The sequence below is a fragment of the Priestia sp. P1_B12_1 genome, assembly GCF_056406695.1.
Window position 1 is genome coordinate 403,214 of record NZ_JBFTZR010000002.1, and the last position, 57,671, is coordinate 460,884.

General features: G+C 38.6%; 56 protein-coding genes and 1 pseudogene (2 of these 57 running past the window's edge). 41 read left to right on the forward strand and 16 right to left on the reverse strand.

Translation table 11 applies throughout. The features are described 5' to 3' along the window. Positions 1 to 261, reverse strand: the 5' end (the start) of a protein-coding gene (locus AC1D0Y_RS07590) for a L,D-transpeptidase family protein (RefSeq protein ID WP_102813626.1). 804 nt of this gene lie to the left of the window's left edge; only the first 261 of its 1,065 coding nucleotides appear in the window; it begins with the start codon at positions 259 to 261; the stop codon falls past the left edge of the window. A 565-nt stretch (positions 262 to 826) separates the two neighbouring features. Further along, positions 827 to 1,501, reverse strand: a complete 675-nt coding sequence (locus AC1D0Y_RS07595) for a class I SAM-dependent methyltransferase (protein ID WP_477707423.1) — start codon at positions 1,499 to 1,501, stop codon at positions 827 to 829. A 131-nt stretch (positions 1,502 to 1,632) separates the two neighbouring features. On the opposite strand from AC1D0Y_RS07595, the gene AC1D0Y_RS07600 reads away from it, so the two are divergent. Then, positions 1,633 to 2,502 carry a LysR family transcriptional regulator gene (locus AC1D0Y_RS07600; protein WP_477707424.1) on the forward strand — a complete coding sequence of 290 codons (870 nt, stop codon included), beginning with the start codon at positions 1,633 to 1,635 and terminating at the stop codon, positions 2,500 to 2,502. Positions 2,503 to 2,534: 32 nt separating this feature from the next. Then, positions 2,535 to 2,888, forward strand: a complete 354-nt coding sequence (locus AC1D0Y_RS07605; RefSeq protein ID WP_477707425.1) for a DUF4181 domain-containing protein — start codon at positions 2,535 to 2,537, stop codon at positions 2,886 to 2,888. 36 nt (positions 2,889 to 2,924) lie between these two features. On the opposite strand, the gene AC1D0Y_RS07610 is transcribed toward AC1D0Y_RS07605, so the two are convergent. The 3 genes from AC1D0Y_RS07610 to AC1D0Y_RS07620 all read right to left on the reverse strand — a co-directional run bounded on the left by AC1D0Y_RS07610 (position 2,925) and on the right by AC1D0Y_RS07620 (position 5,614). Further along, on the reverse strand, positions 2,925 to 3,857 hold the full coding sequence (locus AC1D0Y_RS07610) for an aldo/keto reductase (protein WP_477707426.1): 933 nt from the start codon (positions 3,855 to 3,857) through the stop codon (positions 2,925 to 2,927). A gap of 184 nt (positions 3,858 to 4,041) precedes the next feature. Then, positions 4,042 to 4,755, reverse strand: coding sequence for a suppressor of fused domain protein (locus AC1D0Y_RS07615; protein WP_253352277.1), 714 nt, complete (start codon positions 4,753 to 4,755; stop codon positions 4,042 to 4,044). A gap of 148 nt (positions 4,756 to 4,903) precedes the next feature. Beyond that, positions 4,904 to 5,614 (reverse strand): M50 family metallopeptidase, encoded by a 711-nt coding sequence (locus tag AC1D0Y_RS07620; RefSeq protein WP_477707427.1) that lies wholly within the window; start codon positions 5,612 to 5,614, stop codon positions 4,904 to 4,906. A gap of 203 nt (positions 5,615 to 5,817) precedes the next feature. Between AC1D0Y_RS07620 and AC1D0Y_RS07625 the strand changes: the two genes are divergently transcribed. Together AC1D0Y_RS07625 and AC1D0Y_RS07630 are read left to right on the forward strand one after the other, a co-directional pair. Next, positions 5,818 to 7,017, forward strand: coding sequence for an amidase (locus tag AC1D0Y_RS07625; RefSeq protein WP_477707428.1), 1,200 nt, complete (start codon positions 5,818 to 5,820; stop codon positions 7,015 to 7,017). Beyond that, positions 7,014 to 7,898, forward strand: a complete 885-nt coding sequence (locus AC1D0Y_RS07630; protein WP_477707429.1) for a fumarylacetoacetate hydrolase family protein — start codon at positions 7,014 to 7,016, stop codon at positions 7,896 to 7,898. Before AC1D0Y_RS07625 ends, AC1D0Y_RS07630 begins: the two co-directional genes overlap by 4 nt. A 38-nt stretch (positions 7,899 to 7,936) precedes the next feature. On the opposite strand, the gene AC1D0Y_RS07635 is transcribed toward AC1D0Y_RS07630, so the two are convergent. Next, positions 7,937 to 8,953 (reverse strand): acyltransferase family protein, encoded by a 1,017-nt coding sequence (locus tag AC1D0Y_RS07635; protein WP_286127991.1) that lies wholly within the window; start codon positions 8,951 to 8,953, stop codon positions 7,937 to 7,939. Positions 8,954 to 9,192: 239 nt separating this feature from the next. Here AC1D0Y_RS07635 and galE point away from each other — a divergent pair, with 239 nt between their 5' ends. From galE to AC1D0Y_RS07700, 13 genes are all read left to right on the forward strand, one after another. Next, positions 9,193 to 10,173: a UDP-glucose 4-epimerase GalE gene (gene galE, locus AC1D0Y_RS07640; RefSeq protein ID WP_328249144.1), complete on the forward strand. Its 981-nt coding sequence runs from the start codon at positions 9,193 to 9,195 to the stop codon at positions 10,171 to 10,173. A gap of 229 nt (positions 10,174 to 10,402) precedes the next feature. After that, positions 10,403 to 10,585: a DUF3973 domain-containing protein gene (locus tag AC1D0Y_RS07645; protein WP_060746561.1), complete on the forward strand. Its 183-nt coding sequence runs from the start codon at positions 10,403 to 10,405 to the stop codon at positions 10,583 to 10,585. Between the two features lie 205 nt (positions 10,586 to 10,790). Then, positions 10,791 to 11,180, forward strand: a complete 390-nt coding sequence (locus tag AC1D0Y_RS07650; protein ID WP_335570945.1) for a PepSY domain-containing protein — start codon at positions 10,791 to 10,793, stop codon at positions 11,178 to 11,180. A 258-nt stretch (positions 11,181 to 11,438) separates the two neighbouring features. Further along, positions 11,439 to 12,119, forward strand: a complete 681-nt coding sequence (locus tag AC1D0Y_RS07655) for a hypothetical protein (protein WP_060746560.1) — start codon at positions 11,439 to 11,441, stop codon at positions 12,117 to 12,119. 2 nt (positions 12,120 to 12,121) lie between these two features. Further along, positions 12,122 to 13,738: a DUF6792 domain-containing protein gene (locus AC1D0Y_RS07660; RefSeq protein WP_098626078.1), complete on the forward strand. Its 1,617-nt coding sequence runs from the start codon at positions 12,122 to 12,124 to the stop codon at positions 13,736 to 13,738. After that, entirely contained in the window at positions 13,739 to 14,101 is a 363-nt protein-coding gene (locus AC1D0Y_RS07665) for a hypothetical protein (RefSeq protein WP_060746558.1), read from the forward strand. Between the two features lie 106 nt (positions 14,102 to 14,207). Beyond that, positions 14,208 to 14,894 (forward strand): hypothetical protein, encoded by a 687-nt coding sequence (locus AC1D0Y_RS07670; protein ID WP_060746557.1) that lies wholly within the window; start codon positions 14,208 to 14,210, stop codon positions 14,892 to 14,894. A 167-nt stretch (positions 14,895 to 15,061) separates the two neighbouring features. After that, positions 15,062 to 15,748 carry a hypothetical protein gene (locus AC1D0Y_RS07675; protein ID WP_060746556.1) on the forward strand — a complete coding sequence of 229 codons (687 nt, stop codon included), beginning with the start codon at positions 15,062 to 15,064 and terminating at the stop codon, positions 15,746 to 15,748. Positions 15,749 to 15,840: 92 nt separating this feature from the next. Beyond that, the gene (locus AC1D0Y_RS07680) at positions 15,841 to 16,539 is read left to right on the forward strand and encodes a hypothetical protein (protein ID WP_060746555.1); all 699 of its coding nucleotides are present in this window, start codon (positions 15,841 to 15,843) and stop codon (positions 16,537 to 16,539) included. After that, positions 16,536 to 17,222, forward strand: coding sequence for a hypothetical protein (locus AC1D0Y_RS07685; protein ID WP_342839309.1), 687 nt, complete (start codon positions 16,536 to 16,538; stop codon positions 17,220 to 17,222). The genes AC1D0Y_RS07680 and AC1D0Y_RS07685 overlap by 4 nt, the downstream gene beginning before the upstream one ends. A 251-nt stretch (positions 17,223 to 17,473) precedes the next feature. Beyond that, a complete protein-coding gene (locus AC1D0Y_RS07690) occupies positions 17,474 to 18,151 on the forward strand; it encodes a hypothetical protein (protein WP_225049553.1) in 678 nt (225 codons plus the stop codon). Between the two features lie 684 nt (positions 18,152 to 18,835). Then, positions 18,836 to 19,609: an EAL domain-containing protein gene (locus tag AC1D0Y_RS07695; protein WP_477707430.1), complete on the forward strand. Its 774-nt coding sequence runs from the start codon at positions 18,836 to 18,838 to the stop codon at positions 19,607 to 19,609. A 224-nt stretch (positions 19,610 to 19,833) separates the two neighbouring features. After that, on the forward strand, positions 19,834 to 21,807 hold the full coding sequence (locus tag AC1D0Y_RS07700; RefSeq protein ID WP_416420304.1) for a PAS domain S-box protein: 1,974 nt from the start codon (positions 19,834 to 19,836) through the stop codon (positions 21,805 to 21,807). 23 nt (positions 21,808 to 21,830) lie between these two features. Here the strand turns inward: AC1D0Y_RS07700 and AC1D0Y_RS07705 are convergent, their stop codons facing one another. Continuing rightward, positions 21,831 to 22,145, reverse strand: a complete 315-nt coding sequence (locus tag AC1D0Y_RS07705; RefSeq protein WP_028407725.1) for a winged helix-turn-helix transcriptional regulator — start codon at positions 22,143 to 22,145, stop codon at positions 21,831 to 21,833. Between the two features lie 289 nt (positions 22,146 to 22,434). Between AC1D0Y_RS07705 and AC1D0Y_RS07710 the strand changes: the two genes are divergently transcribed. Next, complete coding sequence (locus AC1D0Y_RS07710) at positions 22,435 to 23,286, forward strand: RhaT/GlcU family sugar-proton symporter (RefSeq protein WP_025749619.1); 852 nt, start codon at positions 22,435 to 22,437, stop codon at positions 23,284 to 23,286. A gap of 61 nt (positions 23,287 to 23,347) precedes the next feature. Then, a complete protein-coding gene (gene gdh, locus AC1D0Y_RS07715; RefSeq protein ID WP_025749618.1) occupies positions 23,348 to 24,133 on the forward strand; it encodes a glucose 1-dehydrogenase in 786 nt (261 codons plus the stop codon). Positions 24,134 to 24,292: 159 nt separating this feature from the next. Here the strand turns inward: gdh and AC1D0Y_RS07720 are convergent, their stop codons facing one another. Next, positions 24,293 to 25,255, reverse strand: coding sequence for a bile acid:sodium symporter family protein (locus AC1D0Y_RS07720; protein ID WP_477707431.1), 963 nt, complete (start codon positions 25,253 to 25,255; stop codon positions 24,293 to 24,295). A 201-nt stretch (positions 25,256 to 25,456) separates the two neighbouring features. Between AC1D0Y_RS07720 and AC1D0Y_RS07725 the strand changes: the two genes are divergently transcribed. The 3 genes from AC1D0Y_RS07725 (at position 25,457) to AC1D0Y_RS07735 (ending at position 27,375) form a co-directional block, all read left to right on the forward strand. Continuing rightward, positions 25,457 to 25,657, forward strand: coding sequence for a DUF3311 domain-containing protein (locus AC1D0Y_RS07725; RefSeq protein ID WP_013055761.1), 201 nt, complete (start codon positions 25,457 to 25,459; stop codon positions 25,655 to 25,657). Next, positions 25,654 to 27,117 carry a sodium:solute symporter family protein gene (locus tag AC1D0Y_RS07730; RefSeq protein WP_477707432.1) on the forward strand — a complete coding sequence of 488 codons (1,464 nt, stop codon included), beginning with the start codon at positions 25,654 to 25,656 and terminating at the stop codon, positions 27,115 to 27,117. Before AC1D0Y_RS07725 ends, AC1D0Y_RS07730 begins: the two co-directional genes overlap by 4 nt. A gap of 84 nt (positions 27,118 to 27,201) precedes the next feature. Continuing rightward, positions 27,202 to 27,375, forward strand: coding sequence for a hypothetical protein (locus AC1D0Y_RS07735; RefSeq protein ID WP_169305226.1), 174 nt, complete (start codon positions 27,202 to 27,204; stop codon positions 27,373 to 27,375). A gap of 93 nt (positions 27,376 to 27,468) precedes the next feature. Here AC1D0Y_RS07735 and AC1D0Y_RS07740 read toward each other — a convergent pair whose 3' ends face one another. Then, positions 27,469 to 27,624, reverse strand: a complete 156-nt coding sequence (locus tag AC1D0Y_RS07740) for a hypothetical protein (RefSeq protein WP_013055763.1) — start codon at positions 27,622 to 27,624, stop codon at positions 27,469 to 27,471. Between the two features lie 311 nt (positions 27,625 to 27,935). Between AC1D0Y_RS07740 and AC1D0Y_RS07745 the strand changes: the two genes are divergently transcribed. From AC1D0Y_RS07745 to AC1D0Y_RS07795, 11 genes and pseudogenes are all read left to right on the forward strand, one after another. Beyond that, the gene (locus AC1D0Y_RS07745) at positions 27,936 to 29,243 is read left to right on the forward strand and encodes a sensor histidine kinase (RefSeq protein ID WP_060746551.1); all 1,308 of its coding nucleotides are present in this window, start codon (positions 27,936 to 27,938) and stop codon (positions 29,241 to 29,243) included. Position 29,244: 1 nt separating this feature from the next. Continuing rightward, positions 29,245 to 30,168 carry a response regulator gene (locus AC1D0Y_RS07750; protein WP_028407729.1) on the forward strand — a complete coding sequence of 308 codons (924 nt, stop codon included), beginning with the start codon at positions 29,245 to 29,247 and terminating at the stop codon, positions 30,166 to 30,168. Between the two features lie 216 nt (positions 30,169 to 30,384). Next, positions 30,385 to 31,656 (forward strand): cation:dicarboxylate symporter family transporter, encoded by a 1,272-nt coding sequence (locus AC1D0Y_RS07755; RefSeq protein ID WP_028407730.1) that lies wholly within the window; start codon positions 30,385 to 30,387, stop codon positions 31,654 to 31,656. A gap of 337 nt (positions 31,657 to 31,993) precedes the next feature. Then, positions 31,994 to 32,173, forward strand: a complete 180-nt coding sequence (locus AC1D0Y_RS07760) for a YfhD family protein (RefSeq protein ID WP_013055768.1) — start codon at positions 31,994 to 31,996, stop codon at positions 32,171 to 32,173. A 509-nt stretch (positions 32,174 to 32,682) separates the two neighbouring features. Beyond that, positions 32,683 to 33,147, forward strand: coding sequence for a C40 family peptidase (locus AC1D0Y_RS07765; protein WP_060746550.1), 465 nt, complete (start codon positions 32,683 to 32,685; stop codon positions 33,145 to 33,147). A 195-nt stretch (positions 33,148 to 33,342) separates the two neighbouring features. Next, a complete protein-coding gene (locus AC1D0Y_RS07770; RefSeq protein WP_477707433.1) occupies positions 33,343 to 34,218 on the forward strand; it encodes an N-acetylmuramoyl-L-alanine amidase family protein in 876 nt (291 codons plus the stop codon). 217 nt (positions 34,219 to 34,435) lie between these two features. Further along, positions 34,436 to 38,248: an Ig-like domain-containing protein gene (locus tag AC1D0Y_RS07775; RefSeq protein ID WP_477707434.1), complete on the forward strand. Its 3,813-nt coding sequence runs from the start codon at positions 34,436 to 34,438 to the stop codon at positions 38,246 to 38,248. A gap of 183 nt (positions 38,249 to 38,431) precedes the next feature. Further along, positions 38,432 to 39,274 (forward strand): aldo/keto reductase, encoded by an 843-nt coding sequence (locus AC1D0Y_RS07780; RefSeq protein WP_286127999.1) that lies wholly within the window; start codon positions 38,432 to 38,434, stop codon positions 39,272 to 39,274. A 135-nt stretch (positions 39,275 to 39,409) separates the two neighbouring features. Beyond that, positions 39,410 to 39,657, forward strand: a pseudogene (locus AC1D0Y_RS07785) (hypothetical protein). Positions 39,658 to 39,743: 86 nt separating this feature from the next. Next, positions 39,744 to 39,911, forward strand: a complete 168-nt coding sequence (locus AC1D0Y_RS07790) for a Fur-regulated basic protein FbpA (protein WP_013055774.1) — start codon at positions 39,744 to 39,746, stop codon at positions 39,909 to 39,911. 49 nt (positions 39,912 to 39,960) lie between these two features. Then, a complete protein-coding gene (locus AC1D0Y_RS07795) occupies positions 39,961 to 40,164 on the forward strand; it encodes an IDEAL domain-containing protein (RefSeq protein WP_016766443.1) in 204 nt (67 codons plus the stop codon). A 528-nt stretch (positions 40,165 to 40,692) separates the two neighbouring features. On the opposite strand, the gene AC1D0Y_RS07800 is transcribed toward AC1D0Y_RS07795, so the two are convergent. The 5 genes from AC1D0Y_RS07800 to AC1D0Y_RS07820 form a co-directional block, all read right to left on the reverse strand. Then, positions 40,693 to 42,048, reverse strand: coding sequence for an arsenic transporter (locus AC1D0Y_RS07800; protein ID WP_025749607.1), 1,356 nt, complete (start codon positions 42,046 to 42,048; stop codon positions 40,693 to 40,695). Positions 42,049 to 42,276: 228 nt separating this feature from the next. Next, complete coding sequence (locus tag AC1D0Y_RS07805) at positions 42,277 to 42,429, reverse strand: hypothetical protein (protein ID WP_161968317.1); 153 nt, start codon at positions 42,427 to 42,429, stop codon at positions 42,277 to 42,279. A 50-nt stretch (positions 42,430 to 42,479) separates the two neighbouring features. After that, on the reverse strand, positions 42,480 to 43,589 hold the full coding sequence (gene menC / locus AC1D0Y_RS07810; RefSeq protein WP_060746547.1) for an o-succinylbenzoate synthase: 1,110 nt from the start codon (positions 43,587 to 43,589) through the stop codon (positions 42,480 to 42,482). Further along, entirely contained in the window at positions 43,586 to 44,413 is an 828-nt protein-coding gene (locus AC1D0Y_RS07815) for a GNAT family N-acetyltransferase (protein WP_225049555.1), read from the reverse strand. The genes menC and AC1D0Y_RS07815 overlap by 4 nt, the downstream gene beginning before the upstream one ends. A gap of 26 nt (positions 44,414 to 44,439) precedes the next feature. Next, on the reverse strand, positions 44,440 to 45,246 hold the full coding sequence (locus AC1D0Y_RS07820; RefSeq protein WP_114324372.1) for a MurR/RpiR family transcriptional regulator: 807 nt from the start codon (positions 45,244 to 45,246) through the stop codon (positions 44,440 to 44,442). A 189-nt stretch (positions 45,247 to 45,435) separates the two neighbouring features. Between AC1D0Y_RS07820 and AC1D0Y_RS07825 the strand changes: the two genes are divergently transcribed. The 8 genes from AC1D0Y_RS07825 to AC1D0Y_RS07860 all read left to right on the forward strand — a co-directional run bounded on the left by AC1D0Y_RS07825 (position 45,436) and on the right by AC1D0Y_RS07860 (position 55,990). Then, the gene (locus AC1D0Y_RS07825) at positions 45,436 to 46,806 is read left to right on the forward strand and encodes a sigma-54 interaction domain-containing protein (RefSeq protein WP_098433511.1); all 1,371 of its coding nucleotides are present in this window, start codon (positions 45,436 to 45,438) and stop codon (positions 46,804 to 46,806) included. 73 nt (positions 46,807 to 46,879) lie between these two features. Beyond that, entirely contained in the window at positions 46,880 to 48,196 is a 1,317-nt protein-coding gene (locus AC1D0Y_RS07830; RefSeq protein WP_098333733.1) for an aspartate aminotransferase family protein, read from the forward strand. A 63-nt stretch (positions 48,197 to 48,259) separates the two neighbouring features. Beyond that, on the forward strand, positions 48,260 to 49,666 hold the full coding sequence (locus AC1D0Y_RS07835) for a sodium:solute symporter family protein (RefSeq protein WP_477707435.1): 1,407 nt from the start codon (positions 48,260 to 48,262) through the stop codon (positions 49,664 to 49,666). Positions 49,667 to 49,796: 130 nt separating this feature from the next. After that, positions 49,797 to 51,134: an MFS transporter gene (locus AC1D0Y_RS07840; RefSeq protein WP_114324371.1), complete on the forward strand. Its 1,338-nt coding sequence runs from the start codon at positions 49,797 to 49,799 to the stop codon at positions 51,132 to 51,134. A gap of 331 nt (positions 51,135 to 51,465) precedes the next feature. Continuing rightward, entirely contained in the window at positions 51,466 to 54,495 is a 3,030-nt protein-coding gene (locus AC1D0Y_RS07845; protein ID WP_477707436.1) for an efflux RND transporter permease subunit, read from the forward strand. Positions 54,496 to 54,808: 313 nt separating this feature from the next. Then, complete coding sequence (locus AC1D0Y_RS07850; protein WP_050688367.1) at positions 54,809 to 54,982, forward strand: hypothetical protein; 174 nt, start codon at positions 54,809 to 54,811, stop codon at positions 54,980 to 54,982. Between the two features lie 105 nt (positions 54,983 to 55,087). Beyond that, positions 55,088 to 55,351, forward strand: coding sequence for an autorepressor SdpR family transcription factor (locus AC1D0Y_RS07855; protein WP_013082079.1), 264 nt, complete (start codon positions 55,088 to 55,090; stop codon positions 55,349 to 55,351). After that, on the forward strand, positions 55,352 to 55,990 hold the full coding sequence (locus tag AC1D0Y_RS07860; protein ID WP_253352294.1) for an SdpI family protein: 639 nt from the start codon (positions 55,352 to 55,354) through the stop codon (positions 55,988 to 55,990). Positions 55,991 to 56,138: 148 nt separating this feature from the next. Here the strand turns inward: AC1D0Y_RS07860 and AC1D0Y_RS07865 are convergent, their stop codons facing one another. Continuing rightward, a complete protein-coding gene (locus AC1D0Y_RS07865) occupies positions 56,139 to 57,131 on the reverse strand; it encodes a DUF3231 family protein (RefSeq protein WP_217599515.1) in 993 nt (330 codons plus the stop codon). Positions 57,132 to 57,284: 153 nt separating this feature from the next. Further along, positions 57,285 to 57,671, reverse strand: the 3' portion of a protein-coding gene (locus AC1D0Y_RS07870) for a cupin domain-containing protein (RefSeq protein WP_253352295.1). Its footprint extends 129 nt past the window's final position; 387 of the gene's 516 nt are visible here — the last part of the coding sequence; the start codon falls outside the window, past its right edge — the gene reads right to left on this strand; it ends in the stop codon at positions 57,285 to 57,287.

Consider the following 57,671-nt stretch of genomic DNA (forward strand, 5'->3'; position numbering starts at 1 on the left):
ATAAGGGCGATTGACAATTTTATTCACTACTTTGAAATGCCCTTCTGGTGTAAGAGACTGCGTGCGCCCTGTTGCGACTGAAAACGTTCGGACAAGTGAACCATTTTGGTAATAAGCGAGTTTATTTGTTGCTTTGTTAATGATAATTAAATGAGATGGTGTTGAAGCAGCTTCTGTTTTTGGAACCCCTACAAACAAGCAGGCTAGAGCTAAAATAGCCGCTATGAGTACGATTGTTGTTCTTGATATTCTATTTGCCATGTGCTGCGCCTCCTTAGGCTGCATTAATGAAAAACGTATGGTGCGGCAGTGCTATAAATTCTTCACTAATAAAATAAAAGACGAATAGCTGCATTTTCTATACCTGTATGTATGCGCTTAATAAGGAAATCATTAAGTAGAAAGACTTTACTAGCGGGAATTTATAATAATAAGAATAACTAAGTTTTTCTTGATGTTTTGCATAATTTTACTAATATAAGTTTACTAATCTAGCGGATTTATATTTACATAAGCAGCACATCCTTTCCAGTTCTTCATTTTCGTGTAAAGAAATGAAAGCGTTATACAGATTGTTTTGTAATCATATTGTAACATAGTTGTATTTTTTATACCATAAAAAGACATAAAATAGTATAAAAATACTTTATATGGGTTTTATGTACAAAAAATTCAAAAGTTCAGGAGAACGAAGCTATTATTAGATATACGAAACTGGAAAAGAAGTATGCGTAGTTTTGCGGAAATAGATAAATATTCTTATTCGAATATAGGGAGGAACAGAGTAAAAAAACTACTTGCAAAGAGACAAGTAGTTTTTAAACCGTTATTTTTGAGCATACATTACAACAAAATTAAAAAATTTATAAATGCAATCCACTGTGCTGAACCCGCTTGTTGTTAACCAATTTAACTGATCATGTAAAGTTGCCATTTTATCTAACTTCGTACGTTCATGAGCAGCCTCAATTTGCTCATGAGTTAATCCGCTTGCGGCAATTCTTTCACTCCAGTCTTTTTTATATAACTCTTCAATAATAGAAGAATGGCCTAATATTTGATCGGCATTAATAAATATTCCTCCTGTATGCAGCAAATTATGAATTTGTTCATACAGCTTTTGTTTTTGTTTGTCTTCTAAATGATGGATAGCAAGTGAAGAAATCACAATGTCGAATGAGTGTTCAAATTCGTAGCTTGTTATATCTGATACAATAAATTCCATATTCTGTTCGTTTTTAAAGCGCTCCTTGGCTTTTTCAAGCATTTGATCTGACACGTCAATCAACGTGAAATGAGCATCTGGGTATCTTTCTTTGACAAAAGAAGAAAACAATCCTGTACCTGCTCCGATATCAAGTACGCGAAGCGGCTTGTTTGAAAAGTGAAGAAGAGAAACGGGAATGGAATAAAAATCACAAAAACAAGGAATAAGTTTGCGGCGCTGCTCATCATACTGAGAAGCATGGGCATTAAATTTTTCTTTCACGTTATTTTTCATTTTTACAGCTCCTTTATTTGGTAATATTGAGATACATATATCGTATAGAAGTTTGGTAGAAAAGAAAATAAACAAAAATAAGCAGTATTGATTCCAGTTTGTTATGAATAGAAAGAGATGGAGAGAAGAAAATGCAGATCAAATGGTTAAAAACATTCATCATAGCGGCTTCCTATGAAAATTTCAGGCAAGCGTCTGAAGATTTATTTTTAACACAGCCTGCTGTATCAAAGCATATTCAGCGACTGCAGCAAGAGTTAGGTGCTGAGCTTTTTGAAAAAAAAGGTAAATACATCACGCTGACTGAGGCAGGACGCTTTTTTTTGCCTCATGCTCAAAAAATGGTGAGGGCATATGAAGAAGGAGTAGGAAATTTTAAGTTATGGAAGCAAGGATATAACCGAAAACTGACTATATCCGCTGCTCCTCAAATAGCAGCATCTGTTTTACCAAGCCTCATCAAACAATTTGTAGAGAGATATCCCCATATTGAAGTAACGGTTAATATCACAAATTCGTTTCAAGTGGGAAAAGACATCAGCGACAGAAGGTCAGATATTGGATTAACAAGGATGCTTCCGGGTCAGGCAGACGTTTTTTATGAGTTAATTCATAAAGAAAAAGCAGTCTTAGTTGCCCCGTTTTCGGCAGAGGCACGTACGGAACAGGAGCTGTTATCTTCCTACCGGCTGCTTACGAATAATCATCCTGTTTATTGGGAAGATTTACTCCTTCAAATCAAGGCTTGTTATCCTCACATTCAGCTGCTTCCTGTGACGCAAGTAGAAATTACAAAGCGCTTTATTGAAGAAGGTTTAGGCGTATCTTATTTGCCATTTTCTATGGTGAAAAAGGAAGTTGAAAATCAAACGTTAAGCGTCATTTCACAGCAGAAAATTATCCGACCTTCTTCACACACGTATATCGTAACAAAAGGCGAAACAGAAGAAATAAAGCAGTTTAAGCACTTTGTAGCTGAGACCTTAACAGAAACGAGCTGAAATGATACCATAAAAAGGAAGGGGGAGTGGCGATGTATATATTAATAATACTTGTAGCAGCAGCGGTCTTAGCAGACTTTATCTTAAGAAAAGTGCTTGATATCCCTCGTAGCAAATTTTGGGGCAAATATGAGTATGAAAGTCTAGCTTTAGGCCGGTGGGATAAGTATGTGACGATAGCTTTTGTTCTTTGTCTGTTACTCGATATGATCTTTATGTTTGTGGAGCCTTATATCGTATCGTTCCTATTTTTAGTCGTGAATGTTTTGTTGAAAAGTATAGATGAATGGAAATATAAACAAGAAACAAAAGAGTACGTAACAAGCTTTGTACAGATGGGCTTCTTCTTTACGGCTTTTGTTCTATTAGTCAGCGGAATTGTATAGAAAAAAGAGCTTACCTATGGCAAAGCTCTTTTTATATTATTTAAAAATATGATCAATGTCTTTAATTTCGGAAGAAGTGAGCTGAACAGCTAATGTTTTTAAGTTATCAAGTACTTGATCAGCGCGTTTTGCTCCCGGAATTAATACATCAATTGAATCGCGCGTTAAGTACCAAGCCAGAACAAGATGAGCTACTTCTACGCCTTTTGCGCTAGAGATTTGACGAAGACGCTCTACTTTTTCTAGGTTTTGCTGAAATGCTTCGCCGATAAAATGAGGCATATCTTCGCGCAGGTCATTAAACTTTGTATTTTTATCATATTTCCCAGCAAGTAAACCAGCAGCTAGCGGAAAGTATGGAATAAATGAAATATGATTTGTAGCCGTATAAGGTAAAATATCGTTTTCTGCTTCTCGCTGAATTAAGTTATATTGGCCTTGTACCACGTCTACATAACCATCTTTATTTGCTTCTTTTAACTGATCTAACGAGAAGTTTGATACGCCAATAGAACGGATCTTTCCTTGATCTTTTAATTCTTTTAACGCACCGACCGCTTCGTCTTTAGGTGTGTTTTTATCTGGAAAGTGAATATAATATAAATCGATATAATCTGTTTGAAGGCGTTTTAAGCTATCTTCAACCGACTGTTTTAAAAACGCAGGAGAATTGTCTAGCAGTACTTCATCTCCAACAATTTTATGTGCTCCTTTTGTAGCGATCACCGCTTCTTCACGATTTCCGCGTTCTTTTAGTACTTCGCCAATTAATTCTTCAGAACGTTTAGGACCATAAATGAACGCTGTATCAAGTAGGTTTATGCCATTATCTAGCGCCTTATGAACAAGGTCTTTGCCGACTTCTTCGTTTAGGTTAGGATATAAGTTATGTCCTCCTACAGCGTTTGTTCCAAGTCCAATAGGGTTAACATATAATTCGGATTTTCCAATCTGCACTTTTTCTGCCATGTCTAACGTCCATCTCCTTTTTTATATCTTCTTTTTTACTATAGCAAAATATACCATGAATCGAAAATAGTACGCTCATATGAAAAGCAGCTTTAAAAAAATATGTGAACTTGAGTTACATGTAAATAAGGAGTATATTCTACAGGGCTCTATTTCAATAGCAGAAATAAAAAAAGAACCTCTTTTAAATAAGAGACTCTCTTTTAGTCATGGTAATATGATAGCTTTTTGACAGCTGAAATGTTTCAGCGAGCTGCCTGCGTCCTTGCGCTCCTTGTTCGCGCACATAGTCTAATTCGTTTGGTGTAAGAAGCTTCATGCTAATCAGTTTAATAGATTCGTAAGGTAAAGAGAGGCTAGCTGAAACAGAAGGAGACTGAACTCCTAGCAATACACCAATATCTCCATTTTCATTTACAAAATGAGATGGTACGTCCAAATCAGTAAATTCAATTGAAAGAATATCGTGCTTCATAAATAGTTCTAGCATATTAGGGTGAGCGGCAGCATTTTGACTCATTTGATAAAGAAGGTCAAATGCCCAGTGATCCTGAATATCAGATAAAGGTCCGCGCAGAGATTCATCATCGCATTCGATATAGAATTCTAAACCTTTTCCTTGCTTTCGGCTCTTTTCTTCGGGGGATTGAAACGGATCGGACAAGCCGTCGCTTGCGAGAATAACCGTCTCTGTTTTTTGAACACGAATAAATGTTTGACGTCCAGATGGCCAAGCAGGCCCGCCAAAAAACATGGGATTTAATAAATGAGTTAATACGTCTCCGTCTACATGTCCAATTGTGTTCCAGTAGTCTTTTCTTTTTGAGATTGATTCCTCAAGAACACGCTCTGCTTCTTTTTCCTGCTTCTTTTGCTTCCACTTTAAAAATAATGACAAGTATCCCACACCTCTTTACGACTTCATAGTACCCAATATATACCTCATTAAGGGAACTCGTAAACCATTATTTAGTGCATGAAAGTAAATTATTCCTTTAAATTATAAAATTCCCAAATTTTTCTTAGGGAATTTTATAATTTTGTCTTTAATAAATCAGTTGAAAAATCAAATAAGCCACATACACGGCCTGTGCGAAAAATAAAAAACCCCAAAAGCGTGCTGAAAGATGGGTAAGCTGCTTTAAACTCGTAGCGTCACCTGCATCGTGTGGATATTTGATGCTTAACACAAAAATAATAAAGGAAGAAAATAGAGATTCTACAAGTAACAGCGCACCAACAAACATCATGCTGTAGCGCGTAAGCTGTGGGTCTTGTAAATAATAAATACCTCCGAGGATCAAACCGATAGAAAAAAGCCACACAATTCCGTATCCGTTACGTACCCAAAGCAGTAAATTAATAACAACCACACTTCCTAACCCGTAAAAAAGCCAGTCGTAGTGATGGTGAACGAGCAGGTAGAAAAACAAATAAGCCATTGCTGAGCTGAACGGGTATCCGGCTAAAGCAATAATGACGCGCGGCAGCCATCCACGGGATCCCGCGTAGGTGGCAGTCACAGCTACGCCTTCATTATTAGTATACAGCTCAATGCGATTGACGCCTTTTCCGACAATAAGCCCCATTAACGCGTGGCCATCTTCATGAAACATCGTATTTAAATTTGAAAAATAACGTCCAATATGCCGAAGCAGCTGATTAATGCTAGGAGCAAATGAACCTATAAAGGGAACGCCTCTTGTTAGCACAAAAGCTAATAAAATAAATAAGAAAAGCATAGTAGATTGTTCCATCGCGATAGTCCTTTTCGTAAAATGATATGTTTCTACTTTACTCGCAAACATGCTAAAAGGGAAATGAAACGGTTAGTTTCTCTAGGAAAAGAGAAGTTGGGAGGTTTACATAATATTAATGTTAATAGACCTGACACATTCATTGACCAGCTTATTCCAAATTTTATATTCTAAACAGATATAAGAAATGAGGAGATGGTTGAATGAAAGATACGTGGAACGCATTTGTAGACAGTGATCTTTACGTACCTCCCACGGGAACGGGAATGTTAAATAACTTGAGTTTTGCTTTAAAAGACGTATTTGATGTACAAGGACATATATCAAGTGCGGGAAATCCAGATTGGCTCGCCACGCATCAGCCTGCAAGCGAGCATGCAGACGTAGTAGCCGCTCTTTTAAAAGAAGGAGCCGCACTAAAGGGAGTTACGCATACTGACGAGCTTATGTACGGATTAAATGGAGAAAACGTGCATTACGGAACACCGGTAAACCCAAAAAGCGCAGATCGAATTCCAGGAGGTTCTTCGAGCGGATCAGCGGTTGCTGTCGCAGCGGGAATAACCGATTTTGCGATTGGAACAGATACGGGAGGATCGGTTCGAATTCCTTCGAGCTACTGCGGTATTTTCGGGTATCGTCCTTCTCACGGACGCATTTCTACAAACGGTCTGATTCCACTGGCTCCAAGCTTTGATACAGTTGGTGTAATGGCTAGAGACGGCCACACCCTGCAAAGAGTTGGAGCGGTTTTATTGAACTCAACATCGCGTGCTAGCGGTTTTACAAGACTTTATGTAGCAACAGACGTGATGGAACTCGTGGATGAACAAAGCATGCAAGCTCTTGCACCACCTATTAAGCACGTAATGAAGTCTTTTTCTACTACAGAAGAAATAGTAATTGCCCCTCAGGGTTTTTCTACATATATGGAAACTTTTCGTTTGCTGCAAGGAAAAGAAATTTGGCAAACGCACGGAGAATGGATTCAAAAAGAAAATCCAATGTTTGGAGACGATATCGGAAGCCGCTTTCAATGGGCGAGCACTCTTACCTTATTAAATATGAATTATATAGAAGAAAAGCGTCGTGAACTTCGCTATTTTATGTACTCACAGCTTGGAGAAGACGGAATATTAGTGCTTCCTACAGCTCCAGGACCCGCGCCTGTAAAAGATGCAAAAGGACCGGAGTTAGAAAACAGAAGATTGCGAACACTTCAAATGACGTGTATTGCCGGACTAAGCGGACTTCCGCAAGTTACGATACCTGCAGGAGAACTAGACGGTTTGCCAATCGGCTTATCTTTTATTGCAGGATACAACCAAGATGAAAAATTATTGAATTGGGTAAAAGAAAACAGCGATCATATCATTCAAGCATCGGTAAGGAGCGTATCATGAAGTTAGTAAATGTAATAGAGCAAGGGAAAGAACAAGCAGCTATTTTAGACAATGACAGCATTCTGCTTATAGAAGATATCAATACTAACTATTTAACAAACTGGTCTACAACAATTTGGGATCTTATTCAATATAAAGAACTTCGCCACCTTGAAACATGGTACGCCCATAATAAATTTGGTATGAACAGCTGTTTTCCCGCACTGCACTTGCAGGGCAGAAAAACAGCTCCTATCATTAGTAACCCGTCGAAATTATTAGGCATTGGGTTTAATTATGCGGCTTCTGAAGAAAAACTAAAAGACTACGACCGTGCCATTGATCCAGTTAGTTTTTTAAAACCCGCAACCGCCATTATTGGACCAGACGACAGCATTCGTATTCCAAAGCAGTCCTACAAAACAACGGCTGAAGCGGAGCTAGCGGTGGTAATCGGCGAAACGTGTAAGGATATAGAGCCAGATGAAGCCATAAACGTAATTGCTGGTTATACGTCAGCCATTGACGTAACCGCAGCTGATATTCATGCGGCGAATCATCGCTACTTAATGCGAGCGAAAAGCTTTGATACCTTTTGCAGTATAGGCTCAGAATTTATTACAAAAGAAAGTATATCAAACGTGAAATCACTTCAAGTGCGCACATTGCTAAACGGAGACATGCAGCATGAAAATACAGTGTCTAATATGATTTACGACATCGCATACTGTGTTTCATTTTTCTCAAAAGTCATGACGCTGCACCCGGGAGATATCATCTTAACCGGAACGCCGGGACCCGCTGTTATTGAAGACGGGGACTGTATTGAATGTCATATTGAAGGCATGCTTCCATTAAAAAATAAAGTGAAAGACATGAAGAAAGTGCCTCAGCAAATCTAGCAGCGTAGCCCCTGTTTTTGCAGGGGTTACGCTGCTGTTTACTTCGAAACTGGAAGCGTTTGTCCGCTGTCTTTTTTTGGAATGGGAAACGCACCCAAAAATAATGCGTTAGTAAGCAGAAATTGTTTGAACAATAGATGAAACATTAAAGGAATCAATGTTCCCATTACTATGTACAAAAAGACAGTAGATATGCCAGTATATTTTTCTATTAAAATAGTAACCGGTACGTGCAAAAACATAATGGTAAACGAGGATCTTCCTACGTATTCGAAAGGTTTACTCCACTTTGTTAAGCTCATTTTTTTGCTTATGTATACAAGGATGCTTGCTGCGCAAAGAGGAATAATCAAATCAAGCAGCCATGTATAAATGTTTGCTTTAATATCTAATGTATAAGAAAGAACGTTGAGCTTTTCTAAAGCTACAATCAATAAGATGATCAAGCTGCTCAATATTACAGTGCTTTTTCTCTCAACAAACGAAAAAGCTTGTCTGCTGTAATATCCAATTGCGTAATAACAAATGGATAGCAAAACGGAATTAGCGCTCCATATAATGTTTTTTTGCTGAAGAAATGGAAAGCTGACATAAATATGAGCGATAAAATAGCATAGAGCTAAGAAAAGAACCATTGACCTTTTTCTTTTAATCAGTAGAGATGCATAGGCAAAAACAAGGTGAGTTAAGAATAAACAAGTGACAAACCAAAAAACACCGTAATAATATCCGAGAGTTCTCCCGCCAATACATAAATGATAGATGTTCAGTAACACTTCCCGAACGTTAAATGTTTGAACAAAGATAAGGGCTGCTATTAACAGGCCAAATGAAAAATAAGGGATAAGTAAACGCATCCATTTTTTCGAAATCCATTCTCGTACTTCTTGTATTCTAGAACGTGGGTGAAACAGATAGCCGCTCATCATAAAAAAGAGAGGCATGTGAAACCAAAAGAAATAATGATGAAAAAAAGGGCTGCCAGAATGCCCTGCAACTACTGTAAGAATACATACTCCTTTTAGCGTGTCTAGCCATGAATGGTGTTTGCTCATTAAGCTTTCATTCCTTTAATAAGTAAATTAGTTCCTGCTATATTATCTAATTCTCTGTGAAAAAGAGCAATAAAAATTTCCTTCCCTTTTCTTCATAATGAGTTCATATTGATTGTCTATACTAATAAAAAATATAATCGTATCGCTGCAGGATACTGAAAAATGAAATATTTACAAATGGAAAAGAAACGGGTACGATATCTGTAGCGACACTTAATAAAAAGGAGCTGACTGACAGTATGATTTTAGTCATCGGAGGAGCAGGCTATATCGGAAGCCACCTAGTAAAAGAATTAGTGAAAACAAATGAAGTTGTGGTACTTGATAATCTATCAACGGGTCATCGCTGGGCAATCGATGAGAAAGCGGTATTCGTAGAAGGAAATCTAGGTAATGAGAAAGATTTAGAAAGCGTATTCACAAATCATAAAATTGATGCTGTCATGCATTTTGCTGCTAATAGTTTAGTAGGGGAGTCAGTAACAGATCCTCTTAAATATTATCAAAACAACGTAGCTGCCACGTTAACCCTTTTACAAACGATGATGAAGCACAATGTGAAAAAGTTTATTTTTTCATCTACTGCTGCTACATATGGGATTCCTTCTGTAGATATCATCACAGAAGATACGGCAACAAACCCAATTAATCCGTACGGACGTTCAAAGTTAATGATTGAACAGATTCTAGCTGACTTTGCAAATGCTTACGATATGGAATATGTTGTACTTCGTTACTTCAACGCAGCTGGTGCTTACGAAACAGCAGAAATTGGCGAGTGCCATGATCCTGAAACGCACTTAATTCCAATCATTCTTCAGCACCTGCTGGGTGAACGTGAAAACATTTCTGTATTCGGCTCAGACTACGATACTGAAGATGGAACGTGCATCCGTGATTACATTCACGTAACGGATCTAGCAAACGCGCATATCTCAGCGCTTCAGGCACTGTTAGACGGTACGAAGAAAACAGCAACGTACAACCTTGGAAACGGCCTTGGCTACTCTGTAAAAGAAGTGATTGAAACGTGTGAAAAAGTAACGGGTAAAAAAGCGAATGTTGTGATGGCAGACCGCCGCGCTGGAGATCCGGCACGTCTAGTTGCATCTTCTGATAAAATTCACGCAGAATTAGGCTGGAACGCGCAAATTTCATTAGAAAAAATCATCGCATCAGCTTGGAACTGGCATCAAAACAGCGCAAAAGTAACAAATTAATAAAAAAGCCTCTTTTCTTTTTGAAAGAGGCTTTTTTATTACGATTAAACTGATTTATGTTCTAAATAATCCTTTTGAAAATCCAGTGGTTTAGCCCACAGACAAGCTTTCTCCTTTTCGGACATTTTCCCTAAACAAGCACGACTTTTATTCTTTTCCATATGATGTAGGTAAATATACCATTCAAAACTATCCCCGTTTATAAAATAGTCCGCAAGGAGGTTATGATATGTATTACTGTGTAAGATGCTCCAAATTTCATGACGAACAGGACAAAGAAAACATCTTTCAAAATGGTTTTTACATTGATCCCTATTTGCTTCAAAAAGTTCATCTGGGCATGTGCGTACACAAATCCCCATCAATCAAACAAATGAGAGCCGTAGAACGATTCGAAACGAAAAAGATGTAGAATTCACATTCACCAATAAGAAGCTAGATCTAATCAGGTCTAGTTTTTTCAGTGCATAACAGCTTTCTTCAGCTATCTTTCATGTAATATTAAGAGAAATTTAAGACAAGCCCGCTATACTAGTTAGTAGACGTATACATAGGATATGGTACGTTAAGAAATTGAAACAGCAGTCCGTTTTATAAACTAGAAAGGATGGCGTCAAATGATTTCTGAAAAACGATCACTTTTGTTGAAAGAACAAGCAAAGCTTCTCGCATTAAAAGAATATAAAGGCATTGTCAAATCCATATCGCTGAGTAAAATACTCACTCTTCCTATTTATATAGTAGACATCCTTACGTTAAACGGAGAAGAGCATAAAGTAAAAATTAACGCCCAAACCGGGAGTATTTTGAAAGAAAAAACGATTCCTTTAACTAAAAGCCGTGCAAAAGCATACGCGTTAAAACAGCATAAAGGTATTATTGAATCCATTGTTCTTGCTAACAAGCAGTACGAAATTGTGATTCTTGGACTTGATGGGAAAACCCACAGCGTGAAAATTGACGCTGAAATTGATGTGCTGGCACAAGAAGAGCGAAGCGTTCAGTAAATGGCCTATATTATGTAATCAACCTCACTTTTTTGAAAGTGGGGTTTTCTTTATTTGGAGAAGCCTTTAGCAAAGGTAACAAATAATAAAAAAGAAACGATTCCTTATCTAAAAGAAAGGGTAAGTGATAGTAAAAAATAACCACTTCCTAATTATGGTTCTTTGATTCGTTCTGCTTATGACTCTCCCATTATAAGTATGATAGTATCGAACATGTATAAAACATAGGTTATAACATAACTAAAAGGGTGTGCGACAATGAAAAAACGTACGAAGACCATTATTGCAGTCATTGCAGGAGCTGCTATTTTAATAGGAGGAATATGGATGATAAACGAAAGCCGATACCCAAACGTCCCTGCTTTTGATGATCACTTTACGCGTGAATTCTTAAACAAAGATAAAAAAGTGGATGATGGGTTTTATGAATTTAAGTCGAAGACCGGGCAGTATACGATGTGGTTTCCGGAGGAATATCGGTTGATTCATGAAAATAAAGAAGATTATTCTATCAACGGAAAGGATTATGAGCGATGGGTAGCTTCTTCGGAAAATTTCTTTAATAATAAAAACGAGATTTCATATATTAACGTGGAACTGGCAGATAAAGTGAAAAAAAATGAGGACATAAATGTAGAGAGTTTGTTTGAAAAAAATTTACACGTTAATATGCCAAAAAAGATAGAAACAGCTAATGCCAGTATATATTACGATTCAGCATATACATATTTTAAAGGAACTGAGGAAAAAGTTGTAAAGAACAATATTAAATATGTTCCAAATACATATGTAGCATATATAGCAGATAAAGATACGGATAGAGTAATCGAGCTCTACTACAAATATACAGGAGAAGAGTTAACAGAAAAACAAGGGGAGAAACAAGAAAAATTAATTGTGAAAATACTGCAAAGCGTAAATTTTCATGAGGAGAAATGATTATGAGTGAAAAGGCATTGCTAAATAATAAACTACGAAATAGAATAACTCAGCTGGAGTATAAGGGGTTATCTGGAAGAGAAGATGAGATAAAGAAGATCTATAAAGAAGTTAAAGGAAAAAATCCTCCTAATTTTGAAATTTACACGAGCAAAGACATGGGGATAGGAAAAAAATCGGGGTTTGATGGTGCTGCTATCCATTTTTATGACAAAGAGAAGAAAGTAAATCAGGTTTATTATTTCATGAGAGGAACGGAACCAACCAAGGATTTTCCTGATGTTGTTTATGATGGTTTAGGTATTGGTGCTGGAAGCAACGATAATCAAATTGAAGATGCTCAAGAAATGTATAACAAGGTTGAGAAACATATTAATAAGAAACAGAATAAAAACTTAAACGTGAAAATTCAACACTATGGTGATGGTCATTCTTTAGGAGGAAACCTAATAGTTACATTAGGTTTAATCACGAAAGATTTTACAAATATTAGAGGGTTAAATGATGCTCCTGTAAATATTAAACAATTGAAAAGGGTAGATAAACAATTCTCTAACTATATAACGCAAATAAAAGGAAAGACTGAGGATATATCTACAAAAGAATTGTTAAAGTTAGCAAATACCTATTATGAAAAACAAAAAGCCACAATTAGCCATACTTGGGTAAAAGGTGAACCTATGCATGCGCAATCTTTCCCTGGCAGTTGGTATGCAGGTAATAAAGTAACCATGCTTGGAGATATGGATACAGAAGAAATGATTAATATTGGAGAATATCCTCTAAAAAGGTTAGCCAAATGGAACTTATTTTTAAAACTTGACGAAGTCAGATATAACTCTGGAGTATCCAATATAATTGGAGGATTATCTTTGGCAAACGCCCATGTAGACGACAGTGTTCTTCTCAATATTCCATCATATGTTGATGATGTGAAGGAAAAGCCGCTTAAGCATCTTCCTGGGATTGTGCTAGGAACAGAAGGCGCATTTTTCTTGACGAAACAGGCGATAAAAAGTCCTGGAGTTTTAGTACAAGGGATTAAAGGAATATCTCAAAGAAATCAAGCAAAACTCCACGGAATTAATTACGTTGTCAAATACACAGAAGCTAATGCTATGAAGACGTATTATCAGGTTTTTGATTCAGGATCTCAGGAAGAAATCTTGCTAGATTATGAACAAATGAAGAAGTTTGTTTATTACTGTGCTAATGCTATTAAAGACAAAGAAGCAAACTTAAATACACTAAAGCAGTATTTACATAGTGAAATTAACGAAGTCTTCGAAGCTAAGAAGAAAAAGTTAAAAATGAAAATATCCAGAGAAGAAGCTTCTCCCCAGTCATTTATGGAAAAGGCAGATAAAGACGGCGCTACCCTCGCATGGTTTGGACAAAAGCGTGTGGCTGAAAAAGTGACGTTTGACAAAACGTTTGATCCGCTAGACGATAGTGTATTTACTCCTGTTGAAGAGATCATTTCTTCTATTCAAGAGGAAGTTACATACTATCAAAAGTTTCTTGAAGCGTTCTTTCAAAATTTCGAGAAGATGATGGAAGCAGACGAATCGGTAGCTTCAGATATTAAAAGCATGAAAGAAGTAGTAGGGGGGATTTAATTGTTTGATTTTGATTTTACACACACAGGAACAACGAGCGGTAAATACACGTTTGAATTTGATGGTGATGACTTCAAAGGCGAGCAGGCAAAAAGGATTAAAGAGTTAATCAAAAAGGATCAAGAAGTAAATGAAAAGCTTTGGCATGCTAAAAGCTATTTAGAAAACCAAACGGGTGAGTTTGCGGATGCGGTTAAAAGTAAATTAGAAGCAGCAGAGCGGGGATATACGCTAAGGGCTCAGCAGTATGATACTGGAGCATTTCAGCATATTATGAGTTTTATACATTCTGTTAAAGATATGCATAAGAGAGAGTACGAAATTCGATATAGAGAATCAATGGATGAAAGTGAATTAACATAAGGGATACTTCTATTCCTCAGACAGTGGTCTGAGGGATTTTTATATGTTGAACAATTTACATTAAGTCCTATTTATTTCAAAAGAGTAATAAAGGGAGTGTAGGACAATGAAAAAACGTACGAAGACCCTTTCCGCAATCATTACAGGAGTTGCTATTTTAATAGGAGGAATATGGCTGATAAACGAAAGCCGCTACCCAAACGTCCCTGCTTTTGATAATCACTTTACGCGTGAATTCTTAAACAAAGATAAAAAAGTGGACGATGGGTTTTATGAGTTTAAGTCCAAGACAGGGCAGTATACAATTTGGTTTCCAGAGGAGTACCAGCTGTTGCATGAAAATGAACAACAATATGTTAAAAACGATAATTTTTACGAAAGGTGGAAAGCTTCATCAGTGAATAAGCATAAAAGAGGAGATCAACTAAATTATTTACAAGTCAACCTATCAGAGAGTAATCCTGATGATGAATCTATTTACGTAGAGAGTCTATTTAAAGGTGAGTTTGGTGCAAATGATCCTGAAAAGTGGGAAACAGCCAATACCCGTATATATTTTGATGCAGCCTATCTTTATTTTAAAGGAACAGAAGAGCATGTCATTCATGATAAGAATAAACATGCTCCAAACACATATATAGGATACGTAGCAGACAAGCATTCTAATAAGGTAATTGAATTACGGTTTGATGACAGTTTAAATCATCAAACTAATAAGGGGCTTGAGAAAAGAGAGTGGTTTGTAGAAATATTGAATAGTATTCGTTTTAATCAAGAAAATAGCTCAACTTGAATACCAAAGGCTTATTTGGTAAAGAAAAAGAAGTCAGAGAGATTTGTGAGTCTCAATAACTTTTAAAAAAGGTATGTCGAAGAAATAAGAACAGATATAACAATTCTAAACTATTCAATATATAAAAAGTGAAGTTTGTTTTAAACAATAAAAAAGGATGGGCGACTATGAAGAATCGCATGAAGACTGTTATTGGAGTAATTGTAGGAATCGCTATTTTAATAGGCATAATATGGGGCATAAACGAAAGTCGCTATCCCAACGTCCCAGCTTTTGATGATCACTTCACGCGTAAGTTCTTGAACAAAGATAAAAAAGTAGACGATGGTTTTTATGAGTTTAAATCAAAGACTGAGCAGTACACGATGTGGTTTCCTAAAGGGTATCAGCTTATAAAGGAGAACGGAGAAGATTACGTAATAAACGGTAATTCTTATGAAAGATGGATAGCCAAAGAGAGGAATAACAAAGCTGGAAATGCTGGGGGAAGTTATATCGAAATGACATTTTCAAATGCAAGAAAGGCTGAAAATGAATCCTTTACTGTAGAAAATATGTTTAAAGAACATCTAAATAGCACTAAGCCTAATACGTTTGAAACTTCTAGTACAAGAATCTACTATGATTCAGCTTATACATATTTTAAAGGAACACAAGAAGTGATTATGCATCCTAATAAAGAACATGCTCCAAATACATATATAGCATATGTAGCGGATAAACATTCTAATAATGCAATTGAACTGTGGTTTGATAAAAGTGAAAAAAGCAGAAAGAATGATGAAGTAGCAGAGAAAAAATGGTTCCTAACAATATTAAAAAATATTAAGTTCCGTGAGAGAAATGAGGCTTAATAAAGCTCATGTTGAACGATAATTTAAGAAATAAATCAATTTTAACTTAAATACCAAAACCTATCTAGTAGAAATAAAGAGGATGTGCAGCTATGAAAAAAAGGACGAAGACCATTATTGCAGTCCTTGCAGGAACGGTTATTTTAATAGGCGGAATATGGCTAATAAACGAAAGCCGCTATCCAAATGTCCCAGCTTTTAAAGATCACTTCACGCGTAAGTTCTTGAACAAAGATAAAAAAGTAGACGATGGTTTTTATGAGTTTAAGTCAAAAACTGGGCAGTATGCGATGTGGTTTCCAGAGGAGTATCAATTAATACATGAAAATGATGAAGATTATGTTGTAAGTGGAAAAATGTACGAAAGATGGGTAGCAGCTTATACCAAAGAGCATAAAAAGGAACATCAAATTAATTCTATCAGTTTAAAGTTTTCAGAAGGAAGAGATCCAGAAGATGAATCTTTTAGCGTAGAAAGTCTTATGAAAAATCGTTTTAATGTAAGTGAACCAAAGGTAATAGAAACTTCTAATACTAGAATTTACTATCAATCTGCTTACATTTATTTTAAAGGACCCGAGAAGCATGTGATAAATGACAGTAAAGAACATGTCCCAAATACATACGTAGCCTATGTGGCTGATAAGGAATCGACAAAGGTCATTCAATTATCAATGGATCAGGTTGGAGATTTTATAGAAGATAGTAGCTTGGAAAAGAATACGTGGGTTTTAAATATGTTAAAGAGTATCCATTTTAAAGCAGAAAATAATGGAGATGCCAGAAGATGAAAAAGCATACTAAAACTATTATTGCAGTCATTATAGGAATAACTATTTTAATAGGCGGGGTATGGATGATAAACGAAAGCCGCTATCCAAACGCCCCAGCTTTTGATGACCATTTTACGCGTAAGTTCTTGAATAAAGATAAAAAAGTGGACGATGGTTTTTATGAGTTTAAGTCAAAGACAGGTCAGTATACGATGTGGTTTCCAGAGGAGTATCAAATGTTGCATGATGCTTCAGAGTATTACTCTGTAAATGGAAAATCATATGAAAATTGGTCTGCTTCATATAGGAAAATCGCTGGAAAAAACAAGTCAATATACTATATAAAAGCTGAATTTTTAAAGAATGATAAGAAATCTGAGCCAATTTATGTGAAGGGATTATTTGAGGAGCAATTAAAGGATAGTAATTTTAAAGAAATAGAAACTTCACGTACTCGCATATATTATGACTACGCTTATGCATATTTCAAGGGAACTGAAAGGCATGTAGTACATAACAGTAAAGTCTATTTGCCTAATACCTATACAGCTTATGTAGCAGATAAAAATTCTAATAAGGTTATAGAATTCTCATACGACAGTATAGGTGAAGGTACAGAAACTAGCCAAGAAAAAAGGAAGTTATGGTTTTTGACAATATTAAAAAGTATTAATTTTAGCGAGGGTAAAAGTCGTGAGTGAAAACCTTTATTAAGTAACGATATAAAAAACAAAATAACTCTGCTTGAGTACAGTGGATTATAGGGATGAAAGTGAATGAACATAAGAGATGTAGCTATTGCTCAGACAATGATTTGAGCAATTTTTATATGTTTAATAACTACAAATAGATGAGTAAGCAGTATGTAGCATACATAGCAATAGATTTAAATAAAACTCTTCAAATTACATTAAATGTGGTTTATTTCAAGCAATGAAGGGAGTGTGTAACAATGAAAAAATGTACCAAGGCCATTATTGCAGTTATTGTAGGAGCCGCTATTTTAATAGGAGCCATATGGCTGATAAACGAAAGCCGCTACCCAAACGTCCCTGCTTTTGATGATCATTTTACACGTAAGTTCTTGAACAAAGATAAAAAAATAGGCGACGGATTTTATGAGTTTAAGTCGAAGACAGGTCAGTATACGATGTGGTTTCCAGAAGAGTATCAAGTTTTACATGAAAATAGAGAGGATTATGCTGTAAATAATGATTCCTACGAGAGCTGGTGGGCTGTTTACAATGAAGAAGTTGAAGGTAAAACACAAGAGAATTATATAAAAACTGAGTTTTTAACCAGTAATCCTGCAGATGAGAGTATTCACGTTGAGGCTTTATTTAAAAGAAGATTTGGATTAAGTGTTCCTAATAAGATTGAAAACTCACAGACGAGGATTTACTACCAATCAGCTTATATTTATTTCAAAGGAACAGAAAAGCGTGTAATAGTAGATAAGAAGAAACATATTCCTAATACATACTTGGCATATGTAGCAGATAAGCATTCTAATAAAATAGTACAGATTTCCTTCGATAGCAGCGATAAATATAAAAGCGGTGATGAAGACAAAAGACAAGAATGGTTTTTGAAAATGCTAAAAAATATTCATTTTGATGAGGGGAAATAGTAGAGAATTTATAGAGAAGAAGAGGTAGCGAATTAAATGAAGAAAGTTATAGGATTTGCTTTAGCTGTTAGTATATTAGCTGTAGGTATAATGTTTTTTGGTAATGCTGTATATAGGCTATTATCGTGAATTTTCCAACGAGCGTCTATTTATTAGTACGAGCAATTTGTCTATGATATAAACTAACGATAAGAGGTTATTGCGCTAAGTATCTGGTAAACGTAAGTTTCACATATTAGATGCTTCTAGCGGTTGATTGGAGGGCAAGGCGAAGACTCCTGAGGGAAAAGCGGAACAGATGAGACCCCGCAGGAGCGTAAGCGACGAGGAGGCTCAGCGGCCGCCCGCGGAAAGCGAAGCCATGCACGGAAATCAACCGCGGTGTCCCAAGCAATCTATACTAGTCCCTTTATCTAATTTGCTCATCTTTAGATGGGGTTGAGTTGCTTATGTCTCAATCTCTTGTTTGAAACATCCTTTACAGCCTATCTATCAAAAGCATAAAAGCCTCTAAAACACTTCTTTGTTGCTATCATAAGCTTCCAGCAAGTCTCAAAATACCTAAATTACTTAATGGAATCTCTTACTTTTAATGGACAATTATCTGTTTTTAGGATATATTTTTATAAGTTTAGGTTATGGAAGAAATAGTATATTGAAAACGAAAGGTGATTAAACGAAAGAATGGATGCTCATGTTTTAAAGGAACTGACGTATGAAGACTTTCAGTTTGTATATCAGCCTATTTATGCGCTGGATTCGTGGGAGACGCTGGGTTTTGAGGCTTTGCTGCGCACGGCTTTCGCAAAAGGGCAGATTGAAGAGTTGTTTTCACTGGCAAGACGCCATAATTATTTGTACAAGCTTGATACGATGGCAATTGAAGGAGCGATCAAACACTTTCCGTTTGATGTGTTGAAATCACAGGATGTATTTATCAATGTGTTTCCATCTACTCTTCTCCATCCGCATTTTCAGCTGTTTTTAACGTATCTGTTGAACACCTATAAAAATGCGAAGCATCGCGTTGTATGGGAGTTAAATGAAACGCTTCATGAAAAGATTTTATGGGAATCGCCTGCTCTTTTTGCCCGAGTAGTGAGTTTGAAAGAGGCGGGTTTCAAAATCGCGATTGATGATTTTGGAGCAGGGGCTGCAGCGATGAGACAAGTGAGCATGTACGAGCCTCACTATATGAAGCTGGATCGAAGCTATGCTGAAGGGCTAGCCGACTGCAAGCAAAAGAAAGATCTGATTGATTTGCTCGTTAACTATTATCCGCATACGAATCTTATTTTAGAAGGCATTGAACGAGATAAAGATTTAGCCGCAGCGATTTCGTTAAACCTACATGCTGCTCAGGGCTATTTACTAGGTACGCCGCAGTCGATCTCTTCCTACTTAACTTATAATAAGTACCGCAGTTTATTCAGAAGAGAAAGGCTGATGAACTCTTAAACCATAGACTTCACTGAATAGATAATTTATCGTAATATGAGAACGGGTAATTAGACTTATATGAAACGCAGATGTCTTGAATTTTTATAAAATTATGTGATTTTATGCGATTGTTAAAATATTTTAAGGGGTAAAGAAGACGCGTTGGTTTGGGAGAATGAGTGAATTGCATATCAAAACAAGACGTTTAGTGAAATTCCAAAGGCAGATGGAGGATATTTAGTATGTATAGTGAAGGGGTATTCCAATTTTATTTTATGAATATGCCGCAGCCTGTTATTTTAATTCAGCAAGAAAAACATCAGCTATATTATAAAGAATGTAACAAAGCAGCTCAGCAATTCTTTGACAAAATGGAAGACAAGATAATCAATAAAGAAGAAAATCTGCTTTTTTACACACTTTGTGAAAAAGCTATTGCCATGAAAGAACCGATTCAATATCAATACATACAGCTTTTTCAGCCCGACCGGCATGCATATGAAGTAACATTTACCCCTCTTTTTAATCAAGCGACAACCCCTTCACATGTCCTTGTCATGGCTCAAGAAATTCATTATAAAAAAACGCAGGAAGAGAGCACGCGTTTGCTCGATGCGTTTCTAGAAAATACGGTAGACGCCATTTTAATTGCTGATTGTGATGAGAAGGTCTTAACAGTCAATGGGGCATTTGAAAAGCTATTTCAGTGGAGAAAAGAAGAAGTTATAGGAAAAAGCCGTCAAGAGATGAACATCGTGTCAAAGAAAGAGGAAAAAGAAAACCTTAAATTAATAGCAGAATTAAAAAATGGCAAGACGCTGCCTCCTTATGAAACAGTCAGGTACACAAAAAGCGGCGAAAGCGTGTGTGTCTCTGTCAGCTGTTCACCGATTTATGACTATCAAAATCAGCTGGTCGCCTATTCGGTGATTTACCGAGATATCACAGCTATTAAAAGATTAGAATTGGAGCTCATAAAAAGCAAACAGTGGTACAAATCGCTATTTACAAACCACCACCACGCGGTTTGTATGCTGGATTTGGACGGCACGATTTTAAATATCAACAGCGCATTCTTAGAAACGCTGCAGCTTTCTGCAAGCGATGTGCTGCATCAAAATTACCGAGATATTGCTAAAAGACTGGGAGCCTGTAACTACAAGTCTTGGAATGTATATGAAGAAATTAGCTATAGTACAGAACTAACATTCCGCAGAAGCCAACATTCTATACAACATGTGTATATTACAACGATTCCTGTTAAAGTAAATAATCAAACGGTTGGGGCTTATGCAATCTTACACGATATTACGCCTCAAAAAGAAGCAGAAGAACAGCTGGCTTATACGCTGAAAGAACTTGAAAATATAAAATATGCGCTTGATGAATCAGCTAGCGTTATGATTATAAATGCAAGTGGAATTATTACCTATGTAAATGATATGTATGTACAGTATTCAGGTTATGAAAAAGAAGATTTATTAGGGAAGTATTATCGAGATGCAGAGCTTCATCATGACCACCATGAGCTGCTTGAAACAATAAAAAACGGAAAAGTATGGCGAGGACAGCTTGAAATGGAGACGAAGCATCATCAGTCATACTGGGTATCGAAAACAATTGTGCCGTTAAAAGATATAGACGGAAATATTACTCATTATGTATCCATTCACAATGATATTACTGAACAAAAAGCGCTAGAAAATAAACTTCATTTTGAAGCCACTCACGATAGTTTAACAGGCCTTCCCAACCGGGCGATGTTATTAAAAGAGTTAAACAAAGTAATTGAAAACGGGCAGCGGAAAAGCGATGAGTTTTTTGCGCTTTTGTTTCTCGACTGTGATAATTTTAAGCAGATTAACGATGAGTATGGCCATCATATAGGCGACGAATTTTTAAAAGCATACACGAAGAGATTAAAAAGCTGTGTACGGAAAGGCGATCGCATTTATCGGTTGGGTGGAGACGAGTTTATCATTATTTTAAACGTAACAAATGGACGGGAAATTGAACAAATTGCTGGGCGGATTCATGTATCTCTTCAGCAAAGCTGGAATGTACGGGGCTATTGTTTACGCACAACAACTACCATCGGCGTCTCTATTTATCCAGAGGACGGAGAGTCAGCTGCTTTATTATTAAAAAATGCAGATGATGCGCTATACAAAGGGAAAAGAGAAGGGAAAAATAATTATATCCTCTATCAAACGTAAAAAAAGCCTCACTGGAGGCTTTTTTATTTTATCCATGTTTTTGCCCACTTACTGACGGGCCCTAAGATCATACCAAGCTCTGATCCTTTTTTGGTTAAGATATATTCAATGCGAACGGGACGTTCAGGAATAACGTGCCGGATCACAATTCCTTCTTCTTCCAGTTCTTTCATTCGTTCGGTTAACATTCGTTTACTTAAAGAAGGAATGCTGCTGTGAATTTCACTAAAGCGTTTAGGACCGCTCATCAGAACATAAATAATTAGTCCATTCCATCTTTTTCCGATTATATCAAATGTTTTCCACACTTTTGGACATAACTCATCAAAATCATTCATTCATGCCACCTACTTTATTGTATATAGGATATTAAAAGTAACCACTATAATGTTATTATATACTAACATTTGGATAATGAAAAGGCTATCTTTTTTTATTTTCAAAACTTTCAGTAGCTTGGAAACGCTGTATTGTAAAGTATTTAAAAAAAGTCACAAAATCGACATATTATTGTTGACGTATCAAGAAAAAAGGTCTAAGATTGGTTACATAAAGTTACCTAGTTAAACAAAAGGTACTTTAAATTTACAATTACATCAAGAGTTTGAGAAAGAAGGTTAGTATCAAATGGATATCCTTTTGGCTATTCTTCCTGCGATTTTCTGGGGAAGTATTGTCCTGTTCAACGTTAAATTGGGCGGAGGTCCTTACAGTCAAACGCTTGGGACTACAATTGGTGCGCTGATCTTTTCAGCCGTTATTTATTTCGTAGTTCATCCCGTATTGACGCCGCTTATTTTTATTGTCGGAATCGTTTCAGGATTATTTTGGGCAGTTGGGCAAAGTAATCAGTTGAAAACGATTGATTATATTGGTGTTTCAAAAACCATGCCAATTTCAACTGGTATGCAGCTTGTGACGACATCACTGTTCGGTGTTATCGTATTTCATGAGTGGTCAACAACAACAACCGTTATTTTAGGCGTGTTAGCTCTTATCTTTATTGTTATTGGTATTGTGTTAACATCACTAGAAAGCGAAAAAAATGCAGAGCAATCTGGACAATTCAAAAAAGGGATTATTACCCTTATTATTTCAACAATTGGATACTTAGTGTATGTAGTTGTCGCTCGTTTATTTAATGTAGACGGCTGGTCGGCGCTATTCCCACAAGCTATTGGTATGTTAATTGGTGGACTTATACTTACTTATAAACACAAACCGTTTAATAAATACGCAATTCGCAACATTATTCCAGGCCTCATTTGGGCAGCTGGTAATATGTTCTTATTTATTTCTCAACCTAAAGTAGGGGTTGCAACAAGCTTCTCATTATCACAAATGGGAATTGTTATTTCAACGCTTGGCGGTATCTTCTTATTAGGAGAAAAGAAAACAAAGCGTCAGCTTATTTCGATTACGATTGGTATTGTGCTCATCATTTTAGGTGGCGTATTCCTCGGAATGGCTAAAAGTTAATGTTTACGTAAAAGTTAATGATAGTATGTAGAATAAATGAAAACACTAGGAGGATTTTATTATGTATACAGATTTAAAAGATAAAGTAGTTGTAATTACAGGTGGATCAACAGGTTTAGGACGTGCAATGGCTGTTCGTTTCGGTCAAGAAGAAGCAAAAGTTGTTATTAACTATTACAACAATGAAGAAGAAGCTTTAGATGCGAAAAAAGAAGTAGAAGAAGCAGGCGGACAAGCAATCATCGTTCAAGGCGACGTAACAAAAGAAGAAGACGTTGTAAATCTTGTTCAAACAGCTATCAAAGAATTTGGTACATTAGACGTTATGATTAATAACGCTGGTGTTGAAAACCCAGTTCCTTCTCATGAGCTATCTCTAGATAACTGGAACAAAGTTATTGATACAAACTTAACAGGCGCATTCTTAGGAAGCCGTGAAGCGATTAAATATTTCGTTGAAAACGACATTAAAGGAAATGTTATCAACATGTCTAGCGTTCACGAAATGATTCCTTGGCCATTATTTGTTCACTATGCAGCAAGTAAAGGCGGTATGAAACTAATGACGGAAACATTGGCTCTTGAATATGCGCCAAAAGGTATCCGCGTAAATAACATTGGACCAGGTGCGATGAACACACCAATTAACGCAGAGAAATTTGCAGATCCAGAACAACGTGCAGATGTAGAAAGCATGATTCCAATGGGTTACATCGGTAAACCAGAAGAAGTAGCAGCAGTTGCAGCATTCTTAGCATCATCACAAGCAAGCTATGTAACAGGTATTACATTATTTGCTGATGGTGGTATGACGAAATACCCTTCTTTCCAAGCAGGAAGAGGCTAATAGTTTTAGAAAGAAGAGACATGGCAAAAGCGCCATGTCTCTTTTTCTATACCTAAGCGAATGCCACCCCCCTTTCGGCGTTGGTGGCATTCGCCTAGGTAAAAACTTTTTGGGAAGAGTTAAGGGAGCTTTTTGTGCTTCCCTTATAAGTTTATTGTATCAGCCAGCCATTTTTTTATCAGACGATGGCTGGTTTTTGTCTTTTAGTTTGCTGAAGATAAAGGCAAGAACTGAGCCTGAAATGTTGTGCCAGACGCTGAAGATGGCGCTTGGGACAGCGGCTAGCGGCGAAAAGTGAGTGGAAGCGATAGTGACGCCGAGCCCTGAGTTTTGCATGCCAACTTCCATTGCCACCGCTTTTTGTTTGGCTAGATCCATTCCGCATAAGCGGGCAAAGAAGAAGCCGATTGTGAAACCAAGAATGTTGTGAAGAACAACTACGGCAAAAATGATACCGCCTGTTTTAGCAAGCTGTGCTTGGCTTCCTGCCACAACGGCAGATACGATCAAGACAATCGCGACTACTGAAACAAGGGGAAGAGCTTTGGAACTTGCTTCTGCAGCTTTTCCAAAAAACTTTTTGATCGTAAATCCAAGAGCAAGCGGAATGATGACAACTTGTATAATGGAAATAATAAGAGACATGATATCAATATCGACCCACTTGCTTGCAAATAATAAAATGAGAAGCGGTGTAACAATCGGTGCTAAAATGGTTGAAACAGAAGCGATAGCAACTGCGAGCGCAACGTTTCCTCGAGCCAAAAAGACCATTACGTTTGATGATGTGCCGCTTGGACAGCAGCCTACTAAAATAACGCCCACTGCTATTTCTTTTGGTAAATCTAAGCCAATCGCCAAACCGAATGCAAGAAGCGGCATAATGATAAAATGTCCCACCACGCCTAGTGCTACTTCTTTCGGTCTTCGAAATACTTCGCTGAAATCAGACGCTGACATCGTTAATCCCATTCCAAACATGACAATTCCTAAGAGCGGAACGATGTACTTTCCAATCCATACAAAGTGCTCTGGGAATGAGTAGGCAATAACGGAAATTAAAATAACCCAAAGCGTAAACGTTTTTCCTGCAAATGTACTGATTTTCTCTATTGTTTTCATCTGTACGATACCTCCTGCGAACTATAAGAAGAAATTATACTATTTATTCTGAAAAATGAAAACAGTATTTTTGTAAAATAGTACAGAATATTTTATCTTTTGGAGATTATTTCAGTTTAAATGCAAGCATTCCTTCATTTAATACACGGAATATGTGGTAATATAAAGAAGTTAGTTTTAGAAAGTCGGAGGAGTTTAGTCATGAAATTTATCTATATTTTGTCTGTCCTTCCGTTCGTAGGCATATTAGGTTTTCTCCCTTTTGTTAATCGAGTCACTCCGTTTGTTCTCGGTATGCCGTTCAATATGTTTTGGATGGTGATATGGGTGGTGCTTACGTCCATTATTTTAGGGGTTATGTACAAGCTTGATCCCAGAAATCGGGAAGGGGAAGAAGAATGAATAGTGCACTTATTATTATTTTACTATTTTTAGTGGCCGCTATTTTTCTTGGCATACGATCAACCAAAGGCAAGGATATGAACTTGGAGCAGTGGACGGTAGGCGGCCGCGGTTTCGGGGCTATTTTAGTGTTTGTGCTGATGGCCGGAGAAATCTATACAACGTTTTCGTTTCTAGGCGGAAGCGGATGGGCTTATGGAAAAGGAGCTCCTGCACTTTATGTGTTAATTTATATTAGCTTATCATATGTCTTATCATACTGGCTTCTTCCTGTTATTTGGAAGTATGCAAGAGATCATAAGCTCGTCTCGCAGCCTGATTTTTTTGTAAGCAAATATAAAAGCCCTTACCTTGGTGTGCTTGTAGCTGCTGTAGGAGTGATTGCTGTCATTCCTGTTATTGTTGTGCAGTTAAAAGGATTGGGGATTATTGTATCACAAGCATCATACGGCGCCATTTCAATGCCGGCAGCCATTTGGATGGGAGCTATCAGTTTAACGCTGTATGTTATGATATCCGGTATCCACGGTTCTGCATGGACGGCCGTTATTAAAGACATTATGATGCTTGCTGTGATTGGATTTTTAGGCATTTATTTACCTTTCCATTATTACGGAGGATACGGTCCGATGTTTGAAGCGGTGAATACAGCGAAGCCAGGGTTTTTAAAGTTTCCTGACCAAGGATTGAGCGTCTCGTGGTTTATTTCGACCGTTATTTTACTAGTACTTGGTTTTTATATGTGGCCGCAGGTGTTTAGTTCAAGCTATACAGCGAAAAATGCAAAGGTATTTCGTAAAAATGCAATCATTAGTCCTCTTTATACGCTGATGCTGCTCTTTGTATTTTTTGTTGGATTTGCAGCTATTTTAAAAGTTCCTGGTTTAAGCGGAGGAGACGTGGATCTTGCGCTATTACGGATCTCAATCCAAACTTTTGATCCTTGGTTTATTGGAATTATAGGAGGAGCTGGTTTGCTGACAGCGCTTGTGCCGGGGTCGATGCTGTTAATGAGTGCGTCAACGCTGCTGGCTAAAAACATATACAAACCGTTTGCGCCTCAAGCAAGCGAAGCGCGTATTGCTCGTTTAGCCAAAAGCTTTGTACCGGTTGTGGCTCTCATTTCTGTTTACTTTACCCTAAACGGAGGAACGACGCTGTCAACGATTATTTTAATGGGCTATAGTCTAATGACACAGCTGTTTCCATCTCTGCTTTTCAGCTTGAAGAAAAATAACTTTGTAACGAAACAAGGAGCAGCGTGGGGGATTGTTGCTGGAATTATTGTAGTGGCCTATATTACAATCAGCGGATCTACTATTGGTACGTTGTTCCCGTCACTGCCTCAGCAAATGAAAGATATCAACGTCGGATTTATTGCGCTGCTTATCAACTTTATCGTAATGTGGGGAGTCAGTATGCTCACAAAGCAAAACGAGGCTGGGACAAAAGTATGTTAGACGAAGTGAAAACGAACCATTGATCAACACGTTTGATTAGTGGTTCGTTTTTTTGTTAGGGTCAACGTTACATCCTTCTAGCAGTTGATTGGAGGGCAAGACGAAGACTCCTGCGGGAAAAGCGGAACAGGTGAGACCCCACAGGAGCGCAAGCGACGAGGAGGCTCAGCGGCCGCCCGCGGAAAGCGAAGTCTTACACGGAAATCAACTGCGGTGTCACAGGCAGTTCAGCTCATGTATCAGCCTAGTTTTTTCTAATCAAACAGCAAAGAGCCAAAGGAACTGGATCATCCTTTGGCTCTTTATGTGGCTTTTAACCAATAATTTGTAAAATTTCCTACATCAACTGATTTACGCTAAAGCGGGAACTCGGTCGTTATAGTAAATAACTTCCGATAGGATCTTACACCCTTTAATCTCCTGAAACGTCTTTTTTGCCTCTACCTCTGATTCAAATTCAAACATAGTCGGACTTTGGTTTTTCGAGTAAACGGTAATGATCCACATTGTAAAATAAGCTCCCCCTGTAAAATAATAGTTTTCCTTTTTAGTGTAGCTATCAGGTGATGTAATAATAATTGAATAGTTGTGATACAGCCTCACATTTTAAAAGGTACTTCTACTATACAACAAAAATTACAAAATAAAACAAGAAAATCTAAAAAACTACAGAGAATAATGAAAGAGAATAAATAACCGTTTATATATGGGCTATATTTATAAATGGAAGTAGGGATGTAAAAAAATATAGAGAAGAGCGATTGTCTTTTAGATTGCTAAACTATATACTTATGTTCAAAAAGTGCGGGAAGTGAACGATGAAAGTTGATACGGTAGTAAAAAAAGATGTTTTACTCATTCTGGTAATGATAGTCGTTGTGCCGCTAGCAGGAGAGCTTAAATATTATCCTTTTCATGATACGTATAGAGTTAGCTTTGCTGTGCCCATTTTTTTCTTTTCACTGCTGCTTTTAAGAAAGGTATCTCCTGTAATACCAGGTATTTTAGTTGCGAGTGCTATAGTGGGCTTTCGGATGTACCTTGACTGGTATAACTACGAATCATTTGATTTTCTGCATTCTTTGCAGATCAGGTGTTCAGCGGGGATTTATTATCTCGTTTATGCCATTTCTTTTTCGTGGTTTAAAATTAACGATTTTCATTCAAAGCCTTGGATTATTGGCATATGGAGCATCATTATCGAAACGGTTTCAGGCGGGATGGAATTGCTTTGTATGTATGTGATGGTTCACCATCATATTGTGTTTCCAGAGTTCATGCAAATTTTTATTGTAGGCGTCTTTCGAAGTTTCTTTGTTTTATGTCTGTTTAGCATGATCAAACTTTACGAAGGGCAGCTGAGAGAACGACAAATCTCTCAAAAAAATGATCAGCTGCTTGTTGTGCTTTCAAATTTATATGAGGAATCCATTCATTTGAAAAAAACGCTGCAGGACGCTGAAAGAATTACGAAAAAGTCGTATGATTTGTATGAAGAATTACACGAAGCGGATATAAATCAGCTTACTTCGCTGCACGAATTTAGCCAAAAAGCATTACAAATTGCAGGAGAAGTACATGATATTAAAAAAGACAACCAGCGGATATCAGCAGGACTGTCCAAGGTCATTACAAAAGAAGAATTTTCTGAGTATATGGAAATCGAAAGTCTGCTTCAAATCGTCATGCGCAGCAACGAAAAATATGCGGCGATGTTAGCAAAAGATATTCATTTTTCATATTCGATTTTAGGAGAGCATCCTCGCTATCACGTGTACTTGTTTTTATCATTAATTAATAACCTAGTAACGAATGCGGTCGAAGCGATTGAAGAAGAAGGCGCGATTATTATCGATGTATGTCGAGAAGAAGACCGCATTTTATTGTATGTAAGAGATAGCGGTCCCGGAGTGAAAAAAAGGCATGAACGTCTCATTTTCAAAGCGGGATTCACATCCAAATATGCAAAGGACGGAACGCCTTCTACGGGTCTTGGGCTTGTCTACGTTAAGCAAATGACCGAGCAGCTGGGAGGGAATATTCAATTTGTTAATCTGTCTCCAAGCCCCGGTGTTCAATTTGCTATAGATTTACCTATTTCTACGTTAATGGGGGATAAGGACTAATATGCGATTTTATATCATAGATGATGACGAAGTCTTTCGTTCAATGTTAGCCGAAATTATTGAAGATAATGATCTAGGGGAGGTTATAGGAGAAGGAGAAGACGGGATCGTGTTAAATGATCAAGTTTCTTTATTGCAGCAGATCGATATTTTATTTATTGATTTATTAATGCCGATTCAAGACGGAATCGAAACCGTGCGCAAAATAAAGGATAGTTTTAAAGGGAAAATTATTATGATGTCACAGGTAGAAACGAAAGATTTGATTGGAAAAGCCTACTCGCTTGGCATTGAATACTATATCACGAAGCCGCTTAATCGTATGGAAGTGCTCATGGTCATTCAAAAAGTAATTGAACGAATTCATGTTCAACAATCAATGGAGAAAATTCAAGAATCGTTAAATACCGTACTTAATATAGGAAATCAGCAAAAAACGCCTTCTTTTGGTAAAAAAGAAAGCGATCCGGCAGAAGCGTGCAGGTTTCTTTTAAGAGAACTTGGGATTTTAGGAGAAAGCGGAAGCAAAGATTTGATTGAAATCATCAATTACTTGCATCAAACGGAAAAAAGCACGATGTATGAACAGCATTTTCCTTCTCTCAAAGAGATTTTTGAGAAAATTACCGTGAGAAAGCTTGGTTCATCTTTTTCAGAAGACGTGCTGCAAAAAGAAATGAAAGCAGCTGAGCAGCGAGTAAGAAGAGCTATTTATCAGTCTTTAAATCATTTGACTTCTCTTGGTATGGTTGACTTCTTTAATCCTAAATTTGAAAATTACGCTTCTAAGTTTTTCGATTTTTCAATGGTGCATCAGCGCATGAGAGATATAGAAAAAGGGACGGGAAAAAGCAGCACTCCGAGTCGTATAAACGTAAAAAAATTTATTCAAATGCTCTATTATGAAGTCAAACAAACGCTGTAGTAAAAAAACTACAGCGTTTTCATTTTGTAATTTTCTAAAAACTTTTTGTTAGTTTCAGTAGGTTTTTGTTAGATTTTGTGATGCCTATGATAATGTAATCTTATGAATAAAAGAACTACTTAATAAACAGTTCTTAATGGAATTGTATCTGTTGAATACATTAAGTGCAAATAAACAGCTTTGAGCTGTTAGAAAAAAGAAGGAAGGTGCAAAGATATGTTCAAAAAGCTTGGATTAGCAGGACAAATTCTAATTGGTTTGATTGCAGGTATTATTGTAGGGGCTATTTTTTACGGAAATCCTAAAGCAGTTGAAGTGCTCCAGCCAATTGGAGACGTATTCATTCATTTAATTAAAATGATCGTGGTGCCGATTGTTATATCTAGTATCATTGTGGGCGTTGCAGGTGTTGGTGATATTAAGAAGCTTGGTAAATTAGGCGGAAAAACAATTCTTTACTTTGAAATCATTACAACGGTTGCCATTGTTGTAGGCTTATTAGCAGCTAACTTGCTTCACCCTGGTACTGGTGTGGACCGCAGCGGTCTTGAAAAATCAGATATCAGCAGCTACACATCAACGGCAGAAGCTACAGAGCAAAAAGGATTTGTAGAAACATTTGTTCACATCGTTCCAACGAATGTATTTGAGTCAATTGCTGCAGGCGACATGCTGCCAATTATTTTCTTCTCAGTCCTATTTGGACTTGGAATTGCATCAATCGGTGAAAAAGGCAAGCCGGTTTTAAGATTCTTTGAAGGCACGGCAGAAGCGATGTTTTGGGTAACGAATTTAGTTATGAAGTTTGCACCGTTTGGCGTATTTGCATTAATCGGTGTAACCGTATCAAAATTTGGACTAGCGTCTCTGATTCCGCTTAGTAAGCTTGTAATTGTTGCTTACGGCACAATGATTTTCTTTGTGTTAGTTGTGCTAGGACTTGTAGCTAAATGGGCTGGCGTTAACATCTTCCACTTATTAAAAGTGCTAAAAGATGAATTGCTGTTAGCATTTTCAACTGCAAGTTCAGAAACAGTATTGCCGCGTATTATTGCGAAAATGGAAAAGTTCGGATGTCCTAAAGCAATTACATCTTTTGTTATTCCGACGGGATATTCGTTTAACTTAGACGGATCTACTCTTTATCAAGCGCTTGCTGCGATTTTTATCGCGCAAATGTACGGTATTGATATGAGCATTACGCAGCAAATTTCACTGATATTAATTTTAATGGTTACATCTAAAGGAATTGCAGGAGTTCCAGGCGTATCGTTTGTTGTACTGCTTGCAACGCTTGGATCTGTAGGACTTCCGGTAGAAGGGCTTGCTTTTATCGCTGGAATCGACCGTTTGTTAGATATGGGACGTACAGCGGTAAACGTAATTGGAAACTCACTTGGTGCGATTGTCATTTCGAAGTGGGAAGGTCAATTTAACGATAAAGACAAGGAAGCTTACATTAACGAAGTAACAAAAAAAGTATCGTAACAACAAAGAGTCTGGGACAAAAGCATTGTAGTTGAAGAAAGATCCGAACGATTATTCGTTCGGATCTTTTTTATATTGATGTAGATTTTATCTGTGCAGTTGCTTCTAGTTGTTGATTGGAGAACAAGGCGAAGACTCCTGTGGAAAGCTAAATCTTGTATGGAAATCAACGGCCGTGCAACAAGCTATCCATACCAGCTCATTTATCCAACTTATTCGGCTTTAGATGGGATTTATTTCGTTATGTCTCAATCTTTTTTCGTTTGAATTTGCTTTGGGAAATTGGGAATAGTAACTAAAGATGAAAAACAAATGATTGATACAAGGAGGTCTCAACATGGGAAGAGCAAATAATCACAAATCATCACATAACAACAAAGGGTCACTGCCTCAAACACCAAAAGAGTTAAAAATTGCTCCGGATCAAGCAAATGAAGAATTTTCACGTGAGTTAGCGCAGCATCATGATGCTAAAGCGAAACAGGACTTAATTTTGAAACAGCAAAAAGAAAAGTAAAAGAAAAAGAGGCTGGACAAAAGTGTTTTAATTGAAGGGAAATCCGAACGATGAATGGAGATTCTTGATGGAGAATCCAACTCGTTCGGATTTTTTATTGGCATAGTGAACGAAGGTTTCATTTCTATAGTTGCTTCTAGCTTGTGATTGGAGGGCAAGACGAAGACTCCTGCGGGAAAAGCGGAACAGGTGAGACCCCCCAAGGAGCGTAAGTGACGAGGAGGCTCACCGGCCGCCCGCGGAAAGCGAAGTCTTGCACGAAAATCAACTGCCGCGTAACAAGCGATTCATACTAGCTCGTTTATTCGTCTGTAGATTCGATTGACTTAGGTATGTTTCAATCTCTTTTATACATATCTAAAGATAAAAATACCTCAGTAACCATTTTGTAACATTATTTAATCATAGCGTAATAGTTTTTGAGGCTTTTTTCATTATAATTAAACCGAACATATTGAAAAATAAGTTCTATAGAAACGTAACGTTCGGTTACATAATGGAGGAGAAAAATGAAAAAAGCCATCATTGGGTCTATAGCGGCAGCGGCAGTCTTATTTAGCGGAGCCAGTCCGTTTATTGCACCTGCTCAAACAGTAGAAGCAGCGTCATATTCATACAAAGACACGGCTATCGCTACTGGTAAAAAATTAATGGGTGTTCCTTATAAATGGGGAGGTACAACAACAAAAGGTTTTGACTGCTCAGGATTTATTCAATACATTTTTAAAAAGGCTGGAAAAACACTTCCGCGCACAACGGAACAAATGTATCGAGTAGGGACAAGCGTTTCAAAAGCAAAGCTTCAAAAAGGAGATTTAGTTTTCTTTCAAACGTATAAAAAAGGTCCTTCACATGTAGGCGTGTACTTAGGAAATAATCAGTTTCTTCAGGCTTCTACGTCTAAAGGCGTGACGATTACATCTCTTAGCAACAGCTACTGGAAAGCACGTTATATCGGTGCAAAACGGATTTAACTATCCGTCATTTTTTTGGAAAACAACACTACATTATGTAGTGTTGTTTTTGTTTGCATATACATAACATATTGCCAACATTATTTTTAACGTTTTATACAAAAAAATCCATATTCTATGAGATAATAACGTTAACACATTTTGTACTTTAACATAAGGAATATCCCACTCTATTCGAAAGTTTGGTGAGCGAAGATGAAGCGCTTAGTATGGAGTTATGGAATAGGTATTGTTGCAATAGTAGCAGTACTCTCATTTTTCTTTATGATGAAAGGTCAAACAGAGAAAGCTGCCGTTAGCGGAAATGTACCAAAAGCTCATGCGCAGGGAGAAAGAGTGAAGCAGCCCATCTCACAGTTTCAAGCAGTACAGCCTCATGAAGCAAATAATGAAGTGAAAAATGTAAAAAACAACATGCCTGAAAAAGCGGATCCTCCTCCTTTTTTAGTCTACATTGACCCTGGTCATCAATCTCAGGCTAACCTAGAGAAAGAGCCAATCGGACCGGGATCAGCAGAAACGAAAATAAAGGTTTCCGGAGGCACATCAGGCGTAGTGACCAAGAAGCCGGAATACAAGCTGACGTTGGAAGCCTCTATAATATTAAAACAGCTGCTCGAAGAAAAAGGCATAACCGTAAAGCTTACTCGGAGTTCTGATAATGTAGATATCAGCAACCGGGAACGAGCGGAGCTTGCGAACAATTCAAAAGCTGATCTGCACGTACGTATACATGCAGATGGTTCTGAAAATGCTTCTGTAAAAGGATTTTCTGTGCTTACTCCTGCAGAAGATAATTCCTATACAAAGTCTATTTATCAAAGCAGTCTGCAGGCATCTCAAGCTATACTCACAGAGGTGAAAAAAGATCAGTTTGTCGAAGCAGACGGCATTCGCTATCGCAGTGATCTTTCAGGATTTAACTGGTCGACTGTACCTGTAACGCTAGTTGAACTGGGATATATGACGAATCCAGAAGAAGACCGGAACCTGTCTGATCAGGCTTACCTTACAAAGCTGATGAATCATATTGCAGATGGTGTAGCGGCATATGAAGAAATGAAAAAATAAAAGGTGAAAAGACCTATAAAAGCGTGTGACTAAATCAATTGATTTATGTCACACGTTTTTTTTGTCGTTCATATGATATAAAGAAGCGTTTTTTCGACAAAAAAATGGACGAGCAGAAAAGAAAACTAGGTAAAATGCTTTAATTTTTATAAAACTGTGTCGATATAACGAGTGATATTAAAATGCGTTAGACAGTACATGAAAATGGGGGAACAAGATGAGAAAGTTAACGGCATTTGCTTTAGTACTAAGCATACTGCTGTTTCAATTCACGTCGCTTGCTAGCGTGAAAGCTGAAACGGTAGAACCAGTTGTGTCTGTAAAATTAGTAAACTATTTAGGAGATCATCATGCAATTACAATTAAGCCGTCTTATTTATACACTATTAAAAACTCGGATTTGGTCTTAAAAGCAAATATAGAGTATACGGTAACAGCAACAACTCAAGGTGTCACTCTAAAACAAGGAAGCACTGTATTAGGTGATTTTACAAGCTTTGAAATTACACCGTCTCTTTATAAAAATCCCATATCTATTAACGGCAGACAGTACTTAGGAGACGTTGCGTTTACAAATGAAAAAGGAACGTACGTCAGACCTATTAATACGCTGCCGATTGAAGACTATTTAAAAGGCGTTGTGCCAAATGAAGTCTATACATCTTGGAATCTGCAAGCTTTAAAAACTCAGGCAGTAGCAGCGAGAACATACGCAATGAGCTATGCAGGAAAAGTAATCAATGACACGGTAAGCTATCAAGTATACGGTGGCTATACGTGGTACGACAGCACAAACAAAGCAGTAGATGAGACATTCGGACAAGTAGTCACCTACAACAATAAATTAATCAACGCCGTTTTCTCATCAAGCAACGGGGGAAGAACCGAATCAAATAGCAATGCCTGGGGAGGAACTCAGCTTTCTTATTTCCCGGTGAAAGAAGATCCATACGATAAGCAGACGCCGTGGACGTTAGCTATTCAAAAAACGCAAATTGATTTAACCGGAAAAGATTTAGCTAACTATAGCGCTTGGTGGAATACGGTTTCTGAAAAAGATAAAACCGTTACGGATAATTTGAAGTCATGGTTAGTAGCCAATAAGCATCCTGGTAAAACGATTAAAATTACCTCTATTCCAAAGGTGAGTTTTTATGCTCCTTCATCAGGAGGACGTGTGACTAAAGGTGCGATTACAGTGGACTACCTCGTTAAAGGAGATGTAGACAGTGCGCAAAAACTAGTGGTTCATCATTTGGAATTAACGGATTTAACATCGACGAAGCTAAAATCGATGTTAAACAGCCGTGCGATGCTTAGCCTGCTTGTAACGGAAACAAATGAAACAAGCACATCAACAACTTTTAATGGCAAAGGAAATGGACACGGTGTTGGAATGAGTCAATACGGTGCTCAAAAAATGGCAAGCCTAGGAAAAGACTATCGTGAAATTTTAGATTTTTATTATCCAACAACTACTCTTTTAAGTTTTTATACAACAAAATATCCGCGAAAAGAGCAGGAGCAAGAAGCACCGAAAGATACGGTTGCGCCTGATGCACCTTCAGTTAATGCACTAGGAGACAACGAAACATCGCTTACGGGCGTGACAGAACCAAATGCTTCTGTTATTGCAAAAGTGGAAAATGAAGTAATTGGAACGGGTCTTGCTGACGAAGCTGGAAAATTTGCAATTACGATTGCCAAGCAGCCAGCAGATACAAAAGTATCGGTAACGTCTAAAGATGCAGCTGAAAATGAAAGCACGGCCACAGTAGTGACCGTAACGGATCAAACGCCGCCTTCTGTTCCAATTGTAAATGAAGTAAGTGACCAAGATACGACCGTAACAGGCGTAACAGAAGCAAACGCTGCCGTGACGGTAAAAGCGGGGGACGCAACGTTCTCTGCAGTAGCGGATGGTAACGGTACATTTACTGTTTCAATTCCAGTACAAATAGGTGGAACAACAATAGCGGTAAGTGCAAAAGATAAAGCAGGAAACGAAAGCCAAGCGCCTTCTTTTGCGGTTAAATCTACGTTAAAAGCACCGCTTGCACCAAAAGTAAATGAAGTAAGTGATCAAGACACAATGCTTAAAGGAACGGCTGAAGCAAATGCGACGGTCATCGTTAAAAACGGAAGTCTTCAGCTTGCAGCAGGCAATGCAGATGCCAACGGAAATTACAGCATCTCAATTGCGAAACAAAAAGCGGGAAGCACGCTGTCTGTAACGGCTCAAAATGCAGGTGGAACAAGTTCAGCCACTGCGGTAACCGTACAGGATAAAACGGCACCAGCGGCGCCAAAAGTAAACGCAGTAAGTGATCAAGATACAAAAGTTACAGGTACAGCAGAAGCAAATGCGACGGTTACTGTAAAAGTCGGAACAACAACTGTGGGAACGGCTAAAGCAAGTGCAAACGGATCGTTTTCTGTTTCCGTTTCTCTGCAAAAAGCGAATACAAAGCTAAGCGTACAAGCAAAAGATGCAGCAGGAAATAACAGCTCTGCATCGACTATAACCGTTACGGCAAAGCCAAAAGCTCCGGTCAAACCAACAGTTAATGAAGTGAGTGATCGAAGTACAGCCGTTACGGGTACCGCAGAAGCAAATGCGGCGGTTATCATTAAAAACGGAAGTCTTCAGCTTGCAGCTGGTAAAGCAGATGCTAAAGGAAATTACAGCATCTCGATTGCAAAACAAAAAGCAGGAAGCACGCTGTCTGTAACGGCTGGAAACGCAGCGGGCGTAAGTCCAGTTGTAACGGTAACCGTGCAGGATAAAACAGCACCCGTTACACCAAAAGTGAACGCTGTAAGCAATCAAGATACAGTCGTAACGGGAAGCACAGAAGCAGGCGCGGAAGTGCATGTGAAAATTGATAAAAAAGTAATTGGCAAAGGAAATGCCAAATCGGATGGAACGTTCAGCATCACCATTCCAAAGCAGCCTGCTGCTACAAAATTAGCTGTTATTGCAAAAGATGCAGCTAATAACTACAGCTCCAATGCGTTTGTAACGGTTAGTGCCGTACAGACAAAACCAGCGCTTCCAACCGTTAATACGCTTACTGAAAAAAGTACAGCAGTAACGGGAACAGGAGAAAAAAATGCGTCTATTTATATTAAAGTAGGCGGAAAAATTATTGCGAGTGGGAAAATTGATGGAAACGGCAAGTTCAGCGTGAAAATTCCTGCTCAAAAAGCAGGAACAGAAGTAACGGCCGTTTTGCAAAATAAAGTAGGATACAGCCCGTATAAAATTGTAAAAGTACAAGACACAACGCCGCCGGCACCTCCGGCGGTTGATGCTGTTACGTCTTTGTCCACATTTATCTCGGGAAAAACAGAAGCAAATGCTGTGATTACGATTAAAAATGGTACAAAGCTGATCGCATCAGGCAAAGCAGATAGCAAAGGGCAGTTTAAAGTAACTATTCCAAAACAAACACCAGGCGTAAAACTGGCTGTGACGGCAAAAGATGCAGCCAATAACTACAGCTCCAACACGTTTGTAACGGTCAGTGCCGCGCAGACAAAACCAGCGCTTCCAACCGTTAATACGCTTACTGAAAAAAGTACAGCGGTAACGGGAACAGGAGAAAAAAATGCGTCTATTTATATTAAAGCAGGCGGAAAGATTATTGCGAGCGGAAAAATTGATGGAAACGGCAAGTTCAGCGTAAAAATTCCTGCTCAAAAAGCAGGAACAGAAGTAACGGCCGTGCTGCAAAATAAAGTAGGATACAGTCCGTACAAAATTGTAAAAGTGCAAGACACAACGCCGCCGGCACCTCCGGCAGTGAATACCGTTACGTCTTTGTCCACCTTTATCTCTGGAAAAACAGAAGCGAATGCCGTGATTACGATTAAAAGCGGTACAAAGCTGATCGCATCAGGCAAAGCAGATAGCAAAGGGCAGTTTAAAGTAACTATTCCAAAACAAAAGGCAGGCGTAAAGCTGGCTGTGACGGCAAAAGATGCCGCTGGAAATACAAGTTCAGCAGTCAATATAAACGTTAAATAAAAACAAAAAAGAATTCTCTGCGGAGGATTCTTTTTTTAGTGATTTTTAAGTGGGATAGCAGGTTACTAAAAAGTTACCTTAGAACTTTGAAGTGCCTAACTTACTTTAAAGTGGGTTCTATCTTTTTCTTTTTTTCTGTTTCATAATAACAAATGTAAAGAAATTAGCAGGGGGTTTTTTATAATGAGTAATCATTTGCAAGATACAGTAACACTTCACAACGGAGTCAAAATGCCTTGGCTTGGACTAGGTGTATTTAAAGTAGAAGAAGGGCCTGAATTAGCGAACGCGGTGAAAACAGCTATCGTCAAAGGCTATCGCAGCATTGATACGGCAGCTATTTATGGAAATGAAGAAGGTGTAGGAGAAGGAATTCGCCAAGGTCTGAAAGAAGCAGGTCTTTCACGCGAAGACATTTTTGTTACATCAAAAGTTTGGAACGCAGATTTAGGCTATGAAGAGACGCTGGCTGCTTACGAAACAAGCTTACAAAAGCTTGGCTTAGAATATTTAGATCTATACTTAATTCACTGGCCGGTAGAAGGTAAGTATAAAGCAGCGTGGAAAGCATTAGAAACGCTTTATAAAGAAGAAAAAGTAAGAGCCGTGGGCGTAAGTAATTTTCAAATTCATCATTTAGAAGACCTAATGAAAGATACAGACGTTAAGCCTGTTATTAACCAAGTGGAGTATCATCCTCGTTTGACGCAAAAAGAGCTGCATGCTTTTTGTCAAAAGCATGATATTCAGCTAGAAGCATGGTCTCCTCTTATGCAAGGAGAATTGCTAGATAACGATGTGTTAAAAGAAATTGCTGAAAAACACGGTAAATCAGTTGCTCAAATTATTCTGCGATGGGATTTGCAAAACGGAGTTGTAACGATTCCAAAATCGACAAAAGAACATCGTATTGTTGAAAATTCATCGTTATATGATTTTGAATTGGATGCTGAAGATGTAAGTAAAATTAATGAATTAAACCAAAATCACCGAGTAGGTCCAGATCCGGACAACTTTGATTTTTAATAGAAGAACTAAGAAGCTGGGAGAAAAGTATTTTAGCCCAAGTGCAAAACGAACCATTGATCAACTAGTTTGATGAGTGGTTCGTTTTTTTTGTTATGGTGAATACAGCCTCATCTGTTTTGTCCCTTCTAGCAGTTGATTGAAGGGCAAGGCGAAGACTCCTGCGGGAAAAGCGGGACAGATGAGACCCCGAAGGAGTCAAGCGGCGAGGAGGCTCAGCGCCCGCCCGCGGAAAGCGAAGCCTGGCACGGAAATCAACTGCGGTGTCATAAGCGGTTCAGCTCATGTATCTCATTTGTTCGTCTTTAGGCTGGATTCATTTAGTTATGTCCCGGCCTCTTTTTATGCGTTATTACATAAATTTAACATTTTCTTCACAGTAAGCTAAAGGACGGGCCGTATGATAAAGAAAGGTCGTGAAAGATAGAGAAATCATTTCATATTTAAGTGTAAAATAGGCGGTGTAACGATGACAAAACAAGCTTACTCTCACATACAATGTAAAAAAACATCAATGATTGATTTATTGCTGGATGCAGGGGTTTATAAAAAAGGAAATAAGCAGTTATATGAGCTTACGCTTCAAGAGCTAGAAACAGAATACGAAGCTATTTCACAACAGCGCATATCCCGATGAAATTTTGATACATTGCTAGAATTTGTTATAATAGAGGAAAGGATAGGAGTTGATTTATATCGAAAAGCACCCGACAGACTCGCAGCCCATCCGTATGGATATCCTCGATTCTATATTTGCTAAAATGGTATTAAATAAGGCTATCCGAGATTTTAGAAGAGATCAAATTTTACGTGAAGTCGATCAAACATTAGAAGAAAGAAACAAAGAGAAATTTTTTCAATTAATTGAAGAATTAAAATCAATTTCGTAAAAGGCGTTTGCGCGATAGAATTTGATTTTATCATTTTAGCATATAAAAACAGGTAAGAAGCGGCATGCTTAGTTACCTGTTTTTTTGTTGTCTTATTGCAAACGAAGGCCTTACATAAGAAATGAACCTTATCACTGAACAGACAAAAAGAGCAAGTCTAATGTACTCACTCTTTTCAGAAAGGTATGGGTGTTACTGAGAAAATGAATGTCACTCTCTAAATGTTGCGTGTGGGGTTTAGAAAGTTCTATGCAATTGCATATTTTCTAATTCATTCGCTCTATGTATTGTTAAAGTAACAATATAACCATATCTTATCACATGAACGAAATTCGATTCAATATATTTATTGATTTTCTTTTTAAATTGTTCTAAATAATTAGTGAATGTAAAAAAATGTTTTTATTGGGTGAATGTGTATCTATAAAAAAACATTAGAAAAATATAGTGGGTTTTTATAGGAGACATTTGTTTATTTCTGACGGACTGTAAGCTTCAAAAGAGTACAATCCGTCCTGTAAATCAGTATTAAGAAAAAATGAGCTGAACCCAGTAGAATAGGAGGAAAAGCGTAACGATGGTGGTAAGCGGAATAACGATAAGTGATACTTTTAAATAATCTTTCCATTTTACCTTGATATGATTTTCTTTTAAAATATGCATCCAAATAAGAGAAGCCAGTGTTCCAATTGGCAATAAAAGCGAGCCCATATCACTTCCAATAATATTAGCAAGGTAAATAGTTTTAAGAGTAATAGGATCGAGCCCCATTTCAGTCAAGGTAATGGTTCCGACCATTAAAGCAGGGTGATTGTTAAACAAGTTAGAGAGAATGGAAACAAGTCCTCCCATGATAAAGCTTGCTTCAAAAAGCCCTCGATTCACAATTGGTTCGCAAATTTTTACAAGTAGATCTGTCAATCCTACGTTATGCAATCCGTAAATAATAACGTACATTGAAAATGCAAAAACGAAAATGTGCCACGGCGTTTTCTTTAAAATATCAATCGGGTTTGTACGTAAGTGATACCATCTCCAAATAAGTAAGATCAGTGAGCCCAGTACAGCAACCAATTCGATTGGTATGCCGAAATAAGAGGCGACAAATAGGAGACAGCGCATAACAAACACAAATAATAAAACTTTCAGCATAAATTGTGTGCGTTTACGTTTTGTTTCAACAGAAATGCTTCCTTTTAAGGGGTGAAACTGTTTCGTAAAGAAACTCTCTTCTATATCTTTTGAAGCATGCGGCAGTTTTTTTGGCAAATGGCGTTTTACGACCGTATACATGAGCCAAGACATAAATAATAAACCAAGTGTCGCCGGTACAAACATCATCGCCGTGTGCATATAAAGCGACATATGAACAATTTTTAAGGCAATCAAATTGACAATATTACTTACACCTATAGGCGCGCTGGAAGCGGTAGCAATAAGCGCTCCACTTAAAAGGTAGGGGATCTGCTGGTGGGGTTTTAGCTGAAGGTTTTTCAAAAGTAGAATTAAAATTGGAGTGGTAATTAAAATACTGCCGTCATTATTAAATAGTAAAGTCATTAAAAAGCAAAGCAGTTGGATGTACCAATATAATCGGTACCCTGAGCCTTTGGATAAACTCACTAGCCGTGCAGCTGCCCAGTGGAAGAATCCGAAACTTTCTAATATGACGGCCATGACAATGGTGGCAATAATGGTGATAGAAGCGCCGCTTATCTTTCCGAAAATATCAACAATGTCTGATTTGGATACAATGCCTGTAAGCAGGATAATGGCTGCTCCTATGGATGCCGGCCATGCTTCGTTGATGCCGTTTGGCCTCCAAAAAATGACGAGCATTGTCATTGTAAACACGAAAATGGCAATTCCAATTTCAATATTCATCAGTATGCTCCTTTCTTCTAAAATTTGTAATGAATATACCCTTGCATGTCCCTTACACTCTATTTATATTCATTTATTACTAGAAGGATTGTGCATAAGACCATTTTTACTAATATGTTTGTTTATCTTGCCAAGGCACGTGTCATATTGGGAGAGGAGCCTATGAAAAAGAGGCGGGGGCATAACTAAATCTATCCAATCTAAAGAAAAATCAATTGGATAAAGGAGCTAGTAGGCATTGTTTTTTATATTGCTGTTGATTTTCATGCCAGCCTTTGCTTTCTGCTTGTCCCGCAGGCGTCTTCGTCTTGCACAGATAAAAGCCGCTATATACATGAAACCTACACTCACCATATCAATAAAAAAATCCGAACCATTCATCGTTCGGATCTTCCTTTAACTAACATACTTTTGCTCCAGTCTGTTTAAGATTAGCAAGTATAGATTTTTTCGTGTAAAGTTAGCGCTTTTATCTGATCGTGATCAGGTTCGTAGCCGATGCCTGGTGTATCAGGAACGGAAATAATCCCGTTGTCGACCGTGATTTCCGGATGAACGATATCACGCGGCCAGTATTTAGAGGATGCAGCTGTATCTCCGGGAAGCGTAAAATTGGCAAGTGTGGTAATGGCAATATTATGTGCTCGTCCGACACCTGATTCCAGCATACCGCCGCACCATACGGGCACACCGTGGGTTTGACAAAGGTCATGAATTTTTTTGGCTTCTGTTAGTCCGCCTACTCGTCCAATTTTAATGTTAATAATTTGTGTGCTTCCAAGTTTAATAGCTTTTCGAACGTCTTCAGCTGAATGAATGCTTTCATCTAAGCAAATGGGCGTGCGCATGCGGGCCTGCAGTTCAGCGTGATCAATTAAATCATCATGAGCCAACGGCTGTTCAATCATCATTAAATCAAACTCTTCAAGCTGAGCAAGGTGATCAGCATCTGCAAGCGTATAAGCAGAGTTCGCATCAACCATCAGCGGAATAGAAGGGAACTCGTTTCGAACCGCTCGCGTCAAGTTAAGATCCCAGCTTGGCTTAATTTTAATTTTGATCCGCTTATATCCTTCATTCAAGCCGGCTTCAATTTTGCGAAGCGTTTCGTCAATCGTAGGCTGAATGCCAACGCTGAGACCAACTTCAATTTGACTTTTACTGCCTCCTAACGCTTTAGATAGAGAGAGGTTTTGCCTCCGCGCATACAAATCCCAAACTGCGCCTTCTAACGCCGCTTTTGCCATGTAATTGCCTCGAATATGAGCAAAGCGTTCAGATACTTCGTCAGGATGCTGAATTTCTTTCTGTTGAAGCAAAGGAATTAAAAAATCCTCCATAATGTGCCAGTTTGTTTTGAGCGTTTCTTCTTTATAAAAAGGATCGGCGCACGCTACGGATTCAGCCCAGCCGGATCGTCCGTCTTCGCCTTGAATTTCGACTAAAATAAAATCTCGATCCACTTCTTTTCCAAGGCTTGTGGTAAACGGATGAAGTAGATCCATTTTTAAATGCCGTAAAATGACGCGTTTGATCTTCATTTTTGCACCTCTTTTTTCGTTAAAATATAAAAATGAACGGGCGCGCTGCTTTCTGGATGCTTCATGAAGTTTGTTACTTGGAATCCTTTTGCAAAACACGTTTGAAATACGCGTCTTGTTCGCATACGCCAGTCTAATGCCAGAGAAGGAGAGACTTCTTTCATTTGCTGAAACGCAGACGGAATAGCTACAGACACGACGTCATGATCCAACCATCTTTCATCAATATCTGTAACAGAAGGAAATCCTTGATCCGTTAACGTCCATTGAGTAAGCGATGCGTCCATTATTTGATCTGGCGTATAAAGAGGCTGAGCTCGCTTTGTATCCTCTGCGGATGCCCATTCTACAACGAATCGATCAGAAGGCAAGTCAGCATTTAACGGATCATTCATGTCTCCGTAGCAGTTTTCAATATAGGTAGAACAAACGGCTCCAAGCTTTCCAATATTTAAATACCCGTTGGCGCTTTCTAGAGGATCATACGTCCAGCTGATATATGAATAGCCCTTTTTTTTACTTTCTTGTCTCTGCGCATGCTTAAGTTTGGCACCGATACCCATGCTGCGATAGGCAGGGTCAACTGCTAATATATGAGAACATAAATAGACGCACGTTCCGTCAAACCCTGGAAAACTATATTGAAAGCCAATCAGCTTTTCATCTAGAAACGCACCAAGAACAAGACCTCCGTTTTTAACAGCGGTCAAGGTTTGATGAACGGGCGTGGCTTCTTCTTCTCCCCAGACGCGGCTTTCTAATGCGCGTACGTCTTCTAGTTCAGTGGTTGTTGTGAGTGAACGAATCGTTAAGGCTTCAGTCATATTTTTACTTCCTTTCTTTTTATCATCTATTCTAAAAAGATGCCTTGCTCGGCATAGAGCTTTTCCAAGTGTTCTTGTCGTTTTCCAGCCGTTTTTTCATCTCTTTTTTGCATGCTGCTAATGACAATTTGAGATAGGGCAAGAAGCGATAAAATATGTTCGGTTGTTCCGGCTAAAAGCGTGATATCAGCGATTTGACCTACCGGAGACAAACGGCGGTCTGTAATGGCAATTACTTTCGCTCCTTGTTTTTTAGCCTGCTGAGCTACTTCAAGCGCTTCTTTTGTATAGCGCGGCAGTGAAAATACAACAACAGCAGACTCACTAGTAAGATTGCATAGCGTTTCAAGCAAAAATCCTGTTGGAAAAGATAAAAGAACATGATTGCGAAGCTGATTCATTTTATAATACAGCCAGTAGGCTGCCGTATGAGATTCGCGGAAACCCGCAATATACACTTGATCACTTTTGATAAGCGCCTCTACAGCTTGAGATAATTCTTTTTCGTCAACTGGAGAGAGCCATTCATCGAAGATTTTCTTTTCTTCCGCTGCAGAATCAGCTGCAGGTTTGCTAGCTGCTTCTTTTGATTCGGCAGAAGAAAGCCATTCTTTTCGCATTAGCTCCTGCAAATCGGAAAAACCATTTAATCCAAGCGCGTAAGCTAGACGAATAACGGTTGTTTCACTGACACCTGCTTCTTTGCCGATTTGTCCAGCCGTGTACAGCGAGCCTTTTTCCGTGAAATTGACGAGAAACTCCGCCACTTTTTTTTGACCGCGAGAAAGGTCAGGAAATTTATGTTTAATTAATTCTTGAAATGATGGATTCATATAGCCTCCTAAAAAAGAAGTTATAACTTCATAAAAATATATTAATGCATTTTTAACTTCATTTCAATTGCTGTTTCAAAATAAAAAGAAGTCCTCGTGATATAATAAATTGATTATTCAAAAATAAATGCCGTTATTCAAAAACGAATTGTATTTTATTCAAAAATGAATAGAAAGCAGGGAGCATACATGAATTCAGAATGGAATGAAAATCAGTGGATCCTTCATTCATTAAAAGATGATTTGCTTGTCACGGATGAAAAAGGCATCATTGTCCGAATACATGAAGGAACGGGAAACATTTACGATGTAAAAGCTGAAAAACTGTTGGGGAAGTCTGTTTATGAACTTGAAAAACAAGGGTTGTTTACGCCAATCGTCACGCCAATTGTGCTTGAAACAAAGAAGAAAATTACGCTTGTACAAACAACTAAACAAGGCAAGCAGGTACTCGTTACGGGCATTCCTGTCAAAGATGAAAAAGGAGAGATTAAAAGAATAGTTAGCTATTCTCATGATGTGACGGAGCTTATGGAAATGAAAACATATCTTGATGCGATGGAAGGCGAAATGCAGCGCGTAAAGAGCGAGCTTATGCTGCTGCGGAACCAAAATCTATCAACAGAAGGAATTGTATGCAACAGCGAAAAGATGCAGCACGTTCTTCGTACGGCTGTTCACGTGTCGAATGTAGACGTAAATATTTTACTTTTAGGGCAGTCAGGAGTAGGAAAAACGCATTTAGCCAAGCTGATACATAACAAAAGTACAAGAAGCAAAGGGCCATTTATTGAAGTGAACTGCGGGGCGATTCCAGATCATTTATTTGAGGCTGAACTGTTTGGCTACGAAGCGGGTGCTTTTACCGGTGCATCTAAAAATGGAAAAGTGGGACTGGTCGAATTAGCAGATGGAGGTACGCTTTTTTTAGATGAAGTCGGAGAACTGTCACCGGCGCATCAAGTAAAAATTTTAAAGCTCATTCAAGAAAAACAGTTTTATTCCGTTGGGGGAAGAAAGCCTAAAACCGTGGACTTTCGCTTAATTGCAGCGACGAACAAAGATTTAGAAAAAGCTGTTGCTGAAAAAGAATTTCGAGAAGATTTATATTTTCGTTTAAGCGTCGTACCGATTACCATTCCATCTTTGAACGAGCGCCCTGAAGATATTTTTCCGCTGCTCACACATTTTGTCGAGCAGTTTGAAAAGAAATACAACCGAAAAAGAACGTTTGATAATGCGGTTATTCACGCACTGCTTTCCCACGAGTGGAAAGGGAACGTACGAGAGTTAATTAATGTGATTGAACACGCTGTGGTTGTATCTTCGCAAACGCTGATTACAATGGAGCATTTGCCGCATTCTCTGCATAGAAAAAAACGGATTCAGAACGTTGAAGAACATGGGGAAATGAAGCTTAATGACGCGTTAAACGAGCTGGAAAAAGAGATATTAGTAAAAGCAAAAAAACAGTATAAAACGACAACAGAAATAGGGGAAGCACTTGGAATCAGTCAGCCTTCAGTTGTTAGAAAATTAAAAAAACATTCCGTTTTTTAACGTCTTTGGCACGCTCTTTGCATGTAAAACAAGTACAAACACATTACTTGATAGATTGCGAGGAGGAAGTCAGATGACGCAGGCATCACTTACACAGTTAATGAACAGTTTACCCGATTTACTAGCACCAAGCATGGCGAAAGATCATCCTAATTTACCCGTGGTAAAAGCAGAAGGCTGCTACTACTATGGAGCTGACGGAAAAACGTATTTAGATTTTACATCAGGTATTGCAACAGCGAATACAGGTCATCGTCACCCTAAAGTTGTACAAGCGATTAAAGAAAGCGTTGATCATCTTATGCACGGCCCGTCGGGTGTGATTATGTACGAATCTATTTTACAGCTTGCTGAAGAATTAAAAACAGTATTGCCAAGAGGGTTGGACTGCTTTTTCTTTGCCAACAGCGGAACCGAAGCAATTGAAGGAGCGTTAAAACTGGCAAAGTACGTTACGCAAAGACCTTATACGGTTTCGTTTATGGGCTGCTTTCACGGCCGTTCTCTCGGAGCGCTTAGTGTGACAACATCAAAAAGCAAATACCGGAAATTTCTTCAACCATCGGGCTTAACGTATCAAGTGCCTTATGCAGACGCGACTCAGTGTCCAAAAGGAGAAGATCCGGAAATCTACTGCGTGGAAAAGCTGGAAAGAGATTTTGCCACTTTGTTTAAGCATCAAGTCACGCCGGAAGAAGTAGCGTGCATGATTGTAGAGCCGGTTCTTGGAGAAGGCGGCTACGTGATCCCTCCGAAAGCGTGGCTGCAAAAAATAAGAGAAGTGTGTGACAGACACGGCATTCTGCTTATTTTTGACGAAGTGCAAACCGGCTTTGGACGGACCGGCGAGTGGTTTGCAGCTCAAACGTTTGACGTGACGCCTGACATTATGGCAATCGCAAAAGGCATAGCATCAGGACTTCCGTTAAGTGCGACCGTAGCTTCCAAACAGTTAATGGAAAAGTGGCCGATTGGTACACACGGAACAACTTTTGGAGGCAATCCTATTGCTTGTTCAGCAGCACTTGCGACTCTGGACGTATTAAAAGAAGAAAAGCTGATTGAAAACTCAAAAGCAATGGGGAAATATGCAGCGGATCAGCTTCAGCATTTAAAAGCGAAGCATGAAGTTATCGGAAGTATTCGTTCAGTAGGACTAATGATTGGAATTGAAATTATTAATCCAAAAACAAAGCAAGGTGACGGAAATCTTCTTCTTGAGATTTTAGACAAATGTTTGGAAAAAGGAGTGCTGTTTTACCTTTGCGGAAATAGCGGAGAAGTGATTCGAATGATTCCTCCTTTAACGATTACAAAAGAAGAAATTGATGCCGGGCTTCGGGTATTAGATGAAGCATTGACAGAAATCACAAGTCTTCACGTGATCTAAAGCTTTAGGAAGCTCTTTGTTTCAATGAAAGATAGATTGACCCACAATAAGGAGGAATCTGTTATGAACGGACTGGATATGACGGTTATGTTTGTCTATTTTGGCGTATTGGTTGTAGCTGGTATTATTGGCTCGTTAAAAGCAAAGTCATCAGAAGATTTTATTTTAGCGGGACGAAACTTAGGGATGTTCATGTATTTAGGGTGTTTGTCTGCCGTTATTTTAGGCGGAGCGTCGACGATTGGAACGGCTCAGCTTGGCTATGAGCACGGGCTGTCTGGCATTTGGTTTGTGACGATGATTGGACTTGGGATCATTACGCTTGGCACGATTTTTATTAAGCGGATTTCGTCGTTGAAAGTGACGACTATCAGCGAACTGCTAGGAAAAAGATATAACGCTCAAGCGCAAATTATCAGCGCCGTTGTTGCAGCTATTTATACACTCATGGTATCAGTCACTCAAGTGATTGGAATGGGAACGATCATTCATGCGCTGCTCGGATGGAGTATGACGGCATCGATGTTAATTAGCGGTTCGATTGTTTTGTTCTATACGATTTTAGGCGGAATGTGGAGCGTAACGGTTACTGATATTATTCAATTTGTTGTGATGACGGTGGCGATTTTTGGATTTATGCTTCCGATGAGTGTATCAGAAGCAGGAGGTTTCAGAGCCCTTGCCGGAGATTTGCCATCATCTTATTTTGATTTTTCATCCATTGGATACGGTCAAATCTTTCAGTATTTCCTCTTGTATACGCTTGGTATGGCAGTTTCTCAAGATATTTGGCAGCGGGTATTTACGGCGCGAACAGAAAAAATCGCCCGAAACGGCTCCATTTTTGCAGGCGTGTACAGCATTGCCTACGCGGTTGCCGGAAGCGTAATTGGAATGTGTGCATATTTGCTGCTGCCAAACGCAGAAAGCAGTCAAAGCATTTTTGCGACGCTTGCAGTTCAAATCCTGCCTCAAGGGTTATTAGGTCTCGTACTAGCGGGCGTTTGTTCGGCGCTGATGTCAACTGCTTCAGGAACGCTGCTTGCGTCTTCTACGCTGATTAGTAATGATATTATTAAAAAAGTGTGGCTTAAAAATATTTCAGAGAAAAATTATTTAATTTTAACGCGCGTAAATACGCTTATTGTTGGTGTGCTTGCTATTATCTTTGCTCTTTGGATTCAAGATGTGCTTGTTGCTTTAGATGTTGCGTATGCCATTTTATCAGGAGCGATTTTTGTTCCATTTGTTGTGTCGCTGTTTTGGAAAGACATTCATCCAAAAGCAGGAGTTTCAGCGATTGTTGTCAGTACGCTAGTAGTACTTGGAGGTCTATTGATTGAAGGACTTTCTTCTACCACGCCAATTCTATACGGAATTTCAAGCAGCATCATTGTAATGGCTGGATTTGCGGTTATGGCTCGAAACAAAGAACTGTCTGATCAAGAAAAGGTTCAAGAAGATATGTGAATAAGAGGGTAAAAAGCTTCTCATAGTAAAGTGAGAAGCTTTTTAGTATTTTGTATGCATAAGTATAGACAACAAACGGCAAGGAGGAGTACACTAGACGCTCAGATTATAGGGATAAGGAGATTGTTACATGAAAAGCAGAACGTCTGTAATGGTTAGTATTGTGCTGGCAATGCTAGTGGCTTCGCTTGATTCAACGATTATGAATACGACGATGCCTGTTATTGCAAAAGAGCTTGGAAGGTTTGATTTGTACGCGTGGTCGTTTGCTTCGTACATGATTGCAAGTACGATTTTATCTCCGGTAGCGGGAAGATTATCGGATTTATTTGGCCGCAAAAAAGTATTTGGGTTTGGAATTATTGCTTTTTTAATTGGTTCGATGCTTTGCGGCGTGGCGAATACGATGATTCAGCTTGTTCTTTTCCGTGCGGTCCAAGGAATAGGAGCCGGGTTTATGGTGGCGTTTCCCGCTATTATTGCCGGAGACTTATTTCCCGTCGAGAAACGAGGGAAGATTCAGGCGCTGTTTACAACGATGTGGGGATTATCAGCTGTATTAGCTCCGCTTTTAGGCGCTTTTTTTGTGGATTATTTAACGTGGAGATGGATTTTCTTTATTAATTTACCCGTATGTATTGTTTCATTTCTGACGTTAATGCCCTATCAAGAAAGCTATAAGCCGAAAAGAGCAAAAGTCGATTACATCGGTGCTATCTTGTTTGGAGCGGGCGTTACATCACTGCTGCTCGTTACGGTAGTGGAACAAAACCGGGTTGTGTATACAGTCGCGGGACTTATTTTATTAGTGATTTTTTATCTACATGAACGAAAACATGCTTCACCAATTGTACCGCTGTCCATGTTCCAAAACAAAACGCTGTCATGGATTAATATTAATGCGTTTATTGGAACGGTGGCTTTATTCGGTACGTCAAGCTACATTCCGTTATTTTTACAGCGAGTAGCGCATCTGTCACTGTTTATGAGCGGAGTTGCGCTGTTAGGAACGGCAGTCGGGTGGATGTCTGTATCTGTGCCAGCAGGTAAATGGATTTTAAAACACGGCTATAGAAAGCTGTTGTTAATCGGAAATGTGCTGCTGGTTGGCTCAGGAACACTGCTGCTTATGCTAAATGAAAGTCACGGCTTCTTTTACGTGTTTTGCGTCATGATTGTCCAAGGACTATCGTTTGGTCTGCTGTCTACGGTTGGCGTCATTGGTGTACAGCAATTAGTAGGAGGACATGAAAGAGGTATTTCAACGTCATTTTTTATGTTTTGCAGAAACATGGGAACAGCCATCGGCGTTACCATTATGGGTGCGTTGCTGACTTCAGGCGGAAGCTTCATGGCAGGCATTCATCACTTGTTTTTATTTGGCTTTGCAGGAAGCATCGTGGCTTTATTGACTTCCTTAAAAATTCAAAACGATACGGAATCAAAGCACAGCCGAGCTGCTAGTTGAGGGGATTTATGCTAAATATGTTTATTTCATAAAAAAACGGGAAGAAACCAAATAAGGTCATAGAATTGCCTGAGAAATCGTAGGCATATTCTTCTTCTTCTTTCACTTACTACATGTGGGACGCCGGGTATCGGCGTCTTTTTTTTGTGCTGTAAAGGAGCTGTTTATATAATCAAACGCATACACATAAACGATTTTGTTCAAATAATGGGACTTTTCACAAAAATAAGTCTTTAAATGGTAAGGGATATTAGGTATAATTTAGTGGTTATTTAGCATATTTTAGAAATGTTTGACTGAGTTTGTACGGAAAAGTGAAAGGGGATATTTCATGTCATGGCTCACCAAATGGTCGTTCAAAAATAAAGCGGCTATCACCATTATGTCTATTTTAATTTTAGCTTTAGGAGTCATTAGTTATTTTACACTTCCGATGGAGTTCCTGCCCACCGCTGATCAGCCTCAAGTGTCAGTAGTGGTTATGGGGCAAGGAACGGATGCGGACTCTATGGAAAAACAAGTTACGTCACCAATTGAAGAAGCGGTAGCCGGTGTTAAAGGAAAAAGCAACGTGTATTCGACGACGGGAGACGGCTATTCTAAAATCGATCTTTCATTTGAATCCAAAACGGATATGAAAGAAGCAAAAACAAACGTCCAAGAAGCACTGTCTTCGGTGCAGCTTCCAGCCAGCGTATCAAAGCCTAATGTTATTCAATTAAATACCTCTATGATTCCCATCGCAGATATTTCACTCACATTTAAAGAAGGATTAACAAGAGACAATCTGGATCTTGCAGAGAAAAAACTGATCCCTAAATATAAAGACATTAAAGGCATTGCGAGTGTTCAAACGTATGGAACAGCGGATTCCTACGTGTCTATTAAAGTTGATAATAAAAAATTGTCACAAAAGAACGTAACCATTGATAAAGTCATCAGCGTGTTAGAAGGAAAAAACACGTCGCTTGCAGTTGGCGAAAAAGTCATTAATAACAAGTCGAGCAACATCAATGTAACAGGTAAAATTGACAGCTTGGACAAAGTGAAAAAGCTGCCGGTTGCACCGAATGTAACGCTGGGCGACCTTGCAAAAGTAGAAGTGAAAAAGCCTGAAGGCGTCGTGACGCATATTAACGGAAAAGATGCGCTTTTACTTATTGTGACAAAAGACAGTCACTCAAACGCCGTTAGCATTACAAAAGAAGTAAAAAAACTGTCTCAGCAAATTAACAAAGACTATAACAATGTGAATGCTTCTGTATTTTTTGCAACAGGAGACAGCGTACAAAACTCTGTTCATTCCATGATGAAAGAAGTGTTGCTAGGCGCACTTTTTGCGACCATTGTCATCATGCTGTTTTTACGCAGCGTTCGCTCTACGTTTATCACAATTGTATCCATTCCGCTATCGCTTTGCTTTACGCTTTTTTTATTATCCAAATCAGGCGTTACGCTTAATATTTTAACGCTTGGAGGAGTAGCGGTAGCGATTGGGAGATTGGTAGATGATAGTATCGTTGTTATTGAAAACATCTTCCGGAAAATGCAAAAAGAAAAGTTTTCGCTTGGGCTGATTATTGATGCCACAAAAGAAGTAGGTTCTGCTATTACCGCTTCTACGTTAACGACAGTAGCTGTCTTTTTACCAATCGGCCTTGTAAACGGAGGGCTTCAGGACTTTATGCTTCCGTTTGCTCTAACGCTGACGTATTCATTGCTGTCTTCATTAATTGTCGCACTTACGGTTGTGCCGTTAATGAGTGCAGGATTATTAAAAAATGAAAAAATCCGCAAGCACAAGCAGCCGGTTCGTTTTACAAAGGTCATTACGTGGTCGCTTAATCATAAATGGGTTGTGCTGCTGCTTTCGCTGCTTTTATTTGTCGGATCTATTGGCGCGTACACAATGATGCCTAAAGGAGCGGTTGATAACTCTTCATCTGACTTTGTAGGCACAACGTTAAGCTATCCAAATAACACGCCAATTAAAACCGTAGAAGAAAAATCACTGCAGCTTGAACGCTATATTTTAGCTCAAAAAGAAGTAAAAGAAGTATACATGCAGCTTGGTAATACGGACGAAGGAGCCAAGTGGGGAGACGTTGGTTCACCTACTGAAGCCACGTATACGATTACTGTAAAAGACAGTGGAAACACGGATTCGCTAATGAAACGAATCCAAAATCAAAAGAAGCTCTATGACGGAGGAGATCTTAGCGTAAGTGCTGCTTCACTAATGGGAGCGTCTACTACTTCGATTACCGTTGATGTAATTGGAAATGACATGAATAAGTTAGAAAAGACGGCAAGCAGCATTAAGAAAGAAATAAGCGATATAAAAGGAGTAGACAAAGTTTCTACGAACCAAGACGAAAAGAAAACGATTTACTCTTTAGACGTAGATCCAACAAAAGCGAATACACAGCAAGTAGCGCAGCAGCTTGGTGTTATGCTGAATAAAACGCCAATTGGAGCGATAGATTTAGAAGGCAAGCAAGCAAACGTACTTCTTGAATCTGTCCTAAATCCAACATCACCAAAAGAGTTAAAAGATATTTCCATTATGACAGAGACAGGACCGTCGCCTGTTTCAAAAGTGGCTTCGCTAACGCAAGCTGAAAAGCCGACCAATCAGTTTCATAAAAATGGAGACCCGTATATTCAAGTAACAGCGGATGTCAATCCAGAAAAGCTTTCAGAGATTAATAAAAACATCCAAACAGTGATTTTTGGAGACGGTAAGAATAAAGGACTGTCGATTTCAAAAGATGTTGACGTTGTAATCGGAGGAGCAAGCACTCAGCAAGGAGAAGATTTCTCTGACTTGTTCATTACAATGCTCGTGTCGATTGGTATTGTGTTCTTAATTATGGTGATCACGTTTAAAACAATCCGCACGCCGTTTGCCATTTTATTTTCACTTCCGCTTGCAGCCATCGGTGCCGTGTTAGGATTATTAATCAGCCGTATTCCAGTAGACGTAACGGCTTTACTGGGAGCACTGATGCTGATTGGTATTGTTGTAACCAACGCCATTGTACTATTAGACCGCGTAAAGCAAAATGAAAAGAAAATGATTATGCGAGATGCGATTGTTGAAGCAGCCGCTACGCGTATGCGTCCAATTGTCATGACGTCCGCTGCTACGATTTGTGCGATGCTGCCGCTTTTATTTAAACAAAGCGAAAGCGGAAGCCTTGTTTCTCAAAGTCTTGCAGTCGTTGTAATTGGAGGATTGGCCGTTGCGACTTTTCTTACGCTTGTAGTCATTCCGGTTGTGTATGAACTGCTTCATTTCAGAAAATCGAAAAAGCAAAGAATACAGCAAAAACAGCAGGAAGACGTAACGTCGCTATAATATTTAAAAGAGGCAAGGACATAAGTATGTTAGGTGAAGGAAGATCCGAACGATAAATTGTTCGGATTTTTTTATTGATGATAGGGTGAGCGTAAGTTTCATGTACGTAGGTGTTTCTAGCTGGCGATTGGAGGGCACGATGAAGACTCCTGCGGGGAAAGCGAAGTCTTGCATGGAAATCACAAGCGGTTCAGCTCATTCCTCCCATTTATTCATCTTTAGGTGGAATTGATTTGGTTACATTCCAGCCTCTTTTTTATGAAACCTTTTGGCTAGTAAAACGTATAGTTAGACAAAGAGATGGAGGGATAGTATGTTTCGAATAAAAGAGCGATGCTCCGTTTGTCAAAAAGAGATTCAGTCGAATGAAGAAGTATGGATGCGGATGAAGTATCCAAGTAAAAGAGGCATGACCGAAATCAAAGCTTTCCTACATCAAGAAGCGCAGTTTGTATGCATGGACTGCTTTGAAAAAACAAAAAAATGAGTCAAATGCAAGTGTTCTCTTTTCAAAATATTGACATATTATATTTTATAGTTTAATATTTAGATAATTATCTAAATACTTAAATATGATGGAGATGAACTTCAATTGAATGAAACGTTTAAAGCCTTAGCGGATCCCACTCGCAGAAAGATTTTAGAGCTGCTAAAAGAGCGAGATTTAACCGCAGGAGAAATTTCCGAGTATTTTAATATGACCAAACCAAGCATCTCAAATCATTTAAAAATCTTGAAGCAAGCGGACCTCGTTCAAGATGAAAAAAGAGGACAGTTTGTGATTTATTCGTTAAATACAACCGTTTTTCAAGATTTAATCGGCTGGTTTTTCAGCTTTCAGAAAGGAGAGAGTTAAATGAAAAAGCACGTATTTCCTTTAGGCATTACCCTTTTAACACTGGTTGCATGGCTGATTGCACTGCCGCATCTTCCAGCTACGATGCCCATCCACTGGGGAGCAAATGGAGAAGCAGACGGATTTGCAACGAAGATAAACGCAATGATCTTAACAGTAGGCATCATGGTACTTATTTATTTTATCATTGCATTTGTTCCGCGAATTGACCCGCGTAAAGAAAATTATAAGTACTTTTCAAAAACGTATAACATCCTGTTAAATGCCGTACTGCTATTATTCTTTTTTGTAAATATGAGCACTATTTTACAGGGGCTTGGCTATAACGTGCCGATGTCGTACATTGCTCCGATTATGGCTGGACTCGTTTTTATCATTATCGGAAACTACTTGCAGCGCGTGCGCTCGAACTATTTTATGGGCATTCGTACACCGTGGACATTGAGCAATGAAATCGTATGGAAAAAGACGCATCGTTTATCTGGAAAGCTCTTTTTTATCGGCGGACTGCTAATTCTTATTAGCGCTTTTTTACCTGATGGATACAAGTCAGTTATCATGTGGGGCAGTATCGTTCTGTGCGTGGCGGTTCCTTATCTGTATTCGTACCTGGCTTATAAAAAAGAAATGAATGTGTAAGCATACAAAAAATCCGGTGAATACACCGGATTTTTTTATGGATAACATATCAGCCGTAACGCCACCGTTCGTGTCACGCCGGCTGATGGGAATAAATACAGCATAAAGTATGAAACGCGTTTCAGGTCAAGAGCTGCTATAAAAAAACTTACATTTGCTTACGATCGCTTGCTTCAGGCGGCTTTTCAATCCACCCGTTTTTAATCATCACTTCGCTGCAGCGCCCCGCTACTTTTAAGTCTCGTAAAATACACGCTTCACAGTGCCCCACAATATCGAGCCTCATGCTGGTTGTCATTGCCGTTGCGTAATAGGTAATGGCTACTTTAAACATTGCTCCTGCGTGAAACGTCATCAGCTTTTCTGAAAAAGGCGCGTGCGTAGACGTTGTGATTTCATTATCCAAAAGCGGAGGCGTATGAAGATTTTCCTCGTGCATAATGGAAGAATAAAGCTCAATATGCTTGTGAGCCACATCAAGCCCCGTCTCCATTACTTTCTTCACATCTTTTCGTTTGCTCACTTGTTTAAAGGCAATTAACAGGGCTTTGGATACCATGCTTTTTCGTAAATTAAAATAAATATTTCCGGCTTCCGTTGCGTTTAAAAGGCGCTGCTTTCCGACAAAATCAAGAGCGTAAGCCAAGTCGGTGATCGGCTCTTGTTTTTTCGGATTCAAAAAATAAGGAGCGGGCACATAAAGATTTTTTTCTAAAAGCAGGTCGAGCGACCGATTATATACTTCCATCACATCTAAATTACACTGATGATAATAATCTCGAAGATCTCGGCGAACCGACACGCTAAATGAAATGCCGTATCCTGCCAAGCCGTGAATGGTCATGTCGTGAAGATACTTCAGCCAAAACGAGTCTGTAAAAAGCGGAGGTGCGTGCAAGTCCACATCTTCATCTGTAAAACCTTTTGGCAGCGGAAAATGCTCGGCATGAAAAATGGCAGTCAGCAGCTTAATATGCTTTTTTGATAACTCCAGAGAAAAGGCAAACAGCGAACGAATCTCGGAATCCGTTACCGTTGCAAGAACGTGTTTTGCTACGCAAGCTGCCAGCGTATCCTGCTGATACTGCGCGCATAGACTCGTTATTTCAGGCGAAGTCAAACGCTTGCTTTCTGCATTCAATTGGCTTTCCTCCTATCTATAAAAATGGCACGTATTTATAAAAAACAGATAAGTATAGTGTGGACAAGGATGTGTTAAATTATTCCATGGTTAAATTGAAATCAAAATAGAAAAAAGATCTGCCCGGTAAAGAGCAGATCTTTATGTATTGGTTTATTTTTTATTCATTTCTTTTTCAATTTCAGGATAGGTAATGCCGTATTTTTTAGAGACGGTAACTAAACCGATAATTTCTTCTTCAGTAGGTGGTCCCACTTGCGGCAGAGGAGCATTTTCGGGAACGGAAGTACCGAGTTCTTTAACAAATGAATCAAAGCCTGCAGGAGAAGCAGTAAGGATAAATTCTGTTTCTTCTGGTCCGGTCACAAAACGGTGCTGAATACCTCGAGGAGCAAAAATATAATCGCCCGCTTTTGCTTCAATTATTTCTTCTCCTATGTAAAAAATCATTGAGCCGCGCTTTACATAAAACGTTTCGTCTTCATGTTCGTGAAGGTGGAGCGGGGGACCTTGGTTTGCTGGTTTCACTACGTGTGCCAC

What these genes read in the sequence shown, in the direction of transcription:
- AC1D0Y_RS07850 (WP_050688367.1), top strand. Translation starts at nt 54,809, where the DNA reads ATGTTTCGAATAAAAGAGCGATGCTCCGTTTGTCAAAAAGAGATTCAG.
- AC1D0Y_RS07830 (WP_098333733.1), top strand. Translation starts at nt 46,880, where the DNA reads ATGACGCAGGCATCACTTACACAGTTAATGAACAGTTTACCCGATTTA.
- AC1D0Y_RS07685 (WP_342839309.1), top strand. Translation starts at nt 16,536, where the DNA reads ATGAAAAAGCATACTAAAACTATTATTGCAGTCATTATAGGAATAACT.
- galE (WP_328249144.1), top strand. Translation starts at nt 9,193, where the DNA reads ATGATTTTAGTCATCGGAGGAGCAGGCTATATCGGAAGCCACCTAGTA.
- AC1D0Y_RS07635 (WP_286127991.1), bottom strand. Translation starts at nt 8,953, where the DNA reads ATGAGCAAACACCATTCATGGCTAGACACGCTAAAAGGAGTATGTATT.
- AC1D0Y_RS07690 (WP_225049553.1), top strand. Translation starts at nt 17,474, where the DNA reads ATGAAAAAATGTACCAAGGCCATTATTGCAGTTATTGTAGGAGCCGCT.
- AC1D0Y_RS07675 (WP_060746556.1), top strand. Translation starts at nt 15,062, where the DNA reads ATGAAGAATCGCATGAAGACTGTTATTGGAGTAATTGTAGGAATCGCT.
- AC1D0Y_RS07750 (WP_028407729.1), top strand. Translation starts at nt 29,245, where the DNA reads ATGCGATTTTATATCATAGATGATGACGAAGTCTTTCGTTCAATGTTA.
- AC1D0Y_RS07610 (WP_477707426.1), bottom strand. Translation starts at nt 3,857, where the DNA reads ATGGCAGAAAAAGTGCAGATTGGAAAATCCGAATTATATGTTAACCCT.
- AC1D0Y_RS07680 (WP_060746555.1), top strand. Translation starts at nt 15,841, where the DNA reads ATGAAAAAAAGGACGAAGACCATTATTGCAGTCCTTGCAGGAACGGTT.
- AC1D0Y_RS07720 (WP_477707431.1), bottom strand. Translation starts at nt 25,255, where the DNA reads ATGAAAACAATAGAGAAAATCAGTACATTTGCAGGAAAAACGTTTACG.
- AC1D0Y_RS07695 (WP_477707430.1), top strand. Translation starts at nt 18,836, where the DNA reads ATGGATGCTCATGTTTTAAAGGAACTGACGTATGAAGACTTTCAGTTT.
- AC1D0Y_RS07700 (WP_416420304.1), top strand. Translation starts at nt 19,834, where the DNA reads ATGTATAGTGAAGGGGTATTCCAATTTTATTTTATGAATATGCCGCAG.
- AC1D0Y_RS07755 (WP_028407730.1), top strand. Translation starts at nt 30,385, where the DNA reads ATGTTCAAAAAGCTTGGATTAGCAGGACAAATTCTAATTGGTTTGATT.
- AC1D0Y_RS07820 (WP_114324372.1), bottom strand. Translation starts at nt 45,246, where the DNA reads ATGAATCCATCATTTCAAGAATTAATTAAACATAAATTTCCTGACCTT.
- AC1D0Y_RS07670 (WP_060746557.1), top strand. Translation starts at nt 14,208, where the DNA reads ATGAAAAAACGTACGAAGACCCTTTCCGCAATCATTACAGGAGTTGCT.
- AC1D0Y_RS07815 (WP_225049555.1), bottom strand. Translation starts at nt 44,413, where the DNA reads ATGACTGAAGCCTTAACGATTCGTTCACTCACAACAACCACTGAACTA.
- AC1D0Y_RS07730 (WP_477707432.1), top strand. Translation starts at nt 25,654, where the DNA reads ATGAATAGTGCACTTATTATTATTTTACTATTTTTAGTGGCCGCTATT.
- AC1D0Y_RS07705 (WP_028407725.1), bottom strand. Translation starts at nt 22,145, where the DNA reads ATGAATGATTTTGATGAGTTATGTCCAAAAGTGTGGAAAACATTTGAT.
- AC1D0Y_RS07805 (WP_161968317.1), bottom strand. Translation starts at nt 42,429, where the DNA reads ATGAATGGTTCGGATTTTTTTATTGATATGGTGAGTGTAGGTTTCATG.
- menC (WP_060746547.1), bottom strand. Translation starts at nt 43,589, where the DNA reads ATGAAGATCAAACGCGTCATTTTACGGCATTTAAAAATGGATCTACTT.
- AC1D0Y_RS07800 (WP_025749607.1), bottom strand. Translation starts at nt 42,048, where the DNA reads ATGAATATTGAAATTGGAATTGCCATTTTCGTGTTTACAATGACAATG.
- AC1D0Y_RS07620 (WP_477707427.1), bottom strand. Translation starts at nt 5,614, where the DNA reads ATGGAACAATCTACTATGCTTTTCTTATTTATTTTATTAGCTTTTGTG.
- AC1D0Y_RS07770 (WP_477707433.1), top strand. Translation starts at nt 33,343, where the DNA reads ATGAAGCGCTTAGTATGGAGTTATGGAATAGGTATTGTTGCAATAGTA.
- AC1D0Y_RS07595 (WP_477707423.1), bottom strand. Translation starts at nt 1,501, where the DNA reads ATGAAAAATAACGTGAAAGAAAAATTTAATGCCCATGCTTCTCAGTAT.
- AC1D0Y_RS07600 (WP_477707424.1), top strand. Translation starts at nt 1,633, where the DNA reads ATGCAGATCAAATGGTTAAAAACATTCATCATAGCGGCTTCCTATGAA.
- AC1D0Y_RS07835 (WP_477707435.1), top strand. Translation starts at nt 48,260, where the DNA reads ATGAACGGACTGGATATGACGGTTATGTTTGTCTATTTTGGCGTATTG.
- AC1D0Y_RS07845 (WP_477707436.1), top strand. Translation starts at nt 51,466, where the DNA reads ATGTCATGGCTCACCAAATGGTCGTTCAAAAATAAAGCGGCTATCACC.
- AC1D0Y_RS07780 (WP_286127999.1), top strand. Translation starts at nt 38,432, where the DNA reads ATGAGTAATCATTTGCAAGATACAGTAACACTTCACAACGGAGTCAAA.
- AC1D0Y_RS07775 (WP_477707434.1), top strand. Translation starts at nt 34,436, where the DNA reads ATGAGAAAGTTAACGGCATTTGCTTTAGTACTAAGCATACTGCTGTTT.
- AC1D0Y_RS07655 (WP_060746560.1), top strand. Translation starts at nt 11,439, where the DNA reads ATGAAAAAACGTACGAAGACCATTATTGCAGTCATTGCAGGAGCTGCT.
- AC1D0Y_RS07790 (WP_013055774.1), top strand. Translation starts at nt 39,744, where the DNA reads ATGACAAAACAAGCTTACTCTCACATACAATGTAAAAAAACATCAATG.
- gdh (WP_025749618.1), top strand. Translation starts at nt 23,348, where the DNA reads ATGTATACAGATTTAAAAGATAAAGTAGTTGTAATTACAGGTGGATCA.
- AC1D0Y_RS07740 (WP_013055763.1), bottom strand. Translation starts at nt 27,624, where the DNA reads ATGTGGATCATTACCGTTTACTCGAAAAACCAAAGTCCGACTATGTTT.
- AC1D0Y_RS07625 (WP_477707428.1), top strand. Translation starts at nt 5,818, where the DNA reads ATGAAAGATACGTGGAACGCATTTGTAGACAGTGATCTTTACGTACCT.
- AC1D0Y_RS07840 (WP_114324371.1), top strand. Translation starts at nt 49,797, where the DNA reads ATGAAAAGCAGAACGTCTGTAATGGTTAGTATTGTGCTGGCAATGCTA.
- AC1D0Y_RS07645 (WP_060746561.1), top strand. Translation starts at nt 10,403, where the DNA reads ATGTATTACTGTGTAAGATGCTCCAAATTTCATGACGAACAGGACAAA.
- AC1D0Y_RS07860 (WP_253352294.1), top strand. Translation starts at nt 55,352, where the DNA reads ATGAAAAAGCACGTATTTCCTTTAGGCATTACCCTTTTAACACTGGTT.
- AC1D0Y_RS07760 (WP_013055768.1), top strand. Translation starts at nt 31,994, where the DNA reads ATGGGAAGAGCAAATAATCACAAATCATCACATAACAACAAAGGGTCA.
- AC1D0Y_RS07605 (WP_477707425.1), top strand. Translation starts at nt 2,535, where the DNA reads ATGTATATATTAATAATACTTGTAGCAGCAGCGGTCTTAGCAGACTTT.
- AC1D0Y_RS07710 (WP_025749619.1), top strand. Translation starts at nt 22,435, where the DNA reads ATGGATATCCTTTTGGCTATTCTTCCTGCGATTTTCTGGGGAAGTATT.
- AC1D0Y_RS07765 (WP_060746550.1), top strand. Translation starts at nt 32,683, where the DNA reads ATGAAAAAAGCCATCATTGGGTCTATAGCGGCAGCGGCAGTCTTATTT.
- AC1D0Y_RS07745 (WP_060746551.1), top strand. Translation starts at nt 27,936, where the DNA reads ATGAAAGTTGATACGGTAGTAAAAAAAGATGTTTTACTCATTCTGGTA.
- AC1D0Y_RS07725 (WP_013055761.1), top strand. Translation starts at nt 25,457, where the DNA reads ATGAAATTTATCTATATTTTGTCTGTCCTTCCGTTCGTAGGCATATTA.
- AC1D0Y_RS07650 (WP_335570945.1), top strand. Translation starts at nt 10,791, where the DNA reads ATGATTTCTGAAAAACGATCACTTTTGTTGAAAGAACAAGCAAAGCTT.
- AC1D0Y_RS07660 (WP_098626078.1), top strand. Translation starts at nt 12,122, where the DNA reads ATGAGTGAAAAGGCATTGCTAAATAATAAACTACGAAATAGAATAACT.
- AC1D0Y_RS07630 (WP_477707429.1), top strand. Translation starts at nt 7,014, where the DNA reads ATGAAGTTAGTAAATGTAATAGAGCAAGGGAAAGAACAAGCAGCTATT.
- AC1D0Y_RS07825 (WP_098433511.1), top strand. Translation starts at nt 45,436, where the DNA reads ATGAATTCAGAATGGAATGAAAATCAGTGGATCCTTCATTCATTAAAA.